Raw genomic sequence first — 57671 nt, forward strand, 5'->3', positions numbered from 1 at the left:
AGTCCAATTACAATGCCACTTCACCTATTTCATATATTAACACGTATTTAAACAATTCTTAAATAAAATCACTTTTAATTATACTTTAAAAATGATTTTATTACAAAGTTTTGATTTTTTATTTCATTACCACTGTATACTAGGTGATATTTTTTTATAAATTTAATCCTATATAATTTTTCACAATTAACTAGTATATATTTAAAAGCTTATATGCCTTCAGCATATAAGCTTTTATAATTTTCATATCATATATTAATGCAATTACATAATAAAAACATAAAACAAACCAAATCTAAAACTAAGATGTTTGTTTATTATTATAATAATTATAAATGTAAAATGGTACTCCGATAAGCATCAGTATGAATCCCCACATTACAGTTTCTGCTCCTGAACCATAAATAGTCCATATAGAATATGCAAATGCCAAAAGAGGTATTATTGATTTCTTTATAAATATTTTAAAATTAAATTTCTGCTCTTCTCTAAACATAAGCATCATTTCTGCACTTACTGCTAATAAATAAACAGGTAAAAATGACAATGTTGCTAATATAGTTATAAACGTAAAAGCAGATACCATGCTCTTTTGGTAATTCATCACAAGTAATATATTTACCAATACTGATCCAGCTATTAATGAATTTATTGGAGTTCCATACTTAGGATGTAATTTACCAAAAAATTTAGGAAACACTCCATCTATTCCTGCTGCATATGAAACTCTAGCTGTTGATAATAGCCATCCAATTGTTGTTCCTAAAATGCATATTACAACTGCGATTGTTAGTCCTTTACCAATTGAGTGTCCAAATATATTAGTTAATATGTCTGTAAGTGGTGCTGTACTAGTTGAAAGCTGTAGATTTGACATAGCTCCCATACTTCCAACACTTATTAATATGTAAATAACAGATGCTATTATCATTCCATATATTGTGCTCTTTTTAACATTTTTTTCTGGATCTCTGATTTCTCCTGCTGTAACTGTAGAACTTTCCAAGCCTACAAATGCCCATAATGTTGATGTTGCCGCTAATGGAATTGTAGATAATCCCTTTCCTTGTGGCATAAGTGGCATTAAATTAATTTTATCAAAATTTAAGAAAGCTGCTATTATAAATACTCCAAAAAATGCAATCTTAAACACAGTAACAAAAGTTTGAATCTTTCCAGCTTCTTTAACTCCTACTATATTTAATATAGTAAAAATCCATAATAATGAGCTAGTGTATATTATTGATGCTAATGGATTTTGAAGTGCAGGTATAATGGATGCACTATAGCTAGATAAAGCCACAATAATTGCAGCATTTCCAATCCAAGAACCATTCCAATATAACCATGCACTTAAAAAGCCTGTGAATTCTCCAAATGCTTCTTTAGTATATTGATATGCCCCCCCAGTAGCTGGATATTTAGAACCTAAGTTTGCAAATGAAATTGCTATTAATATAGAACCTATAGTCGTTATAACCCATGCTATTATTGTTGCTAACGGGCCTGATACCTGTGCAAGGGTTGCTGGCAACATAAATACTCCTGAACCAATCATATTTCCACATACAAGCATAGTAGCCATAAATAGACTGATTTCTTTCTTCAAGTTGTTATTCTCCATTTTTTCCTCCTAATGTTGGACTGAAATCACAATATAAAATTTAACCTTTAACATTGTAATTTTATCAGCTTCTCATCATTTGTCAATGCATTGTCTAATGTTTATATACAGTTACACAATTTGATATTATTAAAATTTCTGTTTACAAAGTGTAATTTTATATTTTCATAATATTTCAATTTATAAATTGATTAATAATTAATAATTTATAGAATATATTTATAATTTTCTCTTTATTAGAAATTTATATACTATATTTCTTAATAATTTAACTACACTTCTTCTTTTTTTCCACATTTCTCATATAAAAGAACCCCTGTCCATTCACATAAGAATCCTAATACTGCGCCAATAAGTAATGATGGTATAAGATTCATCAAATCTCCATTAGCTGCAAATGTTGAAAATGATCCAACAAAAGCTCCTGGTATAAATGCAAGTACTTTAATTTTAGATTGTATACATAAGAAAAATGTAGTCACTATTGTCATGATTACTCCCGCTTGTGGAAAACCTAACATAGCTGATACCTTTATACTTAGCATTGCCCAAAATACTCCACTCAAATTTGTACATATAGCACTTTTAAATCCCTCTTTTTTACCACCTGCTGCAAAAAAAGTAGTACAACCTGCAAAACCCGCCCAAGCAATTAATCCTGCAGCATCAGCACCTATCATCCACGCACCACAAAGTATTGCTGTAGTTAATGATAATGAAAATAATGAACTCATTATTATTTCCTCCTATAATATTAATTTTAGGTTATTTTTTATTAAAATGTTTATTATAAAATGTATTTAACTATTTTATGATAAAAATAGCTGTGTTTAATCTTATGGATTTTTAACACAGCTATTATTATAAATGAATAATTAAAAAATTTATAGAATTATTTCTCTTTCTTCTCCATTATTTTTGAATTTTATTTCGCCCTTACCTATAGCTGTAACTGGACATACAAGTGCACATAAATGACATCCAACACATCTATCTTTATTTACTTCCGGCTTTCTTTCCTCTACATTCCATTTTATAGCTTGATGAGCACCATCATAACAAGAAATGTAACATCTACCACAGCCTAAACATTTTTCTTCATCAACTTCTGGATAAACTATATATTCTCTATCTAAATCTTCAGCTGGAATAATATTTTTAACAGCTATTCCAACCATATCTTCTAGCTTTTCAAATCCATGTTCTTCCATAAAATGAGATAACCCACTTATCATATCTTCTACTATTCTATACCCATATTGCATTACTGAAGTAGTAACTTGAAGATTACTTGAACCCAATAATATAAATTCTAAAGCATCTTCCCATGTTTCTATTCCGCCAATTCCACTTATAGGAACACCTTGTAATTTTTCATTCTTAACAAGTTCATAAATAAATCTTAATGCTATTGGTTTTACAGCTTTTCCTGAATATCCTGAAACAGATGATTTAGCATTAACTACTGGTTTTGCAGTCATTGAATTTATATCAATACCAGTTATGCTTTTTATAGTATTTATTGTTGCAAGTCCTGTTGCTCCGCCTTCCATAGATGCAATAGCTGGTACTGACATATCTCCTATGTTAGGAGTCATTTTAGCTAGTATTGGTAAATGAGTACCTCTTCTAGTTGCTTCACAATATTTTTTAACAAGTTCTGGGTTTTGACCAACATCTGAACCCATTTCATGACTTGTCATTTGAGGACATGAGAAATTACATTCTATCATGTCAGCACCAGCTTCAGTTACAAGCTTTGCTAAGTCTTCCCACTCTTTTTCATTTTCTCCCATTATTGAAGCTACTACAACTTTAGTAGGATAATTTTCTTTTAATCTTCTTAAATCATCTAAATTTTGTTGTAATGGATGATCTGATATTTGTTCCATATTTTTAAACCCAACAAATGAAGTTGATTCTTTTCTTAAACTATCAAAACGTGGAGAAACTTCATTAGGCATAAAGAAACCTATAGTTTTAAACATTACACCTGCCCACCCAGCTTCAAATGCTTTAGCACACATTTCATAGCAATTTCCTACTGGTGATGATGATAAGAAAAATGGATTTTCACATTTTACTCCACAAAATTCTATTGATAAGTCTTTGATAATACTCATTATCTAGCACCTTCTTTCTCATTTAAATATTGATCTATTTTTTCTGCTGCTTCTTTTCCTAATTTAAGTGCATAAACAACTGTTTTATCACCTTCAACTATATCTCCACAAGCAAATACTCTATCAATATTAGTTTTATATTCTTTAGTTAATATCATTCCTTTATCATTAAGCTCTATATTAGCTATTGAATTTACTTCTTCTTGTTCTTGTCCAATTGCAAATATAACATTTTCTGTAGGTATATCTAAGTTTGAGTCATCAAACATACCTACCCCTTTAAATCTTGAAACACTACCATTTTCTCCAATAATTTCTTCAGGCTTAATTCCTGTAAATATTGGTATATTTAAGTCTATTACTTCTTGAATACTCTTTCTTTCAGCTGGCATTTTTTCTATAGTTCTTCTATAAACTATTTTAACATCTCCTGCACCTAAGTTCTTAGCTGTCATTGCACAATCTATTGCAACGTCTCCACCACCAACAACTATAACTTTATTTCCTAGTTTATATTGTCCAGTTGACTTTACTTCTGCTAAAAAGTCTGTACCATTAATTACACCATTTAAATCAGAACCATTTATTTTAACTTCTTTACTCCTTTGCATTCCACAGGCAATTAAAAATGCTTTATAGCCCTCTTTACTTAAAGAATCTATAGTAACATCTTTTCCAATGTTTACATTAGTTCTAAACTCTACACCTAGATTTTCTATATATTTAATTTCATTATCTACAACTACTTGAGGTAGTCTTTCTTCTGGTATTCCATAAGTTAACCAACCACCTAATTTTTCTTTTTTTTCAAATACTGTCACATTGTATCCTAATTGTGCTAATTTAGTTGCTGCTGCTAATCCACTTGGACCTGAGCCAACTATAGCAATTTTTTCTTTATTACTTTCTACTTTGTTTAGCATTTCCATCCCTAAAACGTTTTCATAATCAGTTAAATACTTTTGAAGCTTTGCAATTTCTATAGGCTTGTCTATATTTGTTCTACTACAAGCTCCTTCACAATATTTCTTGGTAGGACATACTCTGGCACACACTCCTCCAAGTATGTTGTTTTCTCTTATTGTCTCAACAGCTCCCTTTAGATTTCTAAAGCGAAGCGAACGAATAAATTTAGCTGGATTCGTTCCTATTGGACATGCTTGTGAGCACGGTGCATCATAACATAGTAAACATCTTGAAGATTCCTCTATCGCAAATACTGGACTGATTAATTCTTCATTGTTTTTTTTCATTTTATTATTTTTATACAAAATGATCCCCCCTAAGTTGTGTATCGACAATATTAACTTAATATTTAAGAAATACTATTAAGTTAATCTTATGATGTTATAATTATATCATAAATAAATACAATGTTTTACTTTGCACTTTCTTGTTATGTTAATGTTTACATTGACTATTTGTTAAAATAATTATTTTTTAGATACTCTATTGTAACTTCTTTCTTTTTTATACACTATATTTATGTTTTTTATATTTTTGTATATTATGTAAAATGTTTCAACTAAAACAAAATTATCTATTAAAACAATAATTATGTTATTCTAATAGATAGTTTATTTTAATTTATGACTATTTATATCAATAATTTGTATATCATATAAGTCATTATTTAATTATATTTCCTGAGAAATAATGGGATTTTTATAAATTCCTAAAGAATAAAAAAATCTATACGTTTGTTCTTTGCCATCTAACAAACATATAGATTATACTAAGTATTTGAGTTATTTTGTTTTTTCATTAGATTTTATACAAAATAATATAAAATTTAATTAGTTTATACATAATACAATACACTTAGCTTTTTATTTTTGAGTACTTTTTTAATTATTTTTTTAGATTTTGTTCTTCTTTCCCAGTATCTGTAATATTGCTTACGGAACCATTATTCTTATCTTTTGAAGTTTCATTATTTTTATCTTCTGTTTCTTCATTGTTTGTTGTATTATCCCCTGGCTTAATTTCCTCTATTGGAGGTAATACTATTTCTGGCTTTGTTTCTGGAACTTCTTCAGGATCCTTCTTTATTTCAGACTCTTTATTATCTTCTATTGGCTTTTGTACTTCTGGAGTAATTTCTTTTATTGTTTCTTCAATTTTATCTTTTTTAGGTATTGTATTATTTTCTAAAGTATTTTCTGGTTTATCACTATATTTATCATCTGATAAATTATTATTTATTTCTGGTTTTTCTGAATTTTGTGCATTATCAGCTTTCCAGTAAATACAATTTTCTTTATCTTTTATTAAAGAAGTAATTTCTTTAACAGGAATATTTTCAATTTTAGATTTTACAGTTTCATCAGCTGAAAGAGAAACTTCATATCTTCCTAAACTTATACCTTTAGTTTTTGCTTCTTCCACCGCTTCTTTACTACCTTTTACATAAGTTACATTTTCAGTTTTAAAAGTTGTTTTAATAGCATCTTGTATTTGATTTTCGTAATTTTCATCTTCATGCTTATCTAATAATGCAAAAGCAACTAATACTTCTCCCGTTTCACCTAAATATTCTTTTTCAACTAGAATAGCCTTTATACCTTCTATTCCTTTGTCTATTTCTAGACCATTTATACTTGAAAAATCAATATTTTTGCCGTCCTCATTAACACCTTCAACAGCTACTATTTTCTTCTTATTATTAACCTGTATTTGAATACTTGGATTTATATCTAAGCTTACTACAGCATATGCTTTGTTAAATGCTAATGGTTGAAAGAACGTAAATATAAGTAAGAATAATGCTGCAAATGTTCCAAATGTTTTGAATAAGCTAATTTTATTAACACTTCTATTTTGATTAATATTAACTAAATCTTCTTCAAAGTAAAATATCTTTTGTCCTAATTTCATACCATCTTTTACTTTGATGCTCTCTATGCTACCCGTATCATTCATTACTATTGCATATTCTTTTTTTATTTCCATTATTATTCCCTTACTCATGATTATCACCTACTTTCTGATCCAATTTTTTAGTGTCTTAAGATTTTTCTTAAATATAATTACTACTGAAATTATAAATTTTTTGCTTCGTTTCACTACTTTTTCAGTAACAGAAAATCTAAGTACAATTTTCTTAATTGGTAATCTTTTTTTAACCTCCATAAAAGTTGTTAGTTCTTCTACTTCACTTATTTGCTTTGCTAAATTCATAGCATTTTCTCGTGTTGCTCTTTGCTTAGGCGCTTCTTCCACTAAATCTTCAAATGTAAAGCCATATAACATTATTTCTGATTTTAATATATTTATGTCATCAACTAATAATCCATTATCTTCTTCTTCTAAATATTCATCTTGAATTTCTATTCCCTTTTCAACCAGTTCTTCAATAGATGAACATGAATGTTTATTTTGGCTTTTTAAATAATTTTTAATTCTACTTGATATAACAAGCTTTGCGAATGGTAAGAAATAACCTTTATTTTTCTCATATCTTTCAATAGCCTCACAAAATGCAAGTAATGCAATACTTAGTTCTTCATCATTTTCACAAGACACATATTTTCCAGTAACATCAGATATGCTTTTAATTATAAAAGGCATATGTTGTTCTATTAATTGATTTACATCAAGGTCTTGTCCAATATTTAAATCTTCTAAAACACATTCGAGCATATTTAAGCTCCCTTCCTGTTCATTATTATATACAAAAAATATTAGTATTTTCGGTACTTTTTATTTCCAATGAATAAAATTTTCTAAAATATAATACATTGTATTACTTCATGCTTATATATTACCATATATTTTTTAATAAAGTAACAAGTAACAAACATATTTTATATGTACTAATTTTAATTAAATTAAAATTCAATCTTTTATTTAATTCTTTATAAATAAAAATCTTTTATTTATGATAAATTCTCACTAAATTTACGTATTTATTTTTTTAAATATAAAAATACTGCTAGGACTAATTAAAATCCTAGCAATATTATTAAAAATTATAATTTATTTATAACTTCTATTAAAAGTTTAATGATGCTGTTTATATAATTTCTACATATAAATATTATAATCAAAATAACAGCTTAATAGTTTTATATAAATATCTCTAATGTCCCAAATATCTTTAAAATTAGTATCATCTAAATATTGTCATAATAATTATCACCATAATATTCTCTTCTATTATATCTTCCTTGTTTATAAATATTATTTCTATTTTCTATTTGTTTTAGATTCATTTCTATCTTATTAAAATACTGTTCTTTTTGATTTAACTCATTTTCTTTTTCTTTAAGTTTAATTTCTTTTTCTTTAAGTTTAATTTCTTTTTCTTTTATATTATTTTCTTTTTTATTAATTTCCATTAAAAAACGATTCAAATTTTCTTGTTTTTCTTTAAGTTTAATTTCTTTTTCATTAATATAAATTTCTCTTTCTTTTATATTGATTTTTTCCTCTTTTATATTTAATTCTCTTTCTTTTATTTCTAACTCTTTTTCTTTTACTTTACTCATAAAGTCATAAGATGAATCTTTATAAGATTCCTGTTGCATTTCTTTTTCTTGTCTACCCTTTTGTTGTATATCTTTTTCTTGTTTATCAGTTTCTTTTCTTATTGATATTGATTTATAATGCATTTCATTTCTATTATCATTTACCGCAGTTGAAAAAGTTATTAGTGCCATAAAGGCTGCCCCCTTAATCCATTAATATATAGTTATGACAAATTTACTTCATCTATAGCTAAATAGCCATGCATAGCTACGGGACTAGTTGGTTTTGAAATGGAAGCTTCAAAAACAATTGTTTCAGTTACTGTAATTGTATATTGATGATGTTCCCAATCATCACTAATATATGGTACTGAATGTGTAAAAGTATCTCTTACAATTCCATCTGTATTTTTTATAACTACTTTAGCTACAGCCGGATCAGACTGTGGTCCTTCTGTCAAATGGAAGAATGCATAATAATCTATTACCTGTCCAGCTACTACATTAACACTTTGTTTTAGTATAGCGCTTTCATTAACCTTACCTGATCTTAATAAAGCAAAACATTCACTATCTTTACCTTTTAATTCTTTATTTTCACCATCCTTTTTATATTTAAATTCATCTGTGGCTTCAACAAATCCAGCAGGTATATCTATTTTAGTCCATCCATCAAGACTACATTTTCCTTCAACTTCAAATCCTCCATTGACAAAATCGTCTCCTGGTTCTGGTTCTGGACCTGGTTCATTACAATCTTCAAATTCAACTTGGAATAAAATTGATGCACAAAATACTGAATGGCAAGGTAAACAGAAATCTCCATAGTACTCTTCTGAATCATCACAACATTTTCTTATTTCTAGGATATATTCAACTCCACCGTCAAAACTATCTCCCTTTTCAACTACTTTATTATCTGTAATATTATATATTATAAAGTCACAATTTGTACAAATATCCATCACTTTTAAAGATGCTTTTTCAATAAGAGTAAGATCTAAAGTATCATTCACAGTTGGTTGTGAGTTAATTGGATGATAAGTTTCTTCTCCGTAATTTCCGAATACTAACAAAAATCCAAGATCGTCACCTTTACCTGGATTACATGGTTCTATCGAACATCCACAATCTCCTTCAGAATATACGTATTTATATGAAAACACTTTAATTTCTTTTTTTATGGTTATAGGTTTTACATTTTGCTTAAAGCAATTTAAATCCTTATTATAAAAGTTAGCTATATTTCTATAATTTATTTTTGCATCTGTAGGCATAATTATTCTCCTTATCTTTTTTCAGTGAAATTATCGTAAAATTTATTACTACACTATATGTTAATAAGAATAGAATTGTTACATTAATAAGCCCTTATATGAATTCTCTTAAAATTTTCATATAAGGGCTCTAGATAATACATAAAAATATTACTGGAAATAAAAATTTCCAGTAATATTTTATTAAAAAACGTGCAAACTACACAAAATTATTCAGAATCGTTAATACAACCCTCGAACTCAATTTGGAATAAAATTGATAAACAAAATACTGAATGACAAGGTAAGCAGAATGCTGCAGTACAGTTTTGGTCATTGTCATCACATTTTCTTATTTCAAGAGTATAGCTACTTCCTCCCATAAATTCAGTTCCAGTAGTAACTTCTATTGGGTTTGCTGGGTCTGTAACATCATATATTTTAAAATGACAATCTGCACAAATACTCATTACTTTTAAAGATGCATTAGTGATTTGTGAAAGATCTAAAATATCGTGTACAGTAGGATCTGTTGCAGGATCTGGACAATAATTCTCTTCTCCATAATTTCCAAATATTAATGTAAATCCAACATCGTCACCTTTTCCTGGATAACATTCTCGTCGACAATCACAATCTGCTTCTGAATATACATATTTATATGAAAATACCTTTGTTTCACTTTTTATAATTATAGGGACTTGATTTATTACATCACAGTCTGAATCAGTTGGGTCAAAACTAGCTTGATTAAGATAATTTACTTTTGCCATACTTATATTCTCCTTTAATACATAACTTTTTTAGCATTATTTATTTGCTACTTTAATTTATGTCGAAATAGGTAGATTTGTTACTCTTTTATTGAATCTTGTTCATAAAAAAATATCTAAAGTAATTGATATAATCTTTTTACTTTAGATATTCTTTAATTATTTACTTATATTTCATAATTTTATAATTTATATTTTCGCTATATTTTAAATAGATCCAGTAACTCATACTTATTTAATTTATTAAATAATCCTTCCTCTTTTAGCTCTCCAGTTATTACATCTTCTATTAATGATTTTTTATCTTCTTGAAGCAATAGTATCTTTTCTTCTATGCTTTCTTTTGTTATTAATTTAATTACTTGAACTACATTTTTTTGTCCAATTCTATGGGCTCTATCTGTAGCTTGATCTTCTATTGCTGGATTCCACCATGGATCAAAATGTATTACCATATCCGCTGAAGTTAAATTTAATCCAGTTCCTCCAGCTTTTAAAGAAATTAAAAATATTTTTATATCTTCATTATTATTAAATTCATGTGCAAGTCTAATTCTTTCTTTTGAAGGCGTACTTCCATCTAAATATAAATAAGAAATTTGTTCACCTTTAAGTTCATCACAAACTTTATGTAGTACAGATGTAAATTGAGAAAAAAGAAGTATTTTGTGGTTATTCTTTATGGATTTTTTTATCAATTCTTTTGCTACATTGATTTTTCCACTTCCGCCATCATAATCCTCAACAATTATGGATGGATCTAAACAAAGCTGTCTAAGTCTTGTTAAATAAGCAAATATAGCCATTCTATTATTTTTGCTATCAATTTGTTTTAACTTACACTGTATATCTTTAATATAAGTTTTATATATTTTCTTTTGATTCTTTGTCATCTCGACAAAAAATCTATCTTCTATCTTATCTGGCAATTCTTTTATAACATCTTTTTTCAATCTTCTTAATATATATGGATTTATCATTATTCTTAATTCTTGTTTTGATTTTTCATCATTATTTATGAATTTCTTCGAAAATTCATCTTTACTAAAAAGATATCCTGGCATTATAAAATCAAACAAAGACCATAAATCAAGCAAATTATTTTCAACTGGTGTTCCTGTTAATGCAAATCTAACCTTGGCCTTTATTCCCTTAACTACTTCTGTTACTTTTGCCTTAGGATTATTTATATTTTGTGCTTCATCTATTATTAAATAATCAAATTTCATACTTTCATATTTTAAATAATCATTTCTTAAAGTTCCATAAGTTGTAATTATCAAATCATATTTTTCAATATCATCTAATACTTTGTTTCTAGCTTTTAAATCTCCATGTATAATTCCTACTTTTAAACTAGGGGCAAACTTTTTAAACTCTTCATCCCAATTATATATTAATGATGTTGGAGTTATAACAAATGCTTTCCTATTTGGTTCTGAAAGTAAAAATGAAATTATTTGAATAGTTTTACCAAGTCCCATTTCATCAGCAAGTATTCCTCCAAAACCTAGTTTACTTAAATTTTTAAGCCATCTATATCCTTTAACTTGATATCCTCTTAAAGTAGCATTAAGATTACTTGGAATAAATATTTTCTCATCATCCAAATTCTCTAGCTTATTTAAAGCTTCTTTAAATATCTCTACTCCGTTAACATTATATTTTTTACTATTTAATTTTTCATTTAAATAATATAATTTATTATTATCAACTATATAAGAATTGTTTTCACTCATTATATCTATATTTAAATTTTCTATAATTCGTAAAAAGTTTATTATGTCTCCATCTTCTAAATTAACAAAACTCTCATCATTTAACTTAATATAACTTTTCTTCTCTTTCCATGCTAAATATATTGCATTTAAATCATTATTACTAAAATCACTTAATGAAAAAGAAAAATCGATACCTTCTTTGTTTTTGTTTAAATCATAATTAATAAATGATCCATTAAATAAAGTAAATAATTTTTCATCTTTTAAATCACTTACTTCTCCAATTTTTTTAATTTTGTTTATTCCATTTTTTAAAAACTCATAATATTCATCATCATTTCCTTGAAATATAAAATCACCAGAACTATAAAAAAATCTAAATTTATTCATTTCACTTTCAATATTTCTAACTTTTCTAGATCTTTTAATTATAAAGTTAGAGTTTATATTATCATGATTATAATCTAATTCTAAATTTTCTCTAATTATTTTAACTTTAATAATTCTATCATTATTCCTATTTATTAAATTAAATTTGAAACTTATTAATTTATCCAAATCATCGATAATATCTTGTTCAATATTTATATCATCAGAAATCTCATTTAAGACTTCTATTATTTTATTTATATCTTCTATATAAGTATCTTTAGATAAAATAATCTCTCCGTATTCCTTTAAATCTTCATAAAATTTAATATAACTCTGCAAGTGCTTTATAGGAGATATGTATATATTTCTATCATATAAAAAAGCATTCATTTTTTTATTTAATGGTATAGGAAAAACTCTTTTTGTTTTCAATATATAATCTTCTTTTAACTTTTTAAAAGTGAAACTAATTGGCAAATTAGTAGTTTTTATATCACACAAATAGTTTTGATAATTATATTTAAACTTTATTTTCTTTTTATTTATAAGGTTTAAAAATCTTCTTATATTTTGAGGAAATATTTTTATATTCCCAGTATTGAGTTCTAATCTACAAATACTTAAATATTCTTCTAGAAATTCTATTAATTCTTCATCATCTTCATTAAAGTAATATTTCTTATGGCTATATATAAGTCCTTTTGCTATATAAAAATTTTCTTTTTTTATATAGCTAGAAATAAATTCCTTCATATTAACTAAATACTTTGTTTTACTTCCTATTAAAAAACTTGCTTCAAAATAATCTTCATTTTTATCCTTTACTTCATTTACTACTACATCTATCGCTAAAAGTTCTTTATTATTTTTTTCATCTAATATATATTTAACATTTTCTTTTTTAACATTCTCTATTTTATTTTTATTACTTTGTTTTTTAACTTGATCAAAAAATGTTAATATTATAGCTACTAAATGCTCGCAAATTACTATCCCATCTAAATCTTCATCATATTTTTCTTTATGACATTCACATTTAGCTAAAGTAACTTTTCCATTTTTCAAATCTAATCTTAAATGTGGATTATATTCTTTAAGTTTATCATCTTTTATTTTTCCATATATGTTATATAAACTTTCAATCTTTTTTCCATTAAGTCTAACCAATTTCTTATCAGTTATAATATCTTTTCCCCTTGTTAAACTTATTTTAGATATACTTTTTAATAACTGTGATTCCAAATCTAATAACTTCAAATTATCACCACCTCAAAAATCCTAAATAAGCCTAAATAATCCAATATTGGTTTACTTAAGCAAATTATAAATATTAAAAGGAGCTTAGAGACCGGCGAAGGACACTCTAAGCTCCATAATTAGCACTTTACGTACCAACTGCCCATTTAGAATAACATAATTCTTATTTAATAGCAATATATTTTTTATTTAAACTGTGCTTTAGATTAACACATTCCTCCATTTCCTCCACCGCCTCCACAGGCGTTCATATTGTTATTATTGTTCATATTGTTATTATTAGCATTTTTTCTTGCATAATTAGATGCAAATTCCATTACTTTAGCTTGAAGTTTATTTAAGCTATCTAAATATTCTATATTGTTAGGTTCTATTTCTGTTGCTGTTTTTAAATATACTAAAGCTGTATCAAACCATCCTTTTTGTACAGCTATAAAGCCTTGCAAATAATTCCATTCTGCTGAAGTTTTATCATCTGCAACATTAAGCTTAGCCTCTGCTTCTAGAAAATTATTTTTTTCTATTAAAGACCTAACTTCCTTGTACAAATTTCCATTAATAAGTACATCATAAGCTATGTTCACGTCTTTTAATATAGATTGATTATTTTCATTTTGCTCATTTTCATTGTAACTTTCTACTATCTGTTGGTATTTTTCTTTAATATCATCTTTACTTGCACCTTCATTCAAACCTAATACTTTATATGGATCCAAATTAATAACACTCCTCTAAAAATTTCTTTATTCCTTAATATTAAATATATTTTTCATATTTAATATTATTACATCCCTTATTTTTATTTATGAGTTAGTTCTTAATTAATTTAAAAAAGTTATTAATATATGTTTTTTTATATTAGGCTATATTTTAGTAGCGTTTTTATACATTTAATACAGAGTCTTATATTAAAAAGTATTTTTTTAATATCACTGCACGTATAGTTTCATATTTTATATATGGTGGAAGCTGTTTTTTTATTGCGCTTATTTTTTCATATCCAATTTTTTCACATACATCACTAATTAAATTTTCTTCTTCTTCATTATAAAATTCTTCTAACTCCAAATTAAACTTACTTTCTCCAAATTCTTTAATATAATCTGTTGCATATCCTAAAATAGTTGATATTGAAACCTCTATTTCATCACATATTTCATTTAATTTTCTTCCTTCTTTTAACATGTCAATTGCAATTTCATTGTCTTCTCTATTTTCCCCATCAATAATTACTTTTCTTCTTTTCCTGTCCACCCATTTTATTTCTATATTATTCTCTAAAACATATTCACTAACTATTGAAACTAGCTTTTCTCCATATAAAGAAATTTTCTTTGGACCAATTCCGCTTATATCTTTTAACTCATCAATATTAATAGGATATCTTCCACTTATCTCTTTAAGTGAATTTTTAGAAATTATCATTTTAGGAAGTGTATTTTCCTTTTTAGCTTCTTCACATCTAATTTCATCTAGCTTATTAAATAACTCTTCATTTGTATTAATGTCTAAATGAACACTTTCCATTTTAACTTCTTCTTTTTCCTTTATTTCATTTGATATTTCAATATTATTTTCTTTTACAAATTTCTTTATTTCATTTTCAAATATTTCACCATATTTTTTATACTTTATTTCTCCAACACCTGATATATTTAACATTTGTTCCTTATTAACTGGATATTTTACTGTCATTTCTTTTAATGTAGCATCTCCAAATATAACGTATGGAGGTACCCCATTTTCTACAGAAATTTCTTTTCTTATTTCCTTAAGTATTGAATATAATTCATTATCCTCTCTAGCCTTCTTTTCAATTTTAAATTCTTTAAATACAACTTTTTCTTCTGACTTTAATACATTCATTGATCTTTGATTCAATCCTAAAACAGGATACGTTCCATTAACGACAGATATATATCTATGTGATATTAAAGTATTAATAAAATTTTTAAGTTCATCATTTGAATAATCTTTCATTATTCCATAAGTTGATAATTCATTAAAGTTAAATTGTATAACTTTTTTATTCTTAGAGCCTCTAAGAACATCAACTAACATACCAGAACCAAATTTATTTTTCATTCTATATATACATGAAAGAACCTTTTGCGCATCTATAGTTTTGTCTACTAATTCTCCTTCATTTAAACAATTACTACAGTTGTTACAATTATGATCATAAATTTCTCCAAAATAGTCTAGTATATATTTCCTGTAACATTCATTGCTGTATACAAAATCAGTCATTTCATTAAGTTTTTTATATTGATTATTTTTTCTATCAATATTTTCAATAGATTGCTCTATTAAATACTTTTGTATTTGAACATCTTGAGGTGAGAATAATAAGATACACTCACTTTTTTCTCCATCTCTTCCTGCTCTACCTATTTCCTGATAATAACCTTCTATATTTTTAGGCATATTATAATGTACTACAAATCTTATATTTGGCTTATCTATTCCCATTCCAAAAGCATTAGTTGCTACCATAATATTACTTCTGTCATATATAAAATCTTCTTGATTTTGCTTTCTATCATTTTCTGATAATCCTGCATGATATTTAGTAACTGAGAATCCATTATGATTTAGTTCTTCATGTATTTTATCAACTTCTTTTCTAGTTGCTGCATAAATTACTCCTGAAGATTCCTTATTATTATTTATATAATTATGCAAGTATAATTTTTTATCTCCAGATTTTATTACATTTATAAGTAAATTTTCTCTATCAAATCCTGTAATAAAAATTTTAGGTTTATTTAAGTTAAGAAGTCTTATAATATCTTCTCTTACCTCTTCTGATGCTGTCGCTGTAAATGCTGTAATTATAGGTCTTTTTTTAAGTAACTTAATAAAACCAGACACTTTTGTATAGCTTGTTCTAAAATCATGTCCCCATTGAGAAATACAATGCGCTTCATCTATAGCAATTTGAGATATACTACATTCTGAAATAACATTTAAAAAATTAAGTGATTCTAATCTTTCTGGCGCTATATATAATATTTTACATTGACCACTTTTAATATTTTCTATAACTTGATTTTCTTCACTACTGCTTATTGAGCTATTAATAAACTCACCATCTATCCCCATATCTTTTAATGCATCTACCTGATCCTTCATTAAAGAAATAAGAGGTGAAATAACTATTGTAAGTCCTTCAAATATAAGTGCTGGAATTTGATAACAAATTGATTTACCACCACCTGTTGGCATTATGGCTAATACATCATTTCCATCTATAATATTTGAAATTATATTTTCTTGCCCTTTTCTAAAAGACTTATATCCATAATACTTTTCTAAAAATTCTAATTCTTTGCTTTTCATTTAAATAAATCTCCTTAAAATACTACTTTCTTATTTTGCCATGTTTTATTAGATTATTGATATATTTAAAACACAGTGCAGGAATAATAGTGCGACATATAATTAATTTTAACTTACCAATATTAATTATAGCCTTTTATATTATATATTAATATCTATTCCCACATTATAAAATCTATTAACATATAAATTTTAGTAAAATTTTATAAGGAATCAACTAAAAAGTATTTTTAGTTGATTCCTCTACTTATTTTTATTATTGCCTTATATCATAAAATCAAGACCCTAAAGTTTATTTATATCATTGCATTTTCTCTATACTTTTTAGTTTTGGTTTTCCTTCAACAGGAACATAAATATATACTTTTACAAGTTCAACTTTTAATTTTGAAATGTCACTTGTTGATCCACATATAAACATATAGTTTGTTCCATCTACAACTTGACTACAGACTGTTATAGGTGTAAATATTCTATCTATATTTTCTTTAAGAGCGGTTTTAAGAACTTCTCTATCTTGCTTTCTTACATACCTATGAACATTCCATTCATTTAAACACTTCTCCATCTTCACACCTCCATATTATATTACCTTTATAAAAAAATATTGTATTTTTGCACATAATTTATTCTTTCTTATTATATTGTTTAAATAGCTGATTAGTATACACTGTAGCCCCTGTAACTAAAATTCCCTGTATCGCTGCATTTATATTAAATCCTAATAAAAGCATTCCCCCTACAATTCCAATAATCAATAAAATAAATGGTATAAATTTATTAGGAATACTCTCTGTACCCCTAATTATCATGCCTACTATATACAATGCAGGTATTAGTATTAATGCATTTTGTGATATATAGGTCATAAAATCCATAAAAATTCCTCCTAATGTTCTTAATTAAATTTTTCTAGTTATAGTAAGCCTATAATAAATTTTAATTTCTCCTTTAATTACTTTTCTAATCTAAAATTTTATTTCTTTAATATAATATGAATAAGCCTTTCTCTTTGTACACAACAAAAAACCAAATTAAAAAGATTATAATTTTTTTAATTTGGCTTAACAATATGTCTATTTATAATAATAATTTGTTTATTGTTTTATTGCTTTTACTATATAACTATCTTTAAGAATATTAATTTAGTCGTCACTACATACACAGAAACTATGTTGCAATTCTATATATTCATGCCAGCTTAAATTTTTTAGATATTTATCATAATGAACTTCGTTACAAAAACAACCTACTTTATTTTCTAAAAGTTCATTATTTAATCCTTTTTTACAATAAAAACACTGCTTTTTCATATTATCACTTCCACTTACAATATATTTATAAACATATAATATATTTATACGTTTACTCTTTCATTATATTTTAATCAATTATAACCTATTATATAAGTATATTTTAAATTTTAACTAAAATAAAAGTCATTAATTTAAATCTCTCAATCTTTTGATTAAGGAAAAATAAATTAATGACTTTATATAAACTTATCTTAAATATTAGTTGAACAATAATATTTTTCAAATAAAGTTACTTTAAGAATTCTCAATTTTCAATCTATACTTAAGTCATAATTAAAAGCCTAAAAAATATCTTTAAAAATCGCTTTATTTTATATCAAAATTATTAATTTGAAAATGTTTGAGTTCCCATATATTTATTGTTATCTTTATCGTAAATAACACCTACTCCAACCTTATTATAAGAAGGATTCATCATATTTTCTCTATGACCTTGTGAATTCCACCATTGATTAAATAATTCTACTGGATCGTATGTATTATATGCAATATTTTCACCAGTTGTATTATATTTATATCCTATTGTTTGTAACCAGTTTATCCATTTAGTTCCATCTGGATTTGTGTGGTCAAAATAATTATATTGAATCATATGGTCACTTTTATATCTAGCAACTTGTAATAAAGTATTATCCATAGTTAATGGTTGTAAACCAGCTTGTACTCTTTTTTCATTCATTAATTGAAGGATTTTATTCTCAGCACTACTTTGTATGCTTATAGAATACTTTTCTGGTAATTTGCTTAATCCATTAACATTTACAGAATCTCCATTTGTAGATGGTAAATTTTCTTGTGTATTTCCTGGTTGTTCAGGCTTAACTGTGCCGCCATCTCCATTATTGTCCGGATTTGTTGTATCTTTTCCTGGTACATTCGGAACTGTAACATCATTATTTGATCCATTGTCATTTCCTGGTGCATCTGGAACTGTAACATCACCATTTGATCCTTTATCACTTACTGGTACATTCGGAACCGTAACATCACCATTTGATCCATTGTCACTTCCTGGTACATTCGGAACTGTAACATCACCATTTGATCCATTAGTATCTGTTCCTGGCTTACTATTGCATGTCACCCATCCAAATTTCAAATTACAGCTTGTATTATTATTTTTTATATAATCACTTATTTGTATTTGTCCATTTGAACCTAAACAGAACCAAGTACCATAAACTTTACTCCAACATTTAGTTGTAGCATAATTATTAGTAGTATTATTTTTTCCTGCTGCGGATACCCCTAATGGACTTAGGCTAGTAATTGTTGCTATCGCTACAACCCCTCCTAGTATTCTTCTTAAAAAAGCTTTCTTCATTAGTTTCTCTCCCTCGCTATTTTTTTTGGATATATGTGTAAATTTCAATATAATCCTTTTTAATTAACTCTTTTTCATATATTCAAATTTATTACAACATCCTTGTGTTCAATACTAACATATCCATGACATTTTTCAACCAATGAAGACAAGCTTTAGAATGATTTATCTTCTTTTTATTATAAAATTCTTCAAAAATTCTAAAGAATGCTCCTTTATTTTAGTGCAAAACATACATTATACTAAATTTTATATAAAAATATTTGAAAATTTTGTATTTTTTAATATCTTACATATAAAGAAATGGCTATATTACTTATATCATTATAGTAATATAGCCATTGTATTTTTTATATATTTTATTTTTGAGATGCTAACTTTCTTATTCTTGAGATGCTAATTTTTTATAATTATTATATCTTTCTAAAGCATCCTCTTCTGTCTTTTTAAATAGATCTTCTGATATTTCTGGGAATACTTTGGCAAGTGAAGAATATCTAACTTCACCCATTAAAAATTCCCTAAAGTTTTCTTTTGGTTCTTTTGAATCTAGTGAAAATGGATTCTTAACTCCTTTTAATGTAGGATTATATCTATAAAGACTCCAATATCCACATTCAACTGCTTTCTTTTCTTCCTCTTGAGAATTTGACATTCCGATTTTTATTCCATGACTTATACAAGGTGCATAAGCAATTATTAATGACGGTCCATCATATGCCTCTGCTTCTGCTATTGCTTTAAGTGTTTGATTTTTATCTGCGCCCATAGATATTTGTGCAACATATACATAACCATAAGTCATAGCAATCATACCTAAATCTTTTTTCTTAGTTCTCTTTCCTGATGCTGCAAATTTAGCTATTGCAGCTGTTGGTGTAGATTTAGAAGATTGACCTCCTGTATTTGAGTATATTTCTGTATCAAATACTAATATATTTATATTTTCTCCCGATGCAATAACATGATCAAGTCCTCCAAAGCCTATATCATAAGCCCAACCATCTCCACCAAATATCCATTGAGATCTCTTAACTAAGAATTCCTTATCCTTTAATATAACTTTTGCAAATTGATTATTTTCTTTTTCAAGTACTTCTATAACTTTATTAGACCTATCTCTACTTCCTTCACCACAGTCTTTATGTTCTAACCAATCTTTTAATACTTCTTTTGCATTATGAGGCATATCAGATTTCAAAGCAAGTTCAATATTATTAGCTATTCTTTCTCTTATAGCTTTAACTCCTAAATACATACCGTATCCAAACTCAGCATTATCTTCAAATAATGAATTTGCCCATGCCGGACCATGTCCTTGTTGATTTTTTGTATAAGCTGTAGCAGGTGCTCCTGCAGCCCAAATTGATGAACATCCTGTAGCATTTGCTATCATCATTCTATCACCAAACAATTGAGTTACAAGTTTAGCATATGAGGTTTCTCCACAACCTGCACAAGCTCCTGAGTATTCAAGAAGTGGTATTTCAAATTGACTTCCTTTTACAGTATTTTTATTCATAGGATTTTTATTAGTTACTTTTTCGACTGTATAATTCCAAACTTCTATTTGTTCATGTTGAGAAGCTTGAGGTTTCATAACTAATGCTTTTCCTGGTGCTGGACATACTTCAGCACAATTTCCACATCCTGTACAATCAAGAGGGGTTACTCCTATTGAATAATATAATTTTTCATCACTCTTTAAAGCTTTTGGCTCAACAAGTTTAATAGATGATGGTGCTTTTAATTTTTCTTCATCATTTAATAAAAATGGTCTTATTGTAGCATGTGGACACACATATGAACATTGATTACATTGTATACATTTTTCTGGTAGCCATTCTGGAACATTCACTGCAATTCCTCTTTTTTCATAAGCAGTAGTTCCTGCCATAAATGTACCATCTTCAATATTATGCTTTACAAAAGTTGATACTGGTAAAGAATCACCTTCTAATCTATTCATAGGATTTACTATTTCCCTTATAAAATCAGGTAACTCTTCATTATGTTCTTTTTTATCATCTATAACATTTTTCCATCCAAATGGTATTTCAATTTTTATTACACCTTCAACGCCAGCATCAATAGCATCATGATTCATTCTAACTACTTTTTCGCCTTTTTTACCATATGTATTTACAACAGCTTCTTTTAAATACTTAACTGCATCTTCAACAGGTATAATGTTTGTTATTTTAAAAAATGCAGATTGCATTATCATGTTTATTCTTCCACCAAGTCCGATATCTTGAGCTATCTTAATTGCATTTATTGTATAGAATTCTATATCATTTTCTGCTATAAATTTCTTCATACTTGCAGGTAATTTTTCCTCTAATTCTTCCTTATTCCATATTGTATTTAATAGGAATCTAGAATTTTTCTTCAATCCTTTTAATACATTGTATTTATACACATATGATTGATTATGACAAGCAATAAAATCTGCTTTATCTATTAAATATCTTGATTTTATAGGTTCTTTACCAAATCTTAAATGAGATACTGTAATACCACCAGATTTTTTAGAATCATAATCAAAATATCCTTGAGCATACATATCAGTATGATCTCCTATAATTTTTATAGCACTTTTATTTGCACCTACAGTACCATCTGATCCTAATCCCCAAAACTTACAAGAAGTAGTTCCTTCTGGTATAGCATCTATTCCCTTATGTGGCTTCAATGATTTATTTGTTAAATCATCAGTTATTCCTATTGTAAAGTCATTTTTTGGTTCATCATTAAGTAAGTTATCAAAAACAGCAGCGATATGTTCAGGTGTAGGGTCTTTAGATCCTAATCCAAATCTACCTCCAACAACAATAGGAGCGTCTTTTTTACCATACAAACTTCTAACTACATCTAAATATAAAGGTTCTCCTATTGATCCTGGTTCTTTAGTTTTATCTAAAACAGCAATTTTCTTAACACTTTCTGGTATTGATTTTAATAATTTCTCTACTGAAAATGGTCTATATAATCTAACCTTTACTAAACCTACTTTTTGTTTATTATTATTTAAATAATCAACTGTTTCTTCTATTACATCATTTACACATCCCATTGATATTATTATTCTATCAGCATCTTTTGCACCATAATAATCAAAACAATGATATTCTCTACCTGTAAGCTTAGTTATTTCATTCATATACTCCTCTACTATATATGGAATATCATCATAAGATTTGTTTACTGCTTCTCTTGTTTGAAAATATATATCTGGATTTTGAGCTGTACCCCTAGTTACTGGATGATTAGGGTTTAATGCATTCTTTCTAAATTCATCAATTGCATTATAATCAACGAGTTTAGCTAATTCATCTTGCTCAATAACTTCAATTTTTTGAATTTCATGAGATGTTCTAAATCCATCAAAAAAATTCACAAATGGTATTTTTCCTTTTATAGCTGCTAAATGTGCAACTCCTGATAAATCCATAACTTCTTGTACAGAAGTTTCTGCAAGCATAGCAAAACCTGTTTGTCTTGCTGCCATAACATCTTGATGATCTCCAAAAATATTTAATGAAGATGTAGTAAGTGCTCTGGCTGATACATGCATAACACAAGGTAATTTTTCTCCAGCTATTTTATACATGTTAGGTATCATAAGTAATAATCCTTGTGATGCTGTATATGTTGTTGTTAATGCACCTGCTTGAAGTGAACCATGCATAGCACCAGCCGCTCCTGCTTCTGATTGCATTTCAACTATTTTAACAGACTCTCCAAATATGTTTTTTCTTCCTTGAGATGCCCATTCATCAACATGTTCTGCCATTGGTGATGAAGGTGTTATAGGATAAATAGCTGCTACTTCTGTAAATCCATAAGACATATGTGCTGCAGCAGTATTTCCATCCATAGTTTTAGTTCTTCTCATCTTATCTACCTCTTTTGCTTAATTATTTATTAAATATGAAAAATGTATTTTCTTAAAAACTTAATTTTAACCTCTATATTCTTTTATAGTATTTGAAAAAAATTAAGTATTATGTACATTTTTCAACTTATAAAAAATCATCAAAGCAAAACTTTAGAAGGATAATATGAAAAGGTATTTAAANNTTTAAATACCTTTTCATATTGTTAGATTTTATTTTAAATTACTTAGTCTAGCTTTATTTATGCATATATCAACACCATGCCAAAATATAGTCTTTTATTAAATTATTAAAATTATAATACTAAAACCCTAACTACATTTTCAGTACATCTTTCTAAATTTTCTTTTCCTAAAGCTAATGCTTTATCTATATCAGTAACACTTGTTAAAATACCAAATATAGAATCTATTCCTTTAGGATATAAATTTTCTATACCTTTACCTATTCTTCCTGCAAAAGCTATAGTTTTAACATTTTCTTTTTTAGCAACTTTTGCTACGCCTATGGGAGTTTTTCCAAAGATTGTTTGAGAATCAATACTTCCTTCTCCTGTAAATACAAAATGTGCACCTTTTACTTTTTCACTTAAGTCTGTGTGTTTTATAACTAAGTCAATTCCTCTTTTTAGTTTTCCATTTAAAAATGCTAGTAATGCTGCGCCAAGACCGCCTGCTGCACCTGCACCTTCAGCATATGCAATATCTTTTCCTAAACATCTTTTTATCACATCTGAGTAATGTGCTAAATTAGCATCTAATTCTTTAACCACTTCTAAAGTTGCACCTTTTTGTGGGCCAAAAATAGCTGAAGCTCCTTTTTCTCCTATTAGAGGATTAGTAACATCACAAGCAACTTCAATAGTAGTATCCTTTAATCTACCATCTAAATTTGATAAATCTATATTTTCAAGATTATTTAATGCACCACCACCAAAAGAAATCTCATTTCCATTGCTATCTAAAAGTTTTCCACCTAATGCTTGAATCATTCCTGCTCCACCATCATTAGTAGCACTTCCTCCAATTCCTATAATGATATGCTTAATTCCTTTATCTAAAGCTGCTTTTATAAGCTCACCTGTCCCATAAGTTGTTGTTATAAGTGGATTACGTTCTTCTCTTTTTATTAATTGTATACCACTAGCAGTTGCCATTTCTATTACCGCAGTAGTTTTATTTCCAAGTACTCCAAAACAAGCATTTATTTTTTTGCCTAATGGATTTAATACTTCTACTTTATGTATTTCTCCATTTGTTGACTCAACTAGAGCTTCTACAGTTCCTTCTCCGCCATCTGCCATAGGAACCTTTATACATTCTGCATTTGGTATAACTTTCTTTATTCCTCTTTCCATAGCTTCACATGCTTCTTTAGAAGTCATGCTTTCTTTAAATGAATCTGGTGCTAATACAAATTTCATATTTAATTCCTCCATAAATTATGTTAGCTCTCATATTTAATAATATGTACTTAAAGTATTATTCCAAATATTATAGTTGATACCAATGTCATAGTAAGTCCAACCATAGCTTCATATGGAATAAGTTTCAATCTTTCATTCATATCCATATTTATACTTCCACCTGTTGAATGGAAAAAGCTTCCGTGAGGTAAACTATCTAAAACTGTTGCTCCAGCATGCATCATAGCTGCTGTTGCTAAACCTGATACACCTAATTCTAAAGCTGTTGCTCCAAATACAGAACTAGCTACTGCTGCACCTGAAGTTGTAGACGCTGTTGCTGCCGCCATAAGTATTCCTGATACTGGTGCTAATGCAAAGCTTGGTAATCCTAAAATGTTTATGCCTTGAATTATTACATCTTTTAATCCTGAATTAGAAATTATTCCAGCTAAAGTTCCTGTTCCTATTAAAAGTATAGCAACTCCACTCATTTTTCCAATCCCAAATATAGCATATTCATTCACTTTCTTAGCTTTTCCCATTGCTAAAGCTCCACATATTCCTCCAACTGGAAGTGCTATTAATGGATCTATACTTATACCAGCTATTGGTCTTAGCATAAGTAATAATATAGTTACTAACGGTCCAACTATTGCTGGTAAAAAATTAGGTTTTTCTTCTGACTCTTGTATTAATTCGTCTTGTTTTACAAAACTTCCTTTATTCTTTAATTTTTTAGCTATTATGCATGTAATAATAACACCAAATATAGCTGGTATTATTCCTGCCATCATTACATTAGTTAGTGATACTCCTAAATTATCCGATACTGCTATAGTATTAGGGTTTGGAGACATTATATTACCGGCCTTACCACCACCTACCATAGCTAATAAAATTGATGTTTTACTTAAGTTTGCTCTTTTTGCAATAGCTAAAGCTATTGGTGCTACTGTTATAACGGCTACGTCTATAAATACACCAACCATAGTTAAAACCATAGTTGCTATTGTTAAAGAAATTAAAGCTTTTGACTCTCCCATTTTCTCTACAATGGATTCTGCAATTTTAGTTGCTGCACCAGATTTTATTAATACCCCTGCTAACACCCCTGCAGTAAGTATTCTTAATATAGCTGGCATCATATTTTTAGCACCTGTAATCATTAAATCTACAGTACCTGTTAAACCAGCTCCTCCTACAAGCCCTCCCACTAAGGCCCCAATTATTAGTCCATATGCTGGATGTACTTTTTTTATAATTAATATAATTGCAATAATTAATGCTATTACTGCACCCAAAGCTGTAACTGTAACTTCCATTTTTATTCCCTCTTTCTTTCAATGTAAATGTTTATATACTCTATTTAATATTGTATAGGCATGTATTTTTTTTATCTATTGTAATGTAAACGAATTTATATTCATTATTATTATGCAAACGCACAAAAATAGTCCTATTTAAAGCAAAATAGGATATAAATCAAACTCTAAGAGTTTAATTTATATCCTATATATGATGTTATTAGCTGAAATAAATCTAAATAATCATTAAATTTCAATCCAGTAACTTCTTCTATTTTTTCTAACCTATAGTTAAGTGTATTTCTATGTATATGTATTTCATTAGCTGTTTTAGCTCTTTCACCATTGTTTTTCATATAAATTAAGAACGTTTCTAATAGTTCTTTTCCCATTATTTCCTGTAATATATTACCTACAACTTCCTTTTCATAGTCCTTATTTATAAGCAAACTCATTTTATGAAAAAACTTAACTGCATCGTAAAGATATATATTCTTATCTTCATATAATTTATTTCCAATATTAAGAGCATTTACACTATCAATTAATGAATTTATTATGATACTATGAACTCTTCCGATTCCAATCTTTATTGATAATTCCTGTATTTTATCCTGAAATTTTATTATTTTATTGCTAGTTATTCTTTCACTTTTTAATAACAAAGCTATTTTATTTGAAGATATATTTATACTATATTCATTTTCTTTTAAATTCTTATCTATAAATTTATTAACTTCCTTTAATTTAGATTTATCGTATTGAACTACTATAACAAATCTTTTTATTCTAATATCTATTTCTAATGACATTCCTCTTTGAATGAATTCCTCAGTATACTCTTCATTGATATTTAGCCATTCATAAATAAATTCTTCAGTTAACTTTTGCTTTATTATATGCTGATTTAAAGTATATTCCTGAGATATTAATAATTCAGCTGTTACGCTTACTATTCTTCCAAATGGACTAACTATTTTAGGTGATCCAGTTATACCTATTACTCCCATAATTTTATTTCTAAAAAGTATTGGTATATTAACTCCTGCTTTTGTATATTCATAATCTTTAAAAACCTCAACTGCTTTTTTATTTTTTAAAGCTTCTAAAGCACCCTCATGCAAACTTCCTATTCTAGATACATCACCACTACCAATAATAACACCTTTTTCATTCATTATATTCACATTATAAGGAATAACTCCCATAACTTTATTTACTATATTCTGTGCTAATTCTTTACTTAACATAAACATCTCTCCGAACTAAAGTGCTTGAAATATAAAGTTTTCTGTAATTTATAACTTGTGTATAATCTCAGCTTTATTAAGCACTGAATTAATTATCTCATTATATATAATTACGGTGATAATATCAATAAATTATACTATGGTAAAATAATGCATTATAGAAAAGAAAGCATCTCAATATTAGATACTTTCTTTCCAATAAATCAATATACATATATCCCCTCTTTCATTACTATTTTTAAGTATACTATTTTTGCTTATTTATAGTAATTATACCATAATTTAAATATTAACTAATAATAAGCACATTTTAAGAGAGAATTCAATATTTTTTTGTAAAACTAAGAAGCTATAAAAATTAAAACATTTTTATAGCTTCTTAGTTACTTTTTCTTTTAACTTATATAATTATTGGCAAGTAGCTTTTAGGGATCAACTACTAAGAACCCTCTATTTTATAACTTACTATAAAATAGCTATAATTCTTTAATCACTTTATTCACCTTTTCTTAAATTGCTACATAAAAAAAAGGTTATAAGAAAATCTTATAACCTTTTAAATCATAAATTATCTTCTATTATTTTGTGCTTTCTTAGCTCTTCTACAAGCTGCACATCTTACAGGTTCATTATCGAATCCTTTTTCTTTGTAGAATTCTTGTTCTCCTACTGAAAATACGAATTCTTCTCCACAATCTTTACATACTAATATTTTATCTTCCATATTAAATTCCTCCTTAATTTTAAAGACTAATATTGATTTATATAATTCTCTAAAAGGAGAAATCTACATATCTATAAAAAATCTTTTTTAACAATATATTTATGATAACAGATTTTTAATTTAATTGCAAGCTTTATTTTAAATTTAATATTTTTTATAAATTAACATAATCATAACCATTCTTATCCCCTTCAGTATCTCAAAAAGCATACTCTAAAAACTTATAAATCCCTAAAAATTAATTTTCTAAAGTAAAAACTAAGTCATTATTATTTGAAAGTTGTTCATTATATAAATATCCTTCTAAATCAAATTTCTTTAAATCATTTATATTATTAATTTTATTTTTCATTATAAATGAAGTCATAAGTCCACGAGCTTTTTTAGCTTTCATAGTTATTATTTTATATTCACCATTTCTATACTCTTTAAATATAGGAGTCACAATATTTACTGATGTATCTAATATATCTATTCCTTCTATAGATTTAAAGTATTCGTAAGACGCTAGATTTACTAATATATTATTACCAGTAGATTTTATATCTTCTATTATTTTATGTTTTAATTTATCCTCCCAATAATCATATAAGTTTTTATAATTATCAAAAGAAAGTTTTGTTCCCATTTCTAATCTATAGGGATTTACTCCATCGAATGGACTTAAAACACCATATAAACCAGATAAAATCCTTAAATGCTCATTAGTATAAAATAAGTCTTCAATATTAAAACTTCCAACATCTATTCCTCTAAAAACTTCCCCTTTAAAAGCTATCAAACATTGTCTTGCATTATCAAAAGATTCATTCCAAACTTCGAATCTATCTTTATTTAATAATGATAATTTATCACTTGTTTTCATTAGATTCCCTAATGAATAAGAATCATATTTTTTTAATTCGTCTACTAAGGTTCTAGCTTCTTTTAAAAATTTTGGACTTGTCATTGGTAAAGTTTCATTTGTCTTATTAAAATCCAGCGTTTTAGCTGGAGAAATAACTACTAACATAATTTTTCTCTCTCCTTATAAGTAATTATAAGCCACTTGTTGGGCATTTTTATTAAATATATTTTTAATTATAAATGTTTTGATATTAACTATCAACTAACAATAATTTTCTTTTCAAATACAATCAATTCTTTAATAATACCTAGTTAGAAGTATATAAACATTTAATTATACTTTGAAATGTTTGGAGCATAACTCATTATAATTAGTAAGTAAAAATTTTGTCACAATTTATTTGTGTCAAATTAAAGTTAAAATTATAAATTATTAAGAGGAGTAATTTTATCTAAAGGAGAGACGATGGTAAAAGAACCAAGAGATTGCATAGATGCTGGTACTGAATATTGCCCTTGCAAGTTAGCAGAAACTGGTGAATGTTTAATATGTTCTCAGCTACAAGGGGAATGTTTTTGTGATTGTTTAAATTGGAAAGGAGTTTGTATATATCAAGAATTATTTAATAATGGTAATAAGGCAAAAGAGGGACGAAAAAGTTACAGCTGTCTAATTAAAGATATAACCAATTTTAATGATGAAGTTGTAATGATTAAATTTGAAGCGCCACATAAATTAGCATTAGATTTAGTTAAGCCAGGAAGTTATATATTTGTAAGTCAAAATGAAAATAAATATTTTGATGTACCTATTTCCATTATGGAATCTGATATAGAAACAAACATTATAACAATATTAATAGAAGTTAGAGGAATAAAAACTAAAAGCATTTTAAATTTGAAAGCAGAAGAAAACATAATTATTAGAGGCCCTTATTGGAATGGAATTTTTGGTATTAAAAATATAACTTCTCAAAAAGGAGGTAAATCATTAGTACTAGCACGAGGTATAGGTGTAGCTCCAATGATGCCAGTTATAAGAAAATTACTTTCTCAAGATAATGAGGTGAAAGTTGTTATAGATAAAACACCATTTACAGATGATTTTTCTAATGAATTATTATTAAAATATTCTGTAGAGGCAAGTGAGAATGAATTACTTGATAAAGGAAAACTTTCTGATCATTGTAAGGTTATCATAAAAGAAGCCTTAAAAGATGGGGTTAATTATATTCATATCGCTGGAGCTGACATTTTTACCTACGAGGTTATTGAATATTTAGATAAATTAGATAGAAAAGATGTTTTATTGTCTTGTTGTAATAATTTTAAAATGTGCTGTGGTGAAGGAATTTGTGGAGCATGTACAGCAAGATTCTCTGGTCATAGAGTAAGAAGATTTTGTAAGGAGCAAGCTGATCCAAGAAGTATATTTGAAGGGAGAAGATTTATATGAAGGTTGTTATTATTGGAGGAGGTTGGTCTGGATGTGCTGCAGCAATCAGTAGTAAAAAAGCAGGAGCTGATGTTGTTATAATAGAGAAAACAGATCTTCTACTCGGCTTAGGTAACGTTGGTGGAATAATGAGAAACAACGGAAGATATACTGCATCTGAAGAACTTATTGCTTTAGGTGGCGGAGATTTAATAAAAATTACTGATAGGGTATCAACTCATAGAAATATAGATTTTCCAGGCCATAAACATGCTACTTTATATAATGTAAATCTTATAGAAGGAGAAGTAAGAAAATATTTAATTTCATTAGGAATAGAAATATTAATAGAAAGTAGAGTTAACGATGTTAAATTTGATGGAAATAAAATTCATGGTGTTTATTTAAGTGATGGAACCTATATTAAAGGTGATGTATTTATAGAGACAACAGGAACAACAGGACCTATGGGAAATTGTTTGCGTTACGGAAATGGTTGTTCAATGTGCATTTTAAGATGCCCAGCATTTGGTCCTAGAATTAGTATTAGTGAAAGATGTGGAGTTGCTGATATTCAAGGAGAAAGAGATGATGATGTGCTAGGTGCATTCTCAGGCTCTTGTAAATTAGCGAAAGAAAGTTTATCTGAAGATATTAAAAATAAATTAGATAAGGACGGTGTCGTAGTATTACAAATTCCTAAAGAAGACGTTAATTATGGAAAGCTTAGCACTAAAGTTTGTCAACAATATGCGTTAAAAGAATTTGCTGAGAATGTAGTTCTTCTTGATACAGGTCATGCCAAACTTATGACTACCTATTATCCACTAGAAAAATTGAGAAAAATAAAGGGATTAGAATATGCTAAATATGTTGATCCATATGCAGGTAGTAAGGGAAATTCAATTAGATATTTATCAGTAGCACCTAGAACAAATGATTTAAAAGTTGTAGGAGTAGACAATTTATTCTGTGCTGGAGAAAAGAGTGGTCTTTTTGTTGGCCATACAGAAGCTATATGTACTGGAACATTATCTGGGCATAATGCAGTTAGGCTTATTATGGGTATGCCTCTTCTAATATTACCTTCTTCTATTGCAGTAGGTGATATTATAAGTTTTGCAAATGAAAAAGCTAATACAAGGGAAGGAAGAAAGAATAGATATACTTTTGCAGGAGCAGGATATTTTAAGAGAATGCAAGAATTAGGTCTGTATACAACTAATATTGATGAAATAAATGAACGTGTTAAAAAGGTTAATTTAGATAATATATTTGGGCAAAGATTATGTTAAAAGTTAATAGCTGACAATAATAGTCTGTTTAATTAAAAAAACTTAAATTAAACAGACTATTTTTGCTTTAATATTTAATTTTTATAAACTAATTCCTTAATATTATGATTTTCGAATGCCACCGTTTCTAAAATATGATTATATATTTTTTGTGTTTGTGCCCATCTATCAGGACAATTCAATACAACTATAATTATATCTTTACCTTGATGATTTACAGATGAAACTAAGCATTTACCTGCTCCACCAGTATAACCTGTTTTTACACCATTTGCTTCTGGAATAAGCCAAAGTATTTTATTTATATTATTATAGTCTCTTGTAAAATTATATTTTTCTTTACTAATTTGTTTTGAACCAACTATCTCTCTAAATAAGTCATATTCCATACCTTTTGCAGTTAAAATAGCTAAATCATATGCTGAAGAGTAATGTGAATTGCTATCTAATCCATGAGGAGACTCAAAATGTGAATCTAATATTCCAATTCCTGTAGCATAGTGATTCATTATTTGTGCAAATCCTTCCACAGAACCTCCTAATGATTCAGCTATCGCTATTGCTGCATCATTTCCTGATTTAAACATTAAACCAAATGCAAGTTCCTTCAAACTTATTTCTTCTCCTGCTTTGTACCCAACTTTTGACCCTCTTATTGAAGCAGCATTCTTACTTATAACTACTTTTTTATCTAAATCACCTTGTTCAATGGCAATTATTGCTGTAATTATCTTTGTTGTACTTGCCATCGGTACTATTTCATACGCATTTTGTTCAAAAAGTACTTCCTTAGATTCTCTATCAAGTGCTATTGCACATCTTGCATTTACCCTAAAATTATCTTTTAATTTGCTATCTGCTAAAACAGTTTTTGAGAAAATTTGAAAAAGCATAATACTTAGTAATATTATTATTACTATATTATTTTTAATAGTTTTTCTCATAATACTCACCTTCTTAATTACTACTTACTTCTATTTTTCCTTGAAATTTTAATTTTAAACCTATATTTCAAAAAAAATCAGTTTTATTTTTGGATAATATGTCAATAATTACAATACCTTTAGAAATTGGAGATATATTTATGAAATTGTTTTTACTCATATTAATGATAATTATCCTTGCACCTATTCCATTAAAAATTAGTATTTACTATTCATTTGATAATTATTATATAAAGTTATATAAATTTACTATAATATCAAAAGAAAAAATTAAAAAGAAAAAACAAAGCTCAAATACAAAATCAAAATCACACAAAAAAAAGAAAGATTCTTTAAATATTTTTGATATTATACATAAAAAATATTTAATACAAAAATTATATAATTCAAAATTTAAGCCCAAAATTAATTTAAAAGGTAATTTGGATTATAGTCTTAATGATTCTGCGCATACTGCAATAACTTATGGACTATTATCTCAATTTACACCTATATTTTATTTTGTTTTAAGTATCCCTTACAAAATAAATAAGTTTAAATTTAATATAAATCCAATATTTGAAGATAAATTTTTAGTAAAATTTGAAATTTCAAGTATAATATTCATTTCTATTGTAAAAATTATATATGTACTGATTATTATATTTAAATCAGTACTTTATTCTGAGGAGGTGGACCCCTATATAGGGAATAATTATGACAAATGAACAACCTGTTGAAAAATTGATGAGAAGCACAATGGAAAATCTCAGAAGTATGATCGATGTAAATACAGTAATAGGCGATGCCGTTGAAACACGAGATGGTACTTATATCATTCCTGTTTCAAAATTAAGTTTTGGTTTTGCCTCCGGAGGAGCTGAATACTCTACATTAGATAAAAACTTTAATGGTGAATCAAATTTTCCTTTTGGTGGTGGATCAGGTGCTGGTGTTTCTGTTAAACCAGTCGCATTTTTAGTGGTTAAAGACGATGGTATAAGAATGATTCCAGTTGATCAAGATTCTACTTATGATAGAATTGTTGATTCAGTCCCCCAGGTCATAGATATGGCAAAAGATTTAATAAAAGAAATGAAAAATAAGAATAAAAGTGCTAAACATGGTAATAATACTAATATCGATCTTGATATCACTGAAAATTTAAATACATCTTCTAGTGATACTACAGACGATTAAAAATAACTCCTAATTTTTTTAATTTCATACACATTAATTTAAATGGGTGTATTAATAAATACTTTAATACACCTATTTTTAATGTTAATTTTATTTTATATAAAAAATTAAATTAATCATTATTTTTTCAATTTTAAATTCATACTTTAGATCTTAGGTTATAATATTAAGTTAATTTTAAATAAATTATGTACTACTAAAATTCTGTTTCTAAATCATAAGATTTATCCTCTTCAAAAAAATCTAGTGATGGAAGTTGATTTAAATCTTTAATCCCAAATTGTCTTAAAAATTCTTCAGTTGTGCCATATAATATTGGCCTTCCTGGTACTTCTAATCGTCCTACCTCTTTAATAAGATCTCTTTCTAACAATCTTTGAAGGGCACTTTCAGATTTTACTCCTCTTATTTCATCAATATCTATTCTAGTTATAGGTTGTTGATATGCTATTATTGATAAACTTTCTAAAGAAGCTTGTGATAATGATTGGCGCTTACTTTTCTTTAATAACTTTTGTATAAAGTTGCTATTTTCTGGTTTTGTAACTAATTGATAAGATCCCTTAATAGAAATAAGCTTTATTCCTCGTTCTTGCATATCATACTCTTCTATCATTTCTTGTATAGTATTTTCAACAATTTTAAGTTCTTCTTCAAGATAAATTGATAAATCCTTAGCTGTCAATGGCTCACCACTTGCAAAAAGCAATGCTTCAATTCCTGATTTTAAAGATTTTTTTTGAAATTCTTCTAAAAATTGAATTTGTAGTCTATCACTCTTCCCCATCATCTTCTCTCCTTTCAATTAATATATTATTAAAATTATCACTTTGATATACTCTTATCTTTCTTAGCTTTACCATTTCAAGTAAAGCTAAAAAACTAACAATACATTCTAATTTACATTCACATTTATTAATAATTTCTGAAAATTTACTAACTTTATTATTTTCTATAAGCCCTAAAAGATACTCAAGCTTGTCCTCAATTTTATATTTATCAACATATATTCTTTTTTGAATTACATTAGCTTTATTTTGTTTATTATTATATATTTCTAAAAGGTTGTTATACATATTATATAATTCCAAAAGAGTTAAATTTTTAAATATATCTTCATTATTATGAGGTGAATTTATTTCTTCTATTATTTCTGGCTTTTTAGTATACAATTCACCTGAATTAATATATCTTTCTTTAAAAAATTCAGCTGCCTTCTTTATTTTCTTATATAAAATAAGTTTTTCAATAAGATCTTTTTCTTGATCTTCTTCGTCCTCATCTTCATCTTTCTTAATTTTAGGCAATAAATGTTTAGATTTTATTTCTATTAATGTAGCTGCAACGACTATAAATTCTGATGTTATTTCTAAATCCATAACCTTCATATCATCAATATATTTTAAGTATTGATTTGTTATTTTTGATATTTCTACATTATAAATATCCATTTGATTCTTTTTAATTAAATGAAGTAATAAATCAAATGGGCCTTCAAAATCTTTTATCTTAATACTTGGAAAATCCATATATTCACTCACCTTTTTAGCATGGATATTAGTATTTTACTATCTTATTTAAATAATATCAATTAAATATATTTTAAACAAGCTTATTACCTTTATAAGAATATATATTAATTCTTAAAATAAATAGAAAACTTAATTAAGGGAAGTCAAAATAACTTCCCTTAACAATCTATCTTTTTATGAGTGCTATTTAAAATTGTTCTCTTAAAAGTTTCTTCTATACTCCTTTTTCAAATAAGTTTTTTATATTATATTTTATATTATCAAATAGATTTCCTTTCTTTATATCTCTATCAGAATATATATATACTTCTCCTACTTTTTCTTCACCTAGATAAACTTCACATTTTCCTACTATATCACCCATTTTATATTCAGGTTTTAATTCTTCAATAACTATTTTCTTAGAAATTTCACCATTGTTTCCTTTAGGTAATACTGCTGTTAAATCTTCTTTTGCTTTTGCCATAAAAAATCTATCTGTTTGTTTATCCATAAGAATTTTTTCTACATCTTCATCTTTTGCTACTATTTTTTTACCTTCATATTTTGAAAATCCATGATTTAATAATATTCCTGCATCTCTATTTCTTATTTTATAAGTTGGTGCCCCCATAATAACAGTAAGCATTCTTACTCCATTTCTAGTTGCTGTTGCAGAAATACAATATTTTGCTTCATTTGTAAAACCTGTTTTTAATCCATCACAACCTTCAAAGAATCTAACTAATTTATTATGATTTACTAGTTCAATTGGTGACTTTCTTCCTTCTGAAATAGAATCCATATAAGTTCCTGTGTATTTTAATACAGTTGGATGTTTTAATAACTCAATAGACATTAACGAAATATCACGTGCTGTTGATAAATGTCCATCTGCAGGAAGTCCATTACAATTTTTGAATACTGTATTTGTCATTCCTAGCTCTTGAGCTCTTTTATTCATTAATACAACGAAGTCTGATTCTGTTCCACCTAAATATTCGGCTAAAGCAACTGCTGCATCATTTCCAGACGCTATAGCTACACCCTTTAATAATTCCTCAACACTTCTTATTTCACCTGTATCTAGTAACATTGTACTTCCACCCATTTTTTTTGCATTTTCACTACAAGTTACTTTATCATCTAATTTAATTTTACCATTATCTATTGCTTCCATGGTAAGAAGCATTGTCATGATTTTGGTTACAGATGCTGGTGCAAACTTTTCATCTGGATTTTTTTCATACACTACTTTTCCTGTTGTTGGTTCAATTAATAATGCTGATTTTGCTTCTACATTCATCCCCTCAGCTTTAACTTCATCCTCTAGCATAGATGCATTTACAGCTCCTATTGGTATTAATATAACAGTCAAAACAAAAACCAATGTAAAAGATATTATTCTTTTTATATTATTTTTCATCAATCTTCCTCCCTTCAAAATTAGTGTTACCAAAATAATAAATAATATTATTATAAAACTATAAAACTCCTTATTATGTGACAAAATTTTTAGTTTATTTTTATTTATATCTAGTCTAAACAAACTCAATGAAAAATAAAAACTGACACCAATTTAGGTATCAGTTTTTAATGTAACAATAGTATTTATCACATTTATTAATTGCGTTATAATTATAATTTGTTTTACAAGTAGTGGATGACAGAAATATGTTCTGCCTTTTTAATATAAAAAACAATAGGCAAATAAATTACTCCAATTAGGGATAATTATGCTATAATTAAAAATATTGTATTTATTTTAAGGAGGAAAAAATAATGATTGATTTCAAGAATGGAGCTTTATTTAAGCTGAAGCAAATTTCAAATGATGATATAAGTAAGCAAATTGAACCACTGCTTATATCTAATGAAATTATAGTAAGTTCTTATAAAGCTATTCGTGATTATGTAGTATTTACATCTAAACGAGTTATTGCTGTTAATGTACAAGGTATTACTGGTGCAAAAAAAGATTATACTTCTCTACCATATTCAAAGGTACAAGCATATTCTATTGAGACTGCAGGAACATTTGATTTAGATAGTGAATTAGAAATGTATTTTAGTGGATTAGGAAAGGTAAAATTCGACTTTAAAGGGAATTCTAATATAGTTAAAATAGGACAAGTAATAAGTGAATTTGTGTTATAAAAAAATCTTAAGACTACAAAGTAAATGTATTACCTAAGAAAATTCGATACATATGGAGAACTTGACAAGCTATTGATGAATATATAGATTTTTATAATACAAAAAAATTACAGAAAAAATTAAAAAGTATGACTCCAATAGAATATCGAAGTCATACTTTAGTAGCATAATTTTTTATTATTTACCCTGTCTACTTGACAGGGGGCAGTTCAGGTGTTCACAAAGAACACCTTTTTACTTTATTATTCTATTTTTAATTTCTTGACTAATAAGAAGCAATGGTAAAATAGTATCATTAGCAATTTCTTCAGCTTCATCTATACTAATAAATCTTGGATTATGTACAAGTGAATTTAATTTATTAGCTTTATGGCCAGGCTTTCCACCACAATGAAATTCATTTTGAATAGATTCTAAAAAACCCTTAAATGCATTAAATCCACCAAGCATATTTTCTATATATTCTTTATTACTTTTAGATATTTTAGTATTATCTCTGCAAATATTCAACATATCTTCGGCCATATTCTTTATATTTTTTCCCAAATCACCATTGATTGGTATTGCTCGAAAATTTAAATATCTTTTAGCTAAATCTTCAAGTATAGCTCTAAAAGATATTACATATAAGCAATAATATTTATCATATTTTAGTGAGCTTAATGCAGAAATAATTTCATTATATTCTAAATTTATAGGTATTTCTAATTTAAGTACTTTCGATGTATTAAAAAATGATTTTTTAGGTTTTTTCTCCATTTCCATAAAATTATTATTGTTATCATCTTCTACTTTTATTTTTTCCTTTATTTCTTTACTCTCTTCTGGTTCTTTGCTTCTTTTTGTATCTTCTAATCCTTTTTTATCCTCTATTTCTTTAATTTCCCCTCTACCTTTATTATCTTCTAATTTTTTTCTTTTACTTGTATATTCTAATTCTTTTTTATCCCCTATTTTTTTATTTTCCTTTTTCTTTTTATTATCTTCTGATTCTTTATTTTCTTTTAGCTCTTCAACTATTTCTTCATAGTAGTTACTTTTGTCTATATTGTTATTTCTATATGCAACGTCAACTTCAAATGCTATTTTTACTACAATTTGATTCATTATTTCTAAAAACTTTTTATATGGAGCTTGTTCTATAAAGTTTGCTCTTTCATTAGCAATTTTCAAGTTTGATGTTTTTTCATTAAAATCTTCAAAATTTATGTAACCAAATACATTATGTAATTTTAATGTTGTAGACTTTTTAAGTTGGCTTAACTGACTAAAGCTCAACCAATCTTTTTCATTATCTAAATACGAGTACATGGCATACCCATTTACAAAAACCTTAACTCCATATCCAAATTTATCCACAAGTTTCTTAGAGTCTTTTGGTTTTGAATTATGAGTAACCCAGAATTCACCATCAAAATCTTCTAAATCAGTTGATAGATATTTAAATTCATAATTTTTCTTAACTTGAACATTATTAATATTGTATGATTTTTTTATAATATCATTCATATTAATATTATTTTTTAAATTAATATGAATACCTTTATATAGCCTATCTGTAGGATTATTGTATATTTTTGTTTTCTCACTAATTAAGTTTATTTTAGCTCTACCATATTTATATTCTAACGTATTGTTCTTAGAATTATATTTAAAACTAATTTTATAAATAAATGCGTTATCTATATCTCTATAATCACAACATTCAAAGTTACTTACTTCCTTATTATCTATTAAAAAATGTACTATTAAATTACTAGTATTATTTTTAAAATGATCTATTGTCATATGTCTTAATTTCTTATATTCTTCTTCATCAGTTAAAAGTACTATGTCTCCATCTGAAATATTTTTCATAATGAGTTTAGTTCCCTTTTCATTTAATTTTTCTATTTTTTCATAAGTAAATTCTCCCTGTGACTTCTTCCATTTTACTAAATAAGACTCGTCTTCATTTGTAGTACTAATTTCTATATAATTAGATAATGTAAATGATGATAATAATCCTAACCCCTTACTTCCAGCTAAATATTTCCCATCTTTTCTTTTGATATTATTATTTTCTTTTTTCATTGAGCTTCCGATATTCCCCAGCTCCTCAATTTCCTCTTTTAGTAATCCATCTCCATCATCTTTAATAATTATTTCATTATTATTTGTATTAATATCTATAATAACTTTAGTAGCATTTGAATCAAATCCATTTTTTACTAATTCAGATAATACAATTGATGGACTTGCAACTAGTCCTAATATTTCTTCAATTTTTTGATTATTCAAATTGACATTAACACTATTCAATAACATCTCCTCCTTTTTATAGATATTTTACCATAATATAGAGAACATATCTATTTATCCTGGACAAAATTAAAAGTATGATATATTATATTATTGGAGGTATTATAGTGAGTAAATGTGATAGTATATTAATTAGTAAATTCGAAGAGCTTATAAAAAATAATTCTGAATACTGGGATTTTAAAGAATCAAAAAAAGATCATATTCATGGAATATTTACTTATCCAGCAACTATGGTTCCATCAATGCAATCAAAAATATTAGAGATAATATTAAAGTATAATCCTAATATTGATTCTTTACTTGATCCATTTATGGGATCTGGAACTATGCTAGTTGAAGGTATGATAAACAATTTAAATATATATGGAATAGATATAAATCCATTATCATATTTAATAAGCAAATTTAAAATTAATGTTCCAGTAATAAATGAATTAAATACATCTTTTGAAATATTGTTAAAAGATATTGATACAATAAATTCTTATCCTATTATTTCATTCAAAAACATTGACAAATGGTATAAAAAGGAAATCATTTATGATTTAAGTAAAATTAACTATTGTATAAAAAAAATTTCTAATATAGAACTAAGAACATTCTTTTGGATTTGCCTTGCAGAAATTAGTAGATTATGTAATAACTCTAGAAATTCTACCTTCAAATTGCATATTAAATCTAAAGATGATATAGAAAATTTTAAATTTGACGTAATACAATCTTATAAAAAATTAGTATTAACTAATATAAATCGTATCCAAGAATATATTAAAATAAATAAAAACTTACTTTATAAACATGATTTTAATACTTATAATTATAATAAAGAGAAAAATATATATTTAGGAAATTCGATTAACATATTGAAGGAAAAATTTAGAGATAATTCCATAGAATTAATAATTACGTCTCCTCCATATGGAGATAATCCTACTACTGTGACTTATGGGCAATTTTCAATTCTACCATTACGTTGGATAGATATTAATGACTTGAATACTGAAATTGAAGAAAATCTAATATCTATAGATAGTAAAATTGACAGTTTAAGCTTAGGAGGTAAAAATTACTCTTATGAATATATTAAAGAAAGTAACATATTAAATGAAAGCGAAACTTTGAATTATATATATAATTATTTAATTTTTAAAAATGAGAAAATGAAAGCTCGAAAAGTGGCTTCATTTATTTTAGATTTCAGAATATGTTTTAAGGAATTAATACGAATATTAAATATTAATGGATATATGGTTCTCACAGTAGGAAATAGACGTGTTGCTAATAATATTATAGAATTTAATAAAATAATTAAAGAATTTTCTATGCGTTATGGCGTAACTTTGGTGTATGAGTTTAATAGAAATATAATAAAAAAACGTCTTCCAACTAAAGTTTCAAAATTAAAAGATAATACTTCTGTAAACTCCATGTCAAAAGAATATATTTTAATTTTAAAGAAACAAGATAATAAATATAAATAAGCATACAACTCAGGTGTTCATAAAGAGCACCTATTTTTTGCGTAAAAATAAGAACACACGTTCCTATTTTGTGTTATAATCATACCATAATTTATATGGTGGTGATAGACAAATGAAAAAACTATTTAATATTTTTAACATTATTGAAAAAGAAAATATAGTTGTTGAAGAAATAAATTTAACCTCATCCAATCTAGATAGAATCTATTTTAAAATACTAGGAGTCCCTCCTACTATAACTATAAATAAATCTATAGTAATAATAGTAAAAGATATTTATCTACGCTGAGCGAGGAACTGGGACATCATTTTACTACCTTTGGTAACCTAACCGAAGAGTCACGGTCTTATTCTCATAAACTTATTAAAAATAAAAAAGAATTAAAAGCTAGATTATGGGCTGCTAATTTTTTAATAAAAGATGATGATTTTGTACAAGCTCTGAATCGTTGTATATCATCAATTCCAGAAATGGCTGAATACTTCAATGTTACTGAAGAAATTATCCTATATAAGATTTATTCAATCATATTAGACGAACCTAAATATAAAACTATTAGGAGTAATTTCATGCAAAGAGAAATTCCCTATAATTCTTGTGTTATTTAGTACTTCAAATAATTATTTTATTGAATATATTTAGCATAACTCAATTAACTTAATTATTTAATAAATCTGCAATCAATATAGACTAACAAAGGAGATGAATACAATGGAAGGTGGAGTAAAAAAAGGTAATAACTTTGTATGTACTAAAGAAAATGGTTCTTTTGTGACCATGACTTCTTTAAGATATCTTTCAAGAATTATTAACATGGAACTACAAATAAAATTTAATTTCCACTCCTTAAGGCATACTCATGTAACTGCAAAAATGCAAAATAGTACTGTAAATATTTTAGAAAATATATTAAATCAAGAAGTAAAACTTCCACCCAATTAAATTTTGGGTGGAAGAATGGTGGAAGTTTATTATATTTTCACCTTTTCCATTTTTATCAACAATCTCTAAACCCGCATGAAATCAAGCTCTTGGATGTGTATTCATATATATAAAATTAATTTTATCATTATTTATTATTTCATAATAAGTGTCCATATATGTTAATACTTGATTTCCAAGTAACTTTTGTACAGCTCTTACATTTGCACCATTTTGAAGTAAATGTACCGCAAATGAATGTCTAAATGTATTTAAATTTACATCTTTGTCTATCTGCGCTTTTTTAGAATACTCTTTTACTATTCTCCAAATCCCTTGTCTTGTTAATTTATTTCCATTTAGATTAACAAATAAGTTAGGAACTCCACATTCGGCTATTTTATATCTTATGCTAAGATATTCATTTAATGCTTTACAAGCACTTCTACCTATAGGTATTAATCTTTCAAAATTTCTACTATCGGTACATCTTACAAAGTGTAATTCCAAGTTAATATCATCTACATTTAAAGATATTAGTTCAGATACTTTCATTCCAGTAGCATACATAAGCTCTAGCAATGCGTTATCTCTAATTCCTTTTGGACAATCTTTCTCTACTGTTCTAATTATTTTATCTACTTCATCTACTGTTAAAATTTGCGGTAACTTTCTATTATTTTTAGAACTTTTATACTCTATCTTTGGTACCTCATTTATTAATGACTGACTTTTTAAATAAGAGTAAAAACTCCTAAGACTTATAACTATTCTATTTATAGATCTTTCGGATTTTCCTGACTCTAATAAATATTGAATATATGCCATAACTGTTAATTTATCACTCTTATATACATCTATACCTTTCTTATCCAAAAACTTAAGATATAATGTCACATCCGTTACATAAGCATATATAGTATTTTCACTTTTTCCACTATCAAATAAATATTCTTTATAGTTATTTATACTATCTACCATTATTCTCTCCTATACCATTGATTATGAATTAATATTCGACAAAATTATCATTTTTCCTCTTTAATTAAGATTTATATCTTAAGTTTATAATTTTCTATATATGTTTTTTAATTATAAAACTAATAAAATTTAGTAACCACAAATTTTATAAAATTAGGTGACACATAAGTTTCTATAATAGCTGCAAATATAAAAAATCCTAAGATTATAATCAGTTTATTTCCTAAAGAATTAAAAAATGGATCATTTAAATTCGCTCTTTTAAAAAACTTACTTTTAAATTTTTGAGTTGACATAGCTAATGCTATAACACTTAATGCTATAAAACAAGGAATATAAATTAAATTTTGAGGAATTACAGATACTAATGCTAGTCCAATACCTTTGCCCTGAAAAGTTGTTAGTATAAACGAAAATGTATATCCTAACGTAAATCCTTTAAACATATCTAAAACTAATATGAACGGCATTCCAAAAAAAGTAAAACCAAACATGAATATAGGTATAATTAGCAACATATTCTTTTTTATAACATTAATTAACAAATTTTCATAATTAATAGGCGTGTCCCCTATCGAAGATGTAAAACTTGAAAAATAACTTAACAAATCATTTCTGTTGGATTCGCTCATGTACTTTACTACATAAAGTCCAAAAGATATTCCGATGCAAAACATTATTAATACCATGAAAAAATATACTTTTTTATCTTTAAAGGTTTGACCAAGCTTATTCACCATATAATTCACCACTTATTCCTCCTTAAGTTACTCTACTTTATACTATGTTTAATTTTTCCATATTATTCATAGTACTTAACAAAATATATGTTAATTAAAATACTAGAATTCCTTTTATAAAATCCACTAAAACGTGATGAATGCTTGCTTTATAAACTTTTTAATTACATAAAAAATAGATGACCCTTATTAAGTCATCTAAAATTTTTTTATTATTTTTTAACCCATATTGAATATGATTTATTATTTACTTTAAAAGTCCCATTTCCTTCATTGTCTATTAGTATTTCTTCTTGTACATTTCCTGTTATATCTATAAAAACAGTATTTATATTTTTAGTCTCCATAAACATCTTTTTACTACCTTCATTTCCATTACTTATTAATACCGCAACACCTGAATTGTCATGCACCAAATCGCCTTGTCTAGTCCACCCAATTATATTTTTATCATCAAAATAATCACATTGATCACCGTAAGCATATTTTTTTCTTACATTTAAAATCACATCCAGCTGACTCTTAAAACCATCAAACCCCTTTTCAGGAATTCCATAATAATCTCCATAAAATACACAAGGATATCCTTCTTGCCTTGTTAATATAAATGTGTATGCTATTAATTTAAACCACGGTTTCACCCAAGATTCAAGCGCCTGACCAGGTTCAGTATCGTGATTATCAACAAAAGTAACTGAAATTTTTTCATCATGTTCTAATAAGGTATTTTTAATTAATGTTCTCATATCAAAGTTTTCTTCTAAATTGCTTGCTTCATAAAATTTATAATGAAGAGGAACATCAAATAACGACATAACATTTTGTGATTTACTAATATAGTATTTTAATTTGTTTATATCTCCAGACCAATATTCACCAACAGCAAATACATTGTCACCTTTCTTATTCCTAATATCATTTAACCATTCTGTAAAAAAATCAAATTTTATATGTTTTATTGCATCTAATCTAAAACCATCTAACTTGCATTCATTTACATACCAATTTCCCCATGTTTTAAGTTCTTCTACAACATCTCTGCTATCTATATCCAAATCCGCACACATTAAAAAATCAAAGTTTCCATTTTCATTATCTACATCTTGTTCCCATTCTTTCCCTACAAATTTAAATATTCCATTTTGTTTTGTTAAATCATCAAAATCTACCCCATCAAAATCTTTTGCACTCCATTTATAAGAAGAGTACTTATTATTTCTACCAAGAAAATTAAATACAGTAAACGACTTTATTTCTTTTTCTTCTCCTATAATATTATTTCTATTATTACTATCTACTAATTGAGCTTTTACTATCTCACTTTCATCTGCACCTGCTTTATGATTAAATACAGTATCTCCATATACTTCTATATTATTATCATGTGCTTCATTTATAGCATCTAAATATTGTTCCTTTGTACCATATTTAGTCCTTATGGTTCCTTTTTGATTAAATTCTCCTAAATCATATAAGTCATACGCTCCATACCCAACATCATTAATGCCTTCTACCCCCTTATAAGCAGGCGGAAGCCACAGTGCAGTAATCCCTTTTTTGCTTAACTTTTTAGAATTTTCTTTTACTTTACTCCAAAGAGAACCATCATTAGGATAATACCATTCAAAATATTGCATCATAGTTTTGTTTGTCACTTTTTTATCTTCTATGTAAACTTTGTCTTCATTTTTTTCTACGTCATTAGCTTTGTCCTGTTCTAAATTCAAATACATTACTCCTCCTATTATTGCAAATACTATTATTATTAAAAATTCTATTGTCATTATTATCCTCTCCTTAATTCACAAAATTATGCTTTGGTAACGATACCAGTTTGTTTTTAAATATTAAGATAGGATTAATTCCTATCTTAAGTCATATAAGTTTTAATTTATTCCCATCCTAAAACAAAAGCTTTCTCATTAATTCTTATTGATCTTCCATTAAATTTTTCTATTAGAATTTCTTCCATATTATCTACTTCTCTAAAAATAACTTGCTTTATTCCATCTGCTGATCCTACACGTTCAACACCTTCATACCAGATTATTCTATTTTGATCTACAGACAATTTACTTCTAAATTTTTTATATTTAAATACCTTTACTGCTATTTTACTAAAAGATATTTTTTCTGCTATTTTAAGAATAACAATATCTATTGTATCTCTTATAGAAAGTAACTCACATTCATCCTTCATATCGTATAAAGTTTTTATAGATTTAATCCCATCATCTAAAGTGAAACTTTCCTTATTCTTTAATTCATTTATTTTTTCAATAAATACATCTTGACCATATTTTTTTGAATTCATAATTAAATCCCCTCTCTTATATTATTTCCCTACATACTGTAAACGATTTTATTTTTAATAATTGACAAGTTGAATTTAAATAATTATACTTTATAAAAGTATAATTAGAAGCCTTATACTCATATGGTAAAGGTTTCTATATTGCATGTCAATATTATTTTATGTACACTAAAATAAGGTGGACTTTATTTTATAAAAAATTATTACTTTAAAGTAAAGCTTAATTTTTAAAATTAACACATTTTTAATTTATATAAATATATTTAATGAGGTGAAAATATTGAATATTTACATTACAAATGAACATTTTTATGAAACTTGGTTTTGTTTTAATAAAGGAGATGAAAAAGAAAATCTTTTAGACCTTATGGATAGAACTTCAGCTTCAATATATACATATTCTAATGAAGAAACAAATGATATTGAATTTGTAGCCATAAAGCCTGAAGAATTTAATTTACTTTCATATCCTTATTCTTGGTGTGAAAAACCTATAATAAGATTTTCTACTAGAGGTATTGAATTATCTGATGAATTAATTATTAAAGGTAATTCTAGCTTTGATGGAAGAATACATCACGGTTATCTTAATGCAGAAATTAAATTAGAAAATTTAGATGAGAATATACTAAGATGTGCATCTATACCTATAGATGAATTAATTACCTATGCTAAGTATCTTTGGTGTGAGGATATGGATCTTGATTATTTATTTACAGATAAAGCATTATATATAGAAGAAAAAATTCAACTTGGAAAAGATAAAGCTGAAAATATATATGATGATCAAAGCTATATGAACTATTTTGATGATATTGAATAAAATTTATGCTAATTTTATTAGACTTCAAGCTTTTATTCAATTAGAAGCTATCGATGTAAAGAAAAATTCTACAGAATAATTTAACTCTAAAATACCTCTAATGAAAAATACTCATTAGAGGTATTCATTTAAAGTTTTTCTTTAATTCTTCTATTTCCTTTTCCAATTGATTTACCCTAAAATTTAATTTTTTTATCTTATCACAATTATCTTTTTTATTTCTTTTTTTGTACTTGTACTCTTTGTCAAGTTTCACATCTTCATTTGAACAAAATGGATTATCTACATTCTTATACTCTGGATTGTAATACCGTCCCGGGCCACCTTGTTGATACTGTTGCTGTGCATTAAATGTTTCAATTACTTGTCCTACTAATTGTAGCCAGTTTCCATAAGCATTTAATAAGCTAGATGGTAATTTACTAGATATTGCATTAGCTATCAATTCTCCAATAACTAACATTAACATAGGGTCTAAATCTTGAAATCCACATGGCATATCTAAGTTTAAATTTTGACACTCATTTGTACTTGCCCCAGCACTTGGATCAATTTTACACTTTCTTTCTTCATCTTTTTCTTTGCATTTATCATCAGAATTATTCTTTTCACATTTTTTATAGCCAAGATGCTTTAATATCTCATCTAAATCATAAAAACTATTGTTATCCATATCTCACCTATATCTAAAATTATAAAAAATTATTACAATATATGTTTTATTTATCCAAATGGGGCTCTAATATTATATTAATCTAGAAATAATTTTCTCTGTTAGTCTATTTACTATTTTCTATCTTTTTTATTCTTTTCTCTAATTCATACATTTTAGTTGCCATTCTATTAAATTCACATTCTAAATTTTCTAATTTAAAACATATATCATTTATGTTATTATATTTTTGCCTTAAACCTTTATCTTCATTTAAATTACCTTTTTTAAAATTTTCATCTTTAATTAAATCATTAGCATTATTTAAACCCTCTTCTTTCTTTGTATCAAAATTGCAAAAAGGATTTTCAACATTTTTATATGCATAATTAAAGTATCTTCCAGGTCCTATCTCATAATATTGCTGCTGTGTACCATAAGTTTCTATTATTTGACCAACAAGAATAATAAGATTAGATATAGTATTAGCAACATTGTATGGTAATTGTCCAGAAATAACATTTCCTATAACTTCTCCTAAAGTTACAAATAATATTGGATTTATATCTTGAAATCCCCCTGGTATATCTAAATTTAACTTTGAACACCAGTTTGTATTAGCACCTGATGTTGGATCTATTTTAGACGTGCAATTGTTTGTATTATTTTCACTACTTGATTCATTGGATTCTGTTGATTCATGATCCTCTCTATCTTCTTCAGTGATTTTTTCATACCCTAAATAATTCAAAAGTTCTTCAATTCCACTAAAATTATTTAAATCCATATTTCACCTTATAATTAATAACTCTAATATTAGATTACACAAAATTTAGATATCTGATACTAATTCTATTGGGTGCAATTTTTCTTTATTATATTTATACCATTTAACAATATGTTGCATTTTTTGAGTACTTTCACCACATCTATCAACTGAGTTATACTCTTTGGTATACCCTGAAGTAATGGAAAAATGTTATTTTTAATTCCAAATATCTATTTTATAGCAACGAAAAAGAAGATGTTTCCTTATCTTAGGTTCATCTTCTTAAATTTTTACATACTATTTATTAAATTCACTTCACTTTAATAGCTTAATATTTTAACTTTATTTTAGTTTTAATCGATTCAAACATCATATCACATTTAAATATACTATATAACACTCTATATACACTAAAAGACACTTAAAAACATTTTTATTTCAAATAAAAAGAAAAGGTCTTATCTTAATCTTTTATATAATCTTTATATTCGCATACATTAATGAATTCACAATTATCAGTTTTGCATCTTACAGAACTTGTGCCATCACTATTAACAAATGAAAATGGTAAAATTACATTTGTTTGAACGCCAAATTTTCTTATATTTACATCATAGCCTTTTTTACATTCTTTTATCATTTTTTTCCTCCTTGGTTTATATCTATAAATATTATAACATATTTCCAAGATATTTGTTGATAAATTTCGACATTTTATTACTTTTTATTATTTAAAAGAATATCTTTTAACATTTTCACATAAGTTTTATTGTTGGTTTCTTGGAAATATTTTTCATATAATTCCATTGTATCATTACTAACTATAATAAAATTACCTAGTTCATCTTAATAATAGAGAAAATTATAAGTATAACTCTTATTTAGATACTAATAATATAAAAAAGGAGATGATCTAGAGTTGTCAAAAAATAAAAAAGAAAATTTCATTCAAAAGTCAAACGATATTTCAAAAGTTAAAATCAAATCATATGAAGAGAAACTAGATAATACAAACAATGTTGTATCTAGAGGTAAGGATATTACGTTTAATAAACTTTAAAATTATAAATAACTATTCATTTAATAAAAAATACAAATCTGTTCTAATTTTCCCATACAAAATTAGAACAGATTTCATTACTTATAAGAGAATAAAAGAATCCGGTAAAAATAACCTCCTATTAGTTAGATTGTTACATCTAACTAATAGGAGGTCTTAGTATTTCATAATTTTAGAGTATTAATTGCTATAAAAAACTGTTAATAGCTTTTTCAACTTTGACTCTATTAGTTCTTATTAAGACACTTTATTCTTAAGTCTTAATTTATCAGCAATAATTGCTATAAATTCTGAATTTGTTGGCTTGCCTTTGTCATTATGGATTGTGTATCCAAATAGCTTATTAATAGCTTCTATTTGACCTCTGCCCCACGCTACTTCTATAGCATGTCTTATTGCTCTTTCCACTCTTGAAGCTGTTGTATTGTACTTCTTAGCTATTGAAGGATATAATTCCTTTGTTACAGCTGATAATAATTCTATATCATTAACAACCATTGTTATTGCTTCTCTTAAATACATGTATCCTTTTATATGAGCTGGTACACCAATTTCGTGTATAATATTTGTTATTTCTGTTTCTAAATCTAAAGTTCCTTTATTTTCTTGGCATTCACTAGTATAAGAAATCATAGATTGTGATGATGTTCTTCTTATACTTTGGTTATCTGTTTCGTTATTAAACATTTCTCTTATTCTTTTTGTAAACACTTCCATATCAAATGGCTTAACAGTATAATAATCTGCTCCTAATGTTATTGCTTGTTGAGTAATTTTATCTTGACCTACTGCAGATAATATTATAATTTTAGGCATCTTTTCTAAGTTCATAGTATTTAATCTTTCTAAAACACCTAATCCATCTAAATGTGGCATTATTATATCTAGAATTAATAAATCTGGTTTCTTTTCAATTATTAAGTCTAAAGCTTCCCTACCGTCTTTTGCTATTCCAGTTACTATTATATTCCTTTGATTTAATAAATAATCGTTTAAAATACTGCAAAATTCCTTATTATCATCAGCAATAAGTACAGATATCTTTTTATCTTCCATGCTTTTTTCCTCTCCTTCATAAACCTAATTATATTACTATTTGAATCATACTCTCTATAACATCATAAACTACTCTTAATAGCCAAACTTATCACATTAAATAATTCTATACTCTTTAATAAAAATCCTCTTTTTACTTTATTACGTTATAGTGATATGTATTACTTTACATTAAAAATAACAGTTAATAACTAAATTATAACACTAATTAATCAAATATAACATTAATTGTTATATTTAATTTATATTCCACTATTTGTAAATTATAACCTTATTTTTAATATAAGTAAATAGTTTTGTAGAAAATAGTTTGTAAAACTCATTATTTTTTTATTGTAAAAGCACTAATTATAAAAATTAGTGCTTTTAATACTACATGTTATTTTATTATTTCTGCATCTTTTAACATCCACTCTATATATATTCCATAACCTGTATCTGGCTTATTTATTAACACGTGAGTTACTGCTCCTACAATTTTATTATTTTGAATAATAGGACTTCCACTCATTCCTTGAACTATTCCTCCTGTTTTTTCTAATAACTTAGAATCAGTAACTTTTATCACCATACTTTTAGGTCCCGGAGTATTTTGTTCCAACAGTTTAACTATTTCTATCTCATATTCTTTAGGTCCAGATTCGTCAATAGTCGTTATTATACTTGCCTTACCCTCACATATCTCATTTCTAAATCCAACTTTCATAGGTTTTACATTACTTTTTATAATATTCATATTTTCAACTGTTCCAAAAATACCACTTTCAGTATTACTTTTTATTTTACCACTTACATTATTTTCGTTTATAAATACACCTTTAAGTTCTCCTGGAGATCCTTTTTCACCTCTTCTTAAGCTTATTATTGATGATTCTAATAAATCACCTTTTTTAATTAAAAATGCTTCATTTGTATCACAGTCGGTAATAGGATGACCTAATGCACCAAATTTTTTTGATTCACTATCTATAAAAGTCATTGTTCCTACACCTGCTGTAGAATCTCTAATCCATAGTCCTAGTTTATAATCTGAGTTTTCTTCTTTTTTTAGTTCTATTTCTCTACTCAATTTTTCATTATGTCTCAATAAGTCAACTTTTATTTTGCATTCTTTGCAATCTTTAATTATACCTACTAAATCTTTGCAATTTTCAACTTCTTCACCATTAATCTTTAATATTATATCTCCTAATTGAACTCCACCTAATTTACCGGGGCTTTCTTCTGTTACATTATTAATTATTATATCAGAATATCCTACAACTAAAACACCTTGTGTAGATACTCTAACACCTACGCTATTTCCACCTGGATAAATTTCTAGATTTTTTACTTTTTGAACCTCTAATGACTTTACTGGTATCAACCCTAATAACTTAACCTCGTATTTATTCCCGTAATCTTCAATTTTATTTATTGTACTTCCTATCGGAATCATCGAAGATACTGGTATATCTTTATTTGTATATATTGTGTTTGGAATACCTTTTAAATATATACTAGTTATTAAAACCAGAATCAAGATTGGAGCTGTAATTAAACTAATAGTTTTTAATATTTTCTTCTTCATAATTTCCCTCCTCCTTTGCTTCTGATTTTAATTTCCCCATGAGACAAGCCTCTTATGCTGTATTAACATTGTTATAAAAGTTAAAAATTTTTAGTTCATGTTAAATTTTTTATAAATATATTTTTATTGTTATTTGAAAAAATATAAAATCCATTCTTAAAATTATGGATTTTTCTATTTTTTTGCCTTTTAGAACTCGCCTGCAAGAAATTTGGGACAATAAAAAAAAATAAAACCACGCATTACATGATTTTATTTTTACCAAAATATATTACTATATGTATTAATTTTTAAATTTCTAATTTTTTTAACTCGGCAATTTTTATCATTTCTTTCACATTATTTAATGTTGCTTCTGTAACTTCATCGCCACCAAGCATTCTACCAATTTGATACTCTTTTTCTTCTTTTGTTAACACTCTTATATTAGTAAATGTCTTATTTTCTTTTACTACTTTTGATACAAAGTAATGATAATCTGATAAAATTGCTATTTGTGGAAGATGTGTTATGCATAGAACTTGGTGATTTTTAGAGACTTGATACATTTTTTCACCAACTCTTTTTGCCACAACGCCACTAATACCAGTATCTATTTCATCAAAAATTAAAGTTGCTATTTCATCTTTATCTGCAAAAACACATTTTAATGCAAGCATTATTCTTGAAAGTTCTCCACCAGATAATATTTTTTCTAATGGCATAAGTGGTTCTCCAGGATTTGTAGAAATCATAAAGCATACATCATCAAAACCTCTAGAATTAAATTTTTCTTCTCTTATTATACTTATTTCCATAGTTGATTTTTCAAGACCTACAAAACTAAGTTCATTTAAAATTTTTTCTTTTAATTCAGAGCTTTTATTAACTCTTAATTCATGAAGTTTTAGTGATACTTTTTCCATTTCTTTTATAATTTCTTGCTTTTTCAAATTCAATTCTTCAATGATTTTTTCAGAATTTATAAGATCATTATATTGTATTTTTATTTTATTATAATACTCTAAAACTTCTGTTATAGTAGATCCATATTTTTTCTTATATTGATTAATTTCATATATTCTTGCATTTATTTTTTCTAAAGCGTCATCATCATATACAACTTCTTCAGCTATATTTCTTATATCTCTAGATACTTCTTCTATTGTATAAAAAGCCTCTTCTATTAGTTCTCTATTTTTTTTAACTTTTTCAAAATTATTTTCAATATTCGATAATTCTTGAATTACCTTTGATATTGAATTTATAACACTATTTTCTCCATCAACACCATTTAATAAAGCATATGATAAATTTAAACTCTTGCTTATTTTTTCAGCATTTGATAGTAAATTAAATTCTTCTTTTAAATTTTCTTCTTCTTTTTCTTTTAATTTTCCTTTTTCTATATCCTCAATTTGAAATTTAAGATAGTCTAAAAGTTTATCTCTATCATCATTTCCACATATTTGTTGAATTTTGTTTTCGATTTGTAATAAACTATCTTTTAAAGAAGTAAATTCTTCTAAGTGATTAAGAATTTCTTCTCCTATAAATTCATCTAAGTACAATATATGACTATTTCTTTGAAGAAGAGTTTGATTTTGATGTTGACCATGTATATCTAATAATCTTTCTCTTATTTTTTTTAATTGAGATGCTAAAAAAGTTTTTCCGTTAACTTTAATTAAACTTCGCCCACTTTGATGAGTTTCTCTAGAGACAATTAGCATATCATCGTCACTTTCAATATCCAATTCAATCAATACATTTTTTAATAAGCTATTTTCAATAGTAAATATAGCTTCAACATAAGTTTTATCTTCTCCAGTTCTTATTAAACTTTTCGAAAATTTTCCACCTAATACATAATCTATTGCATCAATTAAAATAGATTTACCTGCTCCTGTTTCACCTGAAAGAATATTAAATCCTTCATTGAAATTCATAGTTATTTCTTGTATCAATGCAAAATTTTTAATGTTCAATTGAATTAACATATATACCCATCCTTATATTTATAGTGATATTCTTTTTCTTATTTTAGCTACTAATTCTTCTGCTTTTTCTAAACTTCTAAGAAGTATAAATATTGTATTGTCTCCCGCTACTGTTCCTGCTATATCGGATCCTTCTAAATTATCTATAGCCTCTGCTGCTGCTGATCCGGAACCACTTATAGTTTTTATTACTACCATCTTATCTACGTTTTCTGCGCTTATAACCGTATTAGATAATATATTACTTAATCTGTCTATTATGTTTTTTTCTTCACCAGAAGATACAACATATTTATAATTTCCAGAAGCACCTTGTATTTTAATAAGTTTTAAATTTTTGATATCTCTTGAAACAGTTGCTTGAGTTACATCAAAACCTTGTGATTTTAATTCTTCCGCTAAGTCTTCCTGAGTTTCTATTTCTTTAGATGATATAATTTCTAATATCTTAGTATGTCTTTTTGATTTCAAATTTCTTCACCATCACATTCCTTAGAATTATTTAATACCTTATTTCTTATTACTTTAAAATAATCATAATCGTTAAATAACAGTAATTTTAATGACTTTGGATTCTTTTTTACAGTTATAACAGAATTGTCTTTCATTTCTATTGCTCTTTGTCCATCTATTGTCAAGTATATTTGATCTCCGCCATTTTGTGCTATTATCTTTATAGTACTATCACCTTTTAGTACAATTGGATGCATACTCTTTGTATGACCACATATAGGCACTATACTAATAACTTCTAAGTCAGGATATATAAATGGTCCTCCTGCTGAAAAAGAATACGCTGTTGATCCCGTAGGAGTTGAAACAATAAGTCCATCGCCTTTAAATATAGCATATAATTTTTCATCAACAAATATCTTGAATTTTACCATTCTTGACAAAGTTCCTCTTGCTACTGCAACTTCATTTAAGGCCTTGATATTCTTTATTGACTCATTTATATCTACTTCACAGTTTAACATCATTCTCTTGTGTACTTTACAATCTTTAGTCATCAATTTTTTTAATGCCAAATCTAAATCGGATATTTCTATACTAGATAAAACTCCTAAGTTACCTATATTTATTCCTAATATAGGTGCCTTAAAATCATCATCCAATTCCCTTGCTACTCCAAGAAGTGTTCCATCTCCTCCTAAAACAATAAGCAAATCTAATGAACCTAAATTTAAATTTTTTATATCAAAACTATTGTATACTTCAATATTAGTAATATTGCAAATATTTTCAATTTTTTCTTTCACCATATTTAAAATAGTATTTTTACAGTCTTTTGATGGATTTATCGCAATACCTATATTCTTCATAACCCCTCCGAAAATCTCTAAAGTTCTTTATGAGATTCTTCTATAACCCTTTCTACATCATCAATTTGAAAATTACTTTCTTTTTCATTATCTTTTGTAAAATAGACTAAGTATTCTCGGTTTCCCTCTGGGCCTTTTATTGGAGAATATCCTACCCCTAGGATATTTAAGTTTTCATTTTTAAGGAATTCAATTATTCCATACACTACTTCTTTATGTGTACTAATTTCTCTAACAACGCCTTTTTTACCAACTTTTTCACGACCTGCTTCAAATTGTGGCTTTATTAAAGCTACCACTTCACCAGTATCCTTTAAAAGTCCTAATGTTGCTGGCATTATCTTTTTTAATGATATAAAAGATACATCTATTGATGCAAAATCTAAAGGTTCACCAATATCTTCTAATGTAACATATCTAATATTAGTTCTTTCCATGCATACTACTCTTTCATCAGTTCTTAATTTCCATGCAAACTGACCATATCCTACATCTACTGAATACACTTTCTTTGCTCCATTTTGAAGCATACAATCAGTAAATCCACCAGTAGATGCCCCTATATCCATACATACCTTATCTTCTAAAGATATATCATAGGACTTCATAGCTTTTTCTAGTTTAAGTCCACCTCTACTCACGTATTTAAGTTTTGCGCCTTTATATTCTATGTTAGCATTTATACTTACTTTTTCTCCTGCTTTATCAACTCTTTGACCATCAACAAATACTTTACCTTCCATAATACAAGCCTTAGCTCTATCCCTAGAAGTAATTATACCCTTTTCTACTAAAAGTATATCAAGTCTTTCCTTTTTTTCTGCCATATATTATATTCTCCTTTTAATTATAAAGTTTAAGGATTGTATTACTTATACTTACAGGATCTAATCCATATGTTTTATAAAGTATTTCTACATTTCCTTGTGGGATAAATTCATCATCATATCCTAATAATTTCATATTTCCCTTATAATTTATACAATTTAAATATTCTAGAATAGCTATTCCGAGGCCTCCACATATAATATTATCCTCAATAGTTAAAATATCATATCCTTCTTCTTTTAAATTCTTTAATAAATGTTCATCTATTGGCTTTATAAAAGTTGCATTTATTATCTTAGGATTTATTCCTTTTTCTTTTAGTATTTCCTTTGCTAAAAGTGCATGTTGAAGCATTCTTCCGCTAGCTATAATGCATATCTTATTTCCTTCACTTGCAATTTCCCATTTTCCATAATTTATCTCTTTTAAAGCATCTAAATTACAAACAACATCTTTACCTCTTGGATATCTTATGGCTACAGGTGAATTCCTTTTTATTGCCCATTTTAATAAACTTAAAATTTCTTCTGTACATTTAGGAGCTACTATTGTCATATTAGGCATCATTGACAAATAACTTACATCCATAATTCCTTGATGAGTTTCTCCATCTTCTCCTACTATTCCTGCTCTATCTATAGCAAATATTACAGGTAAGTTTTGAATGCACACATCATGTATTACCTGATCAAATCCTCTTTGTAAAAAAGTAGAATATACTGCAAATACAGGCTTTAATCCATTAGCTGCCATTCCTGCTGCTAATGTTACTGCATGTTGTTCTGCTATTCCAACATCAAAAAATCTTTCTGGATAAGTAGTAGAAAAATCTTTTAGTCCAGTTCCGTCTGGCATAGCTGCTGTTATAGCAACTAGTTCTTTTTCTTCTTTTGCTATATCCATTAATGCATTACCAAAAGCTTTAGAATATGTTTCCTTGCAAGCTTTGTTTGGTTCTTCCTTTTTATCATTACTAGGTGGAATTCCATGATACTTAGATGGACTTTTTTCTGCTAATGAATATCCTCTACCTTTTTGAGTTACTGTGTGTATTATAACAGGACCTTCTATATCTTTAACTTTACTGAAAACTTCGTTCATTGCTTTTATATCATGACCATCAATAGGACCTATATATTTTACTCCCATATTTTCAAAAAACATTGAAGGCACAACTAATTGCTTTATACTATCTTTTACTTTTGACATTTTAGAAATAAGATCTTTTCCTAAATCAGATGAACCAAGAGATGTATTTATATTAGCTTTTAATTTATTATATGTTTGGCCCATTCTTAATTTATTTAAATATCTAGAAAGTCCCCCAACATTAAGTGAAAT

At 26.5% G+C, this 57671-nt stretch carries 51 protein-coding genes and 1 pseudogene (1 of these 52 only partly in view); 11 read left to right on the forward strand and 41 right to left on the reverse strand.

The features are described 5' to 3' along the window. Positions 1-301: 301 nt before the first annotated feature. The 22 genes from NG918_RS09810 to yaaA all read right to left on the reverse strand — a co-directional run bounded on the left by NG918_RS09810 (position 302) and on the right by yaaA (position 29174). Positions 302-1624 (reverse strand): APC family permease, encoded by a 1323-nt coding sequence (locus NG918_RS09810; RefSeq protein ID WP_252225925.1) that lies wholly within the window; start codon positions 1622-1624, stop codon positions 302-304. Between the two features lie 272 nt (positions 1625-1896). Beyond that, positions 1897-2358, reverse strand: coding sequence for a DUF1097 domain-containing protein (locus NG918_RS09815; protein WP_252213495.1), 462 nt, complete (start codon positions 2356-2358; stop codon positions 1897-1899). A gap of 150 nt (positions 2359-2508) precedes the next feature. After that, a complete protein-coding gene (gene preA / locus NG918_RS09820; RefSeq protein WP_252225928.1) occupies positions 2509-3747 on the reverse strand; it encodes an NAD-dependent dihydropyrimidine dehydrogenase subunit PreA in 1239 nt (412 codons plus the stop codon). After that, positions 3747-5000, reverse strand: coding sequence for an FAD-dependent oxidoreductase (locus tag NG918_RS09825; RefSeq protein WP_252213538.1), 1254 nt, complete (start codon positions 4998-5000; stop codon positions 3747-3749). Before NG918_RS09825 ends, preA begins: the two co-directional genes overlap by 1 nt. Positions 5001-5598: 598 nt before the next feature. Beyond that, positions 5599-6717, reverse strand: coding sequence for an anti-sigma factor domain-containing protein (locus tag NG918_RS09830; protein WP_252213491.1), 1119 nt, complete (start codon positions 6715-6717; stop codon positions 5599-5601). 9 nt (positions 6718-6726) lie between these two features. Beyond that, on the reverse strand, positions 6727-7389 hold the full coding sequence (gene sigI, locus NG918_RS09835; RefSeq protein WP_252213489.1) for an RNA polymerase sigma factor SigI: 663 nt from the start codon (positions 7387-7389) through the stop codon (positions 6727-6729). A 473-nt stretch (positions 7390-7862) separates the two neighbouring features. Continuing rightward, positions 7863-8408, reverse strand: coding sequence for a ribonuclease (locus NG918_RS09840; RefSeq protein ID WP_252225937.1), 546 nt, complete (start codon positions 8406-8408; stop codon positions 7863-7865). Between the two features lie 32 nt (positions 8409-8440). Further along, complete coding sequence (locus NG918_RS09845; protein WP_252225939.1) at positions 8441-9493, reverse strand: hypothetical protein; 1053 nt, start codon at positions 9491-9493, stop codon at positions 8441-8443. A 209-nt stretch (positions 9494-9702) separates the two neighbouring features. Beyond that, on the reverse strand, positions 9703-10245 hold the full coding sequence (locus NG918_RS09850; protein WP_252225941.1) for a hypothetical protein: 543 nt from the start codon (positions 10243-10245) through the stop codon (positions 9703-9705). Positions 10246-10445: 200 nt separating this feature from the next. Next, on the reverse strand, positions 10446-13595 hold the full coding sequence (locus tag NG918_RS09855) for a DEAD/DEAH box helicase (protein ID WP_252225943.1): 3150 nt from the start codon (positions 13593-13595) through the stop codon (positions 10446-10448). Between the two features lie 206 nt (positions 13596-13801). Further along, positions 13802-14311, reverse strand: a complete 510-nt coding sequence (locus NG918_RS09860; RefSeq protein WP_252213479.1) for a tetratricopeptide repeat protein — start codon at positions 14309-14311, stop codon at positions 13802-13804. A 187-nt stretch (positions 14312-14498) separates the two neighbouring features. After that, positions 14499-16937 (reverse strand): DNA helicase RecQ, encoded by a 2439-nt coding sequence (recQ, locus tag NG918_RS09865; protein WP_252213477.1) that lies wholly within the window; start codon positions 16935-16937, stop codon positions 14499-14501. A gap of 301 nt (positions 16938-17238) precedes the next feature. Continuing rightward, positions 17239-17505, reverse strand: coding sequence for a hypothetical protein (locus NG918_RS09870; RefSeq protein ID WP_252213475.1), 267 nt, complete (start codon positions 17503-17505; stop codon positions 17239-17241). Between the two features lie 58 nt (positions 17506-17563). Beyond that, positions 17564-17815 carry a phage holin family protein gene (locus NG918_RS09875; protein ID WP_252213473.1) on the reverse strand — a complete coding sequence of 84 codons (252 nt, stop codon included), beginning with the start codon at positions 17813-17815 and terminating at the stop codon, positions 17564-17566. Positions 17816-18082: 267 nt separating this feature from the next. After that, on the reverse strand, positions 18083-18250 hold the full coding sequence (locus NG918_RS09880; RefSeq protein ID WP_252213471.1) for a hypothetical protein: 168 nt from the start codon (positions 18248-18250) through the stop codon (positions 18083-18085). A gap of 328 nt (positions 18251-18578) precedes the next feature. Next, positions 18579-19577, reverse strand: a complete 999-nt coding sequence (locus tag NG918_RS09885) for a CAP domain-containing protein (protein ID WP_252213469.1) — start codon at positions 19575-19577, stop codon at positions 18579-18581. A 382-nt stretch (positions 19578-19959) separates the two neighbouring features. Continuing rightward, entirely contained in the window at positions 19960-23475 is a 3516-nt protein-coding gene (gene nifJ, locus NG918_RS09890) for a pyruvate:ferredoxin (flavodoxin) oxidoreductase (protein ID WP_252225953.1), read from the reverse strand. A 296-nt stretch (positions 23476-23771) separates the two neighbouring features. Next, positions 23772-24899: a glycerate kinase family protein gene (locus NG918_RS09895; RefSeq protein ID WP_252225955.1), complete on the reverse strand. Its 1128-nt coding sequence runs from the start codon at positions 24897-24899 to the stop codon at positions 23772-23774. A 50-nt stretch (positions 24900-24949) separates the two neighbouring features. After that, complete coding sequence (locus tag NG918_RS09900; RefSeq protein ID WP_252213463.1) at positions 24950-26206, reverse strand: GntP family permease; 1257 nt, start codon at positions 26204-26206, stop codon at positions 24950-24952. Between the two features lie 167 nt (positions 26207-26373). Next, complete coding sequence (locus NG918_RS09905; protein WP_252225957.1) at positions 26374-27438, reverse strand: CdaR family transcriptional regulator; 1065 nt, start codon at positions 27436-27438, stop codon at positions 26374-26376. A 568-nt stretch (positions 27439-28006) separates the two neighbouring features. Further along, the gene (locus tag NG918_RS09910; RefSeq protein ID WP_003372027.1) at positions 28007-28162 is read right to left on the reverse strand and encodes a zinc-ribbon domain-containing protein; all 156 of its coding nucleotides are present in this window, start codon (positions 28160-28162) and stop codon (positions 28007-28009) included. Between the two features lie 238 nt (positions 28163-28400). Next, positions 28401-29174 carry a peroxide stress protein YaaA gene (gene yaaA, locus NG918_RS09915; RefSeq protein ID WP_252213459.1) on the reverse strand — a complete coding sequence of 258 codons (774 nt, stop codon included), beginning with the start codon at positions 29172-29174 and terminating at the stop codon, positions 28401-28403. 300 nt (positions 29175-29474) lie between these two features. On the opposite strand from yaaA, the gene NG918_RS09920 reads away from it, so the two are divergent. Beyond that, positions 29475-30464: a sulfide/dihydroorotate dehydrogenase-like FAD/NAD-binding protein gene (locus NG918_RS09920; RefSeq protein WP_252213457.1), complete on the forward strand. Its 990-nt coding sequence runs from the start codon at positions 29475-29477 to the stop codon at positions 30462-30464. Next, on the forward strand, positions 30461-31738 hold the full coding sequence (locus tag NG918_RS09925; RefSeq protein ID WP_252213455.1) for an FAD-dependent oxidoreductase: 1278 nt from the start codon (positions 30461-30463) through the stop codon (positions 31736-31738). The genes NG918_RS09920 and NG918_RS09925 overlap by 4 nt, the downstream gene beginning before the upstream one ends. Before the next feature lie 74 nt (positions 31739-31812). On the opposite strand, the gene NG918_RS09930 is transcribed toward NG918_RS09925, so the two are convergent. Next, entirely contained in the window at positions 31813-32682 is an 870-nt protein-coding gene (locus NG918_RS09930; protein WP_252213453.1) for a D-alanyl-D-alanine carboxypeptidase family protein, read from the reverse strand. Between the two features lie 164 nt (positions 32683-32846). Here NG918_RS09930 and NG918_RS09935 point away from each other — a divergent pair, with 164 nt between their 5' ends. Together NG918_RS09935 and ytfJ are read left to right on the forward strand one after the other, a co-directional pair. Then, positions 32847-33389, forward strand: a complete 543-nt coding sequence (locus NG918_RS09935; RefSeq protein ID WP_252226138.1) for a DUF2953 domain-containing protein — start codon at positions 32847-32849, stop codon at positions 33387-33389. Further along, on the forward strand, positions 33379-33861 hold the full coding sequence (gene ytfJ, locus NG918_RS09940; RefSeq protein WP_252225960.1) for a GerW family sporulation protein: 483 nt from the start codon (positions 33379-33381) through the stop codon (positions 33859-33861). Before NG918_RS09935 ends, ytfJ begins: the two co-directional genes overlap by 11 nt. A 196-nt stretch (positions 33862-34057) precedes the next feature. Here the strand turns inward: ytfJ and scpB are convergent, their stop codons facing one another. From scpB to NG918_RS09955, 3 genes are all read right to left on the reverse strand, one after another. Continuing rightward, entirely contained in the window at positions 34058-34651 is a 594-nt protein-coding gene (gene scpB / locus NG918_RS09945; protein ID WP_252225962.1) for an SMC-Scp complex subunit ScpB, read from the reverse strand. Continuing rightward, entirely contained in the window at positions 34635-35390 is a 756-nt protein-coding gene (locus NG918_RS09950) for a segregation/condensation protein A (protein WP_252225964.1), read from the reverse strand. Before NG918_RS09950 ends, scpB begins: the two co-directional genes overlap by 17 nt. Before the next feature lie 217 nt (positions 35391-35607). Continuing rightward, entirely contained in the window at positions 35608-36798 is a 1191-nt protein-coding gene (locus NG918_RS09955; protein WP_252225966.1) for a D-alanyl-D-alanine carboxypeptidase family protein, read from the reverse strand. Positions 36799-37154: 356 nt separating this feature from the next. Between NG918_RS09955 and NG918_RS09960 the strand changes: the two genes are divergently transcribed. Further along, positions 37155-37529, forward strand: coding sequence for a PH domain-containing protein (locus NG918_RS09960; protein WP_252225968.1), 375 nt, complete (start codon positions 37155-37157; stop codon positions 37527-37529). A 71-nt stretch (positions 37530-37600) separates the two neighbouring features. Continuing rightward, complete coding sequence (locus tag NG918_RS17100; RefSeq protein ID WP_353735866.1) at positions 37601-37699, forward strand: IS3 family transposase; 99 nt, start codon at positions 37601-37603, stop codon at positions 37697-37699. 64 nt (positions 37700-37763) lie between these two features. Here the strand turns inward: NG918_RS17100 and NG918_RS09965 are convergent, their stop codons facing one another. Further along, on the reverse strand, positions 37764-39830 hold the full coding sequence (locus tag NG918_RS09965) for an ATP-binding protein (protein ID WP_252225970.1): 2067 nt from the start codon (positions 39828-39830) through the stop codon (positions 37764-37766). Between the two features lie 107 nt (positions 39831-39937). Here NG918_RS09965 and NG918_RS09970 point away from each other — a divergent pair, with 107 nt between their 5' ends. From NG918_RS09970 to NG918_RS09980, 3 genes and pseudogenes are all read left to right on the forward strand, one after another. Then, entirely contained in the window at positions 39938-41314 is a 1377-nt protein-coding gene (locus NG918_RS09970; RefSeq protein WP_252225972.1) for a class I SAM-dependent methyltransferase, read from the forward strand. Between the two features lie 112 nt (positions 41315-41426). Continuing rightward, positions 41427-41923, forward strand: a pseudogene (locus tag NG918_RS09975) (ImmA/IrrE family metallo-endopeptidase). A gap of 103 nt (positions 41924-42026) precedes the next feature. Further along, positions 42027-42257 (forward strand): hypothetical protein, encoded by a 231-nt coding sequence (locus tag NG918_RS09980; protein ID WP_252225975.1) that lies wholly within the window; start codon positions 42027-42029, stop codon positions 42255-42257. Between the two features lie 81 nt (positions 42258-42338). Here NG918_RS09980 and NG918_RS09985 read toward each other — a convergent pair whose 3' ends face one another. From NG918_RS09985 to NG918_RS10000, 4 genes are all read right to left on the reverse strand, one after another. Beyond that, positions 42339-43217 (reverse strand): tyrosine-type recombinase/integrase, encoded by an 879-nt coding sequence (locus NG918_RS09985; protein WP_252213436.1) that lies wholly within the window; start codon positions 43215-43217, stop codon positions 42339-42341. A 119-nt stretch (positions 43218-43336) separates the two neighbouring features. Then, on the reverse strand, positions 43337-43969 hold the full coding sequence (gene spoIIM / locus NG918_RS09990; RefSeq protein WP_252213433.1) for a stage II sporulation protein M: 633 nt from the start codon (positions 43967-43969) through the stop codon (positions 43337-43339). Between the two features lie 200 nt (positions 43970-44169). Further along, entirely contained in the window at positions 44170-45741 is a 1572-nt protein-coding gene (locus tag NG918_RS09995; protein ID WP_252225977.1) for an alpha-amylase, read from the reverse strand. Positions 45742-45848: 107 nt separating this feature from the next. Next, positions 45849-46271, reverse strand: coding sequence for a hypothetical protein (locus NG918_RS10000; RefSeq protein WP_252225979.1), 423 nt, complete (start codon positions 46269-46271; stop codon positions 45849-45851). 271 nt (positions 46272-46542) lie between these two features. On the opposite strand from NG918_RS10000, the gene NG918_RS10005 reads away from it, so the two are divergent. Then, the gene (locus tag NG918_RS10005) at positions 46543-47094 is read left to right on the forward strand and encodes a hypothetical protein (protein ID WP_252225981.1); all 552 of its coding nucleotides are present in this window, start codon (positions 46543-46545) and stop codon (positions 47092-47094) included. 124 nt (positions 47095-47218) lie between these two features. Here the strand turns inward: NG918_RS10005 and NG918_RS10010 are convergent, their stop codons facing one another. The 3 genes from NG918_RS10010 to NG918_RS10020 all read right to left on the reverse strand — a co-directional run bounded on the left by NG918_RS10010 (position 47219) and on the right by NG918_RS10020 (position 49155). Further along, entirely contained in the window at positions 47219-47767 is a 549-nt protein-coding gene (locus NG918_RS10010; protein WP_252225983.1) for a hypothetical protein, read from the reverse strand. Positions 47768-47873: 106 nt separating this feature from the next. Next, on the reverse strand, positions 47874-48533 hold the full coding sequence (locus NG918_RS10015; protein WP_252225985.1) for a hypothetical protein: 660 nt from the start codon (positions 48531-48533) through the stop codon (positions 47874-47876). Between the two features lie 445 nt (positions 48534-48978). Further along, the gene (locus tag NG918_RS10020) at positions 48979-49155 is read right to left on the reverse strand and encodes a hypothetical protein (RefSeq protein ID WP_252213415.1); all 177 of its coding nucleotides are present in this window, start codon (positions 49153-49155) and stop codon (positions 48979-48981) included. Positions 49156-49434: 279 nt separating this feature from the next. Here NG918_RS10020 and NG918_RS10025 point away from each other — a divergent pair, with 279 nt between their 5' ends. Next, positions 49435-49575, forward strand: a complete 141-nt coding sequence (locus NG918_RS10025; protein ID WP_252225988.1) for a hypothetical protein — start codon at positions 49435-49437, stop codon at positions 49573-49575. Between the two features lie 237 nt (positions 49576-49812). On the opposite strand, the gene spo0A is transcribed toward NG918_RS10025, so the two are convergent. The 7 genes from spo0A to dxs form a co-directional block, all read right to left on the reverse strand. Continuing rightward, positions 49813-50631 carry a sporulation transcription factor Spo0A gene (gene spo0A / locus NG918_RS10030; RefSeq protein WP_252213405.1) on the reverse strand — a complete coding sequence of 273 codons (819 nt, stop codon included), beginning with the start codon at positions 50629-50631 and terminating at the stop codon, positions 49813-49815. 379 nt (positions 50632-51010) lie between these two features. Then, complete coding sequence (gene spoIVB, locus NG918_RS10035; RefSeq protein ID WP_252225990.1) at positions 51011-52201, reverse strand: SpoIVB peptidase; 1191 nt, start codon at positions 52199-52201, stop codon at positions 51011-51013. A gap of 290 nt (positions 52202-52491) precedes the next feature. Further along, on the reverse strand, positions 52492-54180 hold the full coding sequence (recN, locus tag NG918_RS10040) for a DNA repair protein RecN (protein WP_252213401.1): 1689 nt from the start codon (positions 54178-54180) through the stop codon (positions 52492-52494). An 18-nt stretch (positions 54181-54198) separates the two neighbouring features. After that, on the reverse strand, positions 54199-54651 hold the full coding sequence (locus tag NG918_RS10045; protein WP_252213399.1) for an arginine repressor: 453 nt from the start codon (positions 54649-54651) through the stop codon (positions 54199-54201). Beyond that, complete coding sequence (locus NG918_RS10050) at positions 54648-55502, reverse strand: NAD(+)/NADH kinase (RefSeq protein WP_252213396.1); 855 nt, start codon at positions 55500-55502, stop codon at positions 54648-54650. The genes NG918_RS10045 and NG918_RS10050 overlap by 4 nt, the downstream gene beginning before the upstream one ends. Positions 55503-55519: 17 nt before the next feature. Then, positions 55520-56329, reverse strand: a complete 810-nt coding sequence (locus tag NG918_RS10055) for a TlyA family RNA methyltransferase (protein ID WP_252213393.1) — start codon at positions 56327-56329, stop codon at positions 55520-55522. A gap of 16 nt (positions 56330-56345) precedes the next feature. Then, positions 56346-57671, reverse strand: partial view of a 1-deoxy-D-xylulose-5-phosphate synthase gene (gene dxs / locus NG918_RS10060; RefSeq protein WP_252213390.1) — the 3' portion only. 534 nt of this gene lie beyond the right edge of the window; the window shows 1326 of its 1860 coding nt (coding positions 535-1860); the start codon falls outside the window, past its right edge; its stop codon occupies positions 56346-56348.

It is taken from the genome of Clostridium sp. ZBS2 (assembly GCF_023845855.1).
GTDB classification, from domain to species: domain Bacteria; phylum Bacillota; class Clostridia; order Clostridiales; family Clostridiaceae; genus Clostridium; species Clostridium aquiflavi.

Excerpts from the sequence above, each read along its gene's own strand:
- NG918_RS09810 (WP_252225925.1), bottom strand. The coding sequence starts at position 1,624 with ATGGAGAATAACAACTTGAAGAAAGAAATCAGTCTATTTATGGCTACT.
- NG918_RS09815 (WP_252213495.1), bottom strand. The coding sequence starts at position 2,358 with ATGAGTTCATTATTTTCATTATCATTAACTACAGCAATACTTTGTGGT.
- preA (WP_252225928.1), bottom strand. The coding sequence starts at position 3,747 with ATGAGTATTATCAAAGACTTATCAATAGAATTTTGTGGAGTAAAATGT.
- NG918_RS09825 (WP_252213538.1), bottom strand. The coding sequence starts at position 5,000 with ATGAAAAAAAACAATGAAGAATTAATCAGTCCAGTATTTGCGATAGAG.
- NG918_RS09830 (WP_252213491.1), bottom strand. The coding sequence starts at position 6,717 with ATGAGTAAGGGAATAATAATGGAAATAAAAAAAGAATATGCAATAGTA.
- sigI (WP_252213489.1), bottom strand. The coding sequence starts at position 7,389 with ATGCTCGAATGTGTTTTAGAAGATTTAAATATTGGACAAGACCTTGAT.
- NG918_RS09840 (WP_252225937.1), bottom strand. The coding sequence starts at position 8,408 with ATGGCACTAATAACTTTTTCAACTGCGGTAAATGATAATAGAAATGAA.
- NG918_RS09845 (WP_252225939.1), bottom strand. The coding sequence starts at position 9,493 with ATGCCTACAGATGCAAAAATAAATTATAGAAATATAGCTAACTTTTAT.
- NG918_RS09850 (WP_252225941.1), bottom strand. The coding sequence starts at position 10,245 with ATGGCAAAAGTAAATTATCTTAATCAAGCTAGTTTTGACCCAACTGAT.
- recQ (WP_252213477.1), bottom strand. The coding sequence starts at position 16,937 with ATGAAAAGCAAAGAATTAGAATTTTTAGAAAAGTATTATGGATATAAG.
- NG918_RS09870 (WP_252213475.1), bottom strand. The coding sequence starts at position 17,505 with ATGGAGAAGTGTTTAAATGAATGGAATGTTCATAGGTATGTAAGAAAG.
- NG918_RS09875 (WP_252213473.1), bottom strand. The coding sequence starts at position 17,815 with ATGGATTTTATGACCTATATATCACAAAATGCATTAATACTAATACCT.
- NG918_RS09880 (WP_252213471.1), bottom strand. The coding sequence starts at position 18,250 with ATGAAAAAGCAGTGTTTTTATTGTAAAAAAGGATTAAATAATGAACTT.
- NG918_RS09885 (WP_252213469.1), bottom strand. The coding sequence starts at position 19,577 with ATGAAGAAAGCTTTTTTAAGAAGAATACTAGGAGGGGTTGTAGCGATA.
- nifJ (WP_252225953.1), bottom strand. The coding sequence starts at position 23,475 with ATGAGAAGAACTAAAACTATGGATGGAAATACTGCTGCAGCACATATG.
- NG918_RS09895 (WP_252225955.1), bottom strand. The coding sequence starts at position 24,899 with ATGAAATTTGTATTAGCACCAGATTCATTTAAAGAAAGCATGACTTCT.
- NG918_RS09900 (WP_252213463.1), bottom strand. The coding sequence starts at position 26,206 with ATGGAAGTTACAGTTACAGCTTTGGGTGCAGTAATAGCATTAATTATT.
- NG918_RS09905 (WP_252225957.1), bottom strand. The coding sequence starts at position 27,438 with ATGTTAAGTAAAGAATTAGCACAGAATATAGTAAATAAAGTTATGGGA.
- NG918_RS09910 (WP_003372027.1), bottom strand. The coding sequence starts at position 28,162 with ATGGAAGATAAAATATTAGTATGTAAAGATTGTGGAGAAGAATTCGTA.
- yaaA (WP_252213459.1), bottom strand. The coding sequence starts at position 29,174 with ATGTTAGTAGTTATTTCTCCAGCTAAAACGCTGGATTTTAATAAGACA.
- NG918_RS09920 (WP_252213457.1), top strand. The coding sequence starts at position 29,475 with ATGGTAAAAGAACCAAGAGATTGCATAGATGCTGGTACTGAATATTGC.
- NG918_RS09925 (WP_252213455.1), top strand. The coding sequence starts at position 30,461 with ATGAAGGTTGTTATTATTGGAGGAGGTTGGTCTGGATGTGCTGCAGCA.
- NG918_RS09930 (WP_252213453.1), bottom strand. The coding sequence starts at position 32,682 with ATGAGAAAAACTATTAAAAATAATATAGTAATAATAATATTACTAAGT.
- NG918_RS09935 (WP_252226138.1), top strand. The coding sequence starts at position 32,847 with ATGATAATTATCCTTGCACCTATTCCATTAAAAATTAGTATTTACTAT.
- ytfJ (WP_252225960.1), top strand. The coding sequence starts at position 33,379 with ATGACAAATGAACAACCTGTTGAAAAATTGATGAGAAGCACAATGGAA.
- scpB (WP_252225962.1), bottom strand. The coding sequence starts at position 34,651 with ATGATGGGGAAGAGTGATAGACTACAAATTCAATTTTTAGAAGAATTT.
- NG918_RS09950 (WP_252225964.1), bottom strand. The coding sequence starts at position 35,390 with ATGGATTTTCCAAGTATTAAGATAAAAGATTTTGAAGGCCCATTTGAT.
- NG918_RS09955 (WP_252225966.1), bottom strand. The coding sequence starts at position 36,798 with ATGAAAAATAATATAAAAAGAATAATATCTTTTACATTGGTTTTTGTT.
- NG918_RS09960 (WP_252225968.1), top strand. The coding sequence starts at position 37,155 with ATGATTGATTTCAAGAATGGAGCTTTATTTAAGCTGAAGCAAATTTCA.
- NG918_RS09980 (WP_252225975.1), top strand. The coding sequence starts at position 42,027 with ATGGAAGGTGGAGTAAAAAAAGGTAATAACTTTGTATGTACTAAAGAA.
- NG918_RS09985 (WP_252213436.1), bottom strand. The coding sequence starts at position 43,217 with ATGGTAGATAGTATAAATAACTATAAAGAATATTTATTTGATAGTGGA.
- NG918_RS09995 (WP_252225977.1), bottom strand. The coding sequence starts at position 45,741 with ATGACAATAGAATTTTTAATAATAATAGTATTTGCAATAATAGGAGGA.
- NG918_RS10000 (WP_252225979.1), bottom strand. The coding sequence starts at position 46,271 with ATGAATTCAAAAAAATATGGTCAAGATGTATTTATTGAAAAAATAAAT.
- NG918_RS10010 (WP_252225983.1), bottom strand. The coding sequence starts at position 47,767 with ATGGATAACAATAGTTTTTATGATTTAGATGAGATATTAAAGCATCTT.
- NG918_RS10015 (WP_252225985.1), bottom strand. The coding sequence starts at position 48,533 with ATGGATTTAAATAATTTTAGTGGAATTGAAGAACTTTTGAATTATTTA.
- NG918_RS10020 (WP_252213415.1), bottom strand. The coding sequence starts at position 49,155 with ATGATAAAAGAATGTAAAAAAGGCTATGATGTAAATATAAGAAAATTT.
- spo0A (WP_252213405.1), bottom strand. The coding sequence starts at position 50,631 with ATGGAAGATAAAAAGATATCTGTACTTATTGCTGATGATAATAAGGAA.
- spoIVB (WP_252225990.1), bottom strand. The coding sequence starts at position 52,201 with ATGAAGAAGAAAATATTAAAAACTATTAGTTTAATTACAGCTCCAATC.
- recN (WP_252213401.1), bottom strand. The coding sequence starts at position 54,180 with ATGTTAATTCAATTGAACATTAAAAATTTTGCATTGATACAAGAAATA.
- NG918_RS10050 (WP_252213396.1), bottom strand. The coding sequence starts at position 55,502 with ATGAAGAATATAGGTATTGCGATAAATCCATCAAAAGACTGTAAAAAT.
- NG918_RS10055 (WP_252213393.1), bottom strand. The coding sequence starts at position 56,329 with ATGGCAGAAAAAAAGGAAAGACTTGATATACTTTTAGTAGAAAAGGGT.